Here is a 57,671-nt window from a genome sequence, read left to right as displayed (position 1 = left end):
TGAAGACCACAGGGGCCCTGCCATCCATGGGCAAAAAGTTAGAAAGTTACAGCAAAAGACATTTTTCTATAGAGCAATTCGCCAATAACGTATATAATGTATACTTGAAGTTACTAAAATGACCATGTATTAATTACCTGTTTCGCTAGGTATCTTAACGGGTAACTTAACTACAAGAGGTGTGACAATTATGTTAATTACGACCTTAATCATCTGTTTTTTGTTAACGCTGGTCTCGACACCATTAGTCAAAAAACTCGCATATAAAATAGGGGCAACCGATAAGCCCAATCACCGGAAGGTACATCAGAAGATCATGCCCCGTCTCGGCGGCCTGGCGATCTTCATCGGATTCATTATTGGTTTTTTGATTCTGCGCCCGGAGGATCCATCTGTATTGCCCATCATTCTTGGGAGTGTCGTTATCCTCCTTACGGGAATGGCGGATGATATCTTTGAATTGGCACCGCGTTATAAATTTATTGGCCAGCTGGTCGCTGCTTTCATCGTAGTACTCGGCGGCGTTCAGATTGAATTCATCAATCTTCCATTCGGTGGACAGCTTGAATTCGGGATGTTCAGCATTCCGATCACGATCATCTGGATCGTGGCCATCACGAATGCAATCAATTTCATTGACGGCCTCGATGGCCTTGCTGCCGGTGTTTCCACGATAGCACTTGCAACCATCGGATTCATGGCAGTCATGAAAGGCGACGCTTTTGTGATGACGATGGCTCTGATCCTGCTTGTGAGCACCCTTGGTTTTCTTTATTTCAATTTTCACCCTGCAAAGATCTTTATGGGTGACACCGGAGCATTGTTCCTTGGGTATATGATTGCGGTGCTTTCCATGCTTGGATTCAAGAACGTAACGATGATTTCACTCATCATCCCATTGATCATTCTGGGAGTGCCGATTTCGGACACGTTCTTCGCCATCCTTAGAAGGAAAATCAATAAGACCCCTATATCTGCGCCCGATAAATCACATCTGCATCACTGTCTGCTGCGGCTTGGATTCACTCACAAGCAGACCGTCATCCTGATTTATGCGATTGCAGCCATGTTCAGTCTGGCAGCGATTATCTTCTCGATGTCGACAGTATGGGGCGGACTTATCGTTATCGCCATTCTGCTTGTTGCCTTGGAGGTCTTCATTGAAAGCATCGGACTTGTTAATTCGAATTACCAGCCTCTGCTGAAGTTTGTAAAGGCAAGAGGGACAAGAAAATAGAAGAAAGACAGGGAATAATTTGTTCCCTGTTTTTTTATGCTTTTATGCGACAATATAGGATATAATATTACATTTTGTTACAAATCTAAAATAAAATATAGCAATTCTTGTTCAGTATGATAGAATTTACTTTGGTTAAAAATTTGAAAATTGCAACGTGAATAGACTAAAAAAGGGAGAAAGAATTTAATGGTTTTCAGTAATTTGGTTTTTATTTTCATGTTCCTGCCGGTCGTTCTTTTCTTTTATTTTATTGCAAGAAAAGAACTGAAAAACTTTGTCCTTATTTGTGCCAGCCTTGTCTTTTATGCGTGGGGAGAGCCAAAGTATGTGTTTCTGATGCTTTTCTCCATTCTATTAAACTACATATTTGGATTGGCCATCGATTATTTCAAGGATCAGAAGCTCAAAAAGGTGATGGTCGCATTAGCGGTGATTGGAAACCTTGCGATTCTTGGATACTATAAATATATCAATTTCCTAATTGATAATGTTAATCAGGTCTTGAATCTGGATATCAATGCAGAAAGCGTTCCATTACCAATCGGTATATCATTTTTTACCTTCCAGGCGATCAGTTATATCATTGATGTCTACAGGAAGGACACAAAGGTACAGAAGAGCTTCTTGGATCTCACGTTATACATCTCGCTTTTTCCGCAATTGGTCGCGGGGCCGATTGTCCGCTACAATACCGTTGCTGAACAGATTAAAAGCCGGATATCCACTCATGCAAAAGTGGCAGAAGGAATCCGCCGTTTTATTGTAGGCCTTTCGAAAAAAGTGCTGCTTGCGAATGGTTTCGGTGAAATTGCCGATACCATCTTTGCCATGAATCCAAGTGAAATGAGCATCGCTACTGCCTGGCTTGGAATCGCCGCATATACACTGCAGATTTATTTTGATTTCTCCGGCTACAGTGATATGGCGATCGGTTTAGGGAAGATGTTCGGATTTGATTTTGAAGAGAACTTCAATTTCCCTTACATTTCGAAGAGCATCGCAGAGTTCTGGAGAAGATGGCATATTTCTTTAGGGACCTGGTTCAAGGATTATGTATACATCCCGCTAGGCGGTAACAGGGGAAGCACATTCATGACTGTGCGGAATCTACTTATTGTATGGACCATCACCGGATTCTGGCATGGTGCCAGCTGGACCTTCTTGGCATGGGGCTTCTATTATGGGTTCCTGATCGTGCTTGAACGTCTGGGACTTGGCAAGCTTCTATCCAGGTTATGGTCGCCCTTACAGCATGCGTATGTTCTCATACTGGTCATGATCGGCTGGGTGTTTTTCAGGGCTGACAACTTCAGTTACTCATTTGAATTTCTCCAAACGATGTTCGGTTTCAACCAGCATATCTTGACTGACACTCAGGCCCATATCACCTGGAATGATAATTGGTACGTGTTCCTTCTGGGAATCATTTTCAGTACACCGGTATTTGTGGCACTGAATCGCTGGACGATGGAGAAAATTGGGGAAAACAAATTCATGAACACTGCTTATCAGGGAATGAAATACGCCGGCTATATGGTTTTCATGGTGCTGGTTACGATTCTTCTGGTGAATTCAACCTATAATCCGTTCATTTATTTCCGATTTTAAAAGAGGGGGATATCATTGTTAAATAAGATATTTATCGTGGCTTTTTTGACGTTTATCTTTATCATGGCCCCCTATATTCAATTTATGGGAGCCAATGAAGTTTCACGGTTTGAAAACAGGAATCTGCAGCAGAAGCCCGACATGACGATTGACAAACTTACGGATGGGACTTACATGGAGGATTTCGAAAAATACTTTACCGACCAATTCCCGGGGAGGAATGTATGGGTAAAATCATATCTGAATTTCCAGAGGTCTACCGATAAAACGTTTATCTATGATTATTACATTACGGATCGAAATTGGATCATGCCGAAGCCGGATACCTCATACCGGACGAAAGATATGAAAAAGGCTGTTGAAAATCTGGAAGGCGTTAATAAAACGGCTGAAGAGGCAGGTTCAAGATTGATTTATGTGTCTTTGCCGCATAAGGTGAATCATGTTAATATCGATAAGCCTTCCTATATAATGGAAGATAAAGGGATCAAGAGTAAAAAATTTATGATGGAGCAACTGGACCAGACAGAAGTAGAAGTACTTGATATAGGGAAGAAGATGGAGAAAGAATTATCTTCGGAAGAAATAAATTCCCTCTACTATAAAACAGATCATCACTGGAATGTGAACGGAGCATTCTACGCATTTGAAAAGCTTGCTGACCACCTTGACATCCCGGTTGATGAAAAAGAATATAAAGAAGAATGCTTTCCAAACAAGGCATTCGAAGGAAGCTATAACCGCCAGCTATATATGATGGTGGATGCTTCCAATGAGAATATGTGTATTAAATACCCTAAAGAAGAATTTGAATCCTATAAGGTTTCTGCAAACGGCAGGGACGTTTCTGTCGATGATGTTTTTGCGTTGGCAAGAAACAGGGAAGAAAAGCTGGTAGAATATAAACATCTGTTTACAGGTGATTATGCCATGCTCAGTATCCAGAATCCACTTGCAGATAACGATAAGAAAGTCCTTATTTCAAAGGATTCTTATACAAACCCGATGGTTTCCCTGATCGCTCAGAAATTTTCCCAAATTGATGTAGTTGATTTGAGACACTATAAAAAGAAGACCTTTGAACAGTTGATAGAAGAAAACGGATATGATTATGTACTCATCATGATCAATGATGATAAGCTCATTGGTCCTGTTTATAAATTTAATTAAAGCAGCAGGAAGGCAGCTCTTTAGAATGGGCTGCCTTTTATATTACCTGAGGCAGGCGCTGAAGAATACAAAAATAAACAAACGCACAGCGGGCCGTCATCCGTCATGACACCCGCCGTGCGTTTGATATTTTTATTTACCGGAAACACTTCCATCGATCAATAAGAAGCAGCATCGCTTTCTTCTGTTTCGTATGCATCTTCTCCGTTGTTCGTCTCGGCCGTGGAATCTTCCGAACTGTCTGCAGTGTTTGTCTCCACTTCCAAGTGCTCTTGTAATTCAATGGCAGTATTGGCTACACTGGTATCACCCAGCTGCCAGTAATACACACCATCAATGTAGGAATCTTCCCCTTCAAGCGAGAGGGTGTTCATATCAAGCTTTTTCTTAAGACCGTAACTGGATAAAGCTTTCATCTCATCAAACGTCATATTCGTCTCCATATTGTCGCCGATGGCTTGTATGATATCATCGTACTTCGTCAAGGCATTGGCAGAGATGGCTTTCTTCATGACACCCTTCAGGATCTCCTGCTGACGTTTACCGCGCTCGATATCGTTGTCCATTTTCCGTGTACGGGCAAGGGCAAGCGCCTCTTCGCCATCAAGCGTCTGCATTCCAGGCATCAGGTGGATGGCATCTTTCGTATCGGTGGAATCCTGTTCGTACATTTCATATGGAACTTCGACATTGATGCCGTCAAGGGCATCAACCACATCGATAAAAGCGTGAAAGTTCATTTTGACGTAATAATCGACGGGGATATTAAACAGGGACTCGACTGCTTCAATGGAAGCTTTCGGTCCGCCGAATGCATGAGCGTGGTTGATCTTTGTGTTGTAGCCTACTTCTGGAAGATATACATAAGAATCACGCGGGATACTGACAAGCTTGACTGATTTATTTTTTTCATTCAGTGTGGCAAGCATCAGGGCGTCAGAACGGGTGGAACTGCCATAGTTGCGGGTATCACTTTCATCCACACCTATAAATAAGATGGAAACATTGTCAATATTGGGGTCAACCTGCTTGTCCCGCAGGTCGGATTTTTCCCTTCCTTCTATATTATTGAAGGAATCATTGAAAACTGTCTCGGCTTTCTTATAGAGCAGGGCACCGTAGCCCGCAACCGAGAATGTGATGATCAGCAGGGGGACGATGATAAAATAAAAAATCCTCCTCCTGCGCTTTTTCTTTCTTTGCTGCTTTGAATTGTAACGATCCATTTATTGAACTCCTTTATAACGGGATATGTAAGTTTTTCAAAATTCGCCGAATTAACCTAACTTTCATTCTACTATGCAATCCCATTACCGTAAAATAAAAGTTTTATTACAAAATAAAGGACGGACCTTTAGCGTGCTAAAGACCCGCCCTCGCTGCATTACTCCGCTAAAGTCTCAAGGTATTCAACTTCTCCTTCTGTGATTTCCCCTTGTCCGTTTGTGAGTTCGGTCATCCAGTCGATAAAAGAATCTTTGGATGCTTCCTCAACATAGACCTCCACTTCCACAGCATCAAGATAATGAATGTCTTTCAATTGATAATGAGAGGAACGTACTTCGTTCTCTACTTTCCCAAGCCAGGTATAGTCAATCTTCGTTTTCATGATGCGCATCAGCTTTCTTTCGACGACACCGGTGGCATCTAATCCTTCTGATACAGATTTCCCGTATGCACGGATCAACCCTCCGGCGCCCAATTTGATACCGCCAAAATAACGTGTCACGACAACCACTGTATCTTTGAGGCCGCGCTTTTTCAGCACTTCTAGCATCGGAACCCCCGCTGTGCCGCTCGGCTCCCCGTCATCGTTCGCCTTCTGGATGAGATCATTCTCCCCAATCATATAAGCGGAGCAGTTATGATTGGCGTCCCAGTGTTTTTTCTTAATATCATCAATGAAAGCCTTGGCCTCTTCTTCAGTTTCTGCCCGGTTTACGTATGCAATGAAGCGTGAGCGCTCGATATTGATTTCATTTTCTCCGTATCCTTTTACAGTATTATATCGATGTAACAATTTGTATTCTCCTTCCAATTAAAGATGTTTACCGTATATATAGAAAGGGTATATAATTCAGGCTTAATTACTATTACTACTATAAAGTACATAGTGAAAAATTGCACTGATTCCGAAGTTTCGACAAGGAAATAAATGGTTCTACATGAAATAATGGTAATACAATGTAACGAAACTTTAATCTCCGACAATATATGACATGGTATAATTGACGCTGAACATACTACTTCCTGTGTTCCTAACTTATGTTCGTAGGTGAATGGTCTCTTTTAAGGGGACTCACAGGAAAGGACCGTAAAAACCCTGATATAAAGGTATTGCGGAGAAATATGCCTAGATGAATAAAGGATATTATCGATTTTGCATTGAATTTATTATAGGTATATTTTATAAATGAAACTATAGGTAGTTAGACATGCCATCGCGTGGCACTGCGATAAAAAATCCATTAGTTATTATATAAGAATACTACCTTATGGATATCAGCAACGATCTTTCTGGGTATAAATGAAACGTGGAACCAAAAGAGGGGTGTACCGTGTCACTTAAAAAAATAAACACCAAGATGCTGGACCTCATCCTTGAGAAAATGGTGGAGACGGTCGATCACAGCAAGGATGAAATCTTCCAGATCGGTGAACAATGCAGAAACGACTTTGAAGACTTAAACAATGAATTATTAGAAGTAAAGGAAATGGTGGTCAAGGTCATTGATGAAGGCGATGACCTGACGCGTAAATCAAGACTAGCGAGACTCAGGCTTTCTGAAGTGAGCAAGCATTTCCAGACCTATTCGGAAGATCAGGTCAGGGAAGCATATGAAGCAGCCCACGACCTTCAAATGAAGCTGTCGATGAACCGTCAGCTAGAAAAGCAGCTGCGGGACCGCCGGGATGAGCTGCAGAGACGCCTGCAGTCTTTGGGCGATACAATTGACCGTGCCGAGCATTTATGTACGCAGATATCGGTCGTCCTAAATTATCTCAATAGTGATCTTAGACAAGTGAATGAGGCACTGGAAGATGCAAAGCAGCGCCAGGATTTCGGGCTGCAGATCATCGAAGCGCAGGAGGAAGAGCGGAAGCGCCTGTCACGGGAAATCCATGACGGCCCCGCGCAGATGATGGCCAACGTCCTGATGCGTTCTGATTTGATCGACAGGGTTTACAGGGAAAAAGGCTCGGAGGAAGCGATCAAGGAGATCCGCGACCTGAAGAAGATGGTCCGGTCCGCCCTTTACGAGGTGCGCCGTATCATCTACGATCTCAGGCCGATGGCGCTCGACGACCTCGGATTGATCCCGACCCTCAGAAAGTACTTAAGCACAATCGAAGAATATAACCATAAAACAAGCATCCAATTCGTGAATATCGGCCTTGATATCAGGCTGCCTTCCAAATATGAAGTCGCCTTGTTCAGGCTGGTCCAGGAATGTGTACAGAATGCGTTGAAACATGCTGAATCGACACATATCCAAGTGAAAGTGGAAGTGAAGAAAGACAAGATAACCGTTGTGGTCAAAGACAACGGCAAAGGATTCGATATAGAAACACAAAAAACGGGATCCTTTGGCATCATGGGGATGAAAGAACGTGTCGACCTTCTCGAAGGAGACATCACGATTGACTCTAAATTAGGGGCAGGAACCGTTGTATTGATCCAGGTTCCGCTCAATAAATAAATTTTTTTCGAAGGATTAGGGAGGCGAATGACATGTCAACAAATATTGTAATCATCGACGATCACCAGTTATTCAGAGAAGGAGTAAAACGCATTCTGGAATTTGAGGCTTCCTTTAATGTGGTTGCGGAGGGCGATGATGGATCTGAAGCAATCAACCTTGTGGAAACCCACGAACCGGATGTCGTTCTGATGGACATCAACATGCCTGAAACAAACGGGGTGGAAGCTACCCGTGAACTGATGGATAAATATCCGGAAACGAAGGTCATCATCCTCTCTATCCACGATGATGAGAACTATGTCAATCACGCATTGAAAACGGGTGCACTTGGATATCTTCTAAAGGAAATGGACTCCGAAGCACTGATTCAAGCGGTGAAAGTGGTTGCAGAAGGTGGGTCATATGTCCATCCTAAAGTAACCCACAACCTAGTGGCAGAATATAAGCGCCTGGCAAACGCACAAAGCGCGGGCGGATTCCAGCAGTCCGAAGTTCGCCGCCCATTGCATTTACTGACGCGCCGCGAATGTGAAGTACTGCAGATGCTTGCTGACGGAAAGAGCAACCGCGGGATCGGTGAAGCTCTGTATATCAGTGAGAAAACGGTTAAAAACCATGTAAGTAACATTCTTCAAAAGATGAACGTAAACGACCGTACCCAGGCTGTTGTGACAGCGATTAAGAATGGCTGGGTCGAGGTGCGATAAATAATAAAACAGGGTTTGTAAGTTGTCGTTAGAAAAACAGTCCCCCCATATGGGGGGACTGTTTTTTTCGAAAAAAAGGACACACGATATGCCCATCGCGTGTCCCAACCTATACGGATTACCAACCTTTATCTTGACAATCTTACCTTCCCGACCGACTTATCCTTGGCTTGGTCGGTAACGAGCACTTTCAATCCATACTTAGTGAGATTGCGTCCTGCATCAGGAAGGAATTTGTTATTATAATCTTTACCGTCATTAAATAACGGAACCCCGCGCTGGCTTTCCAGAGTCAATGTCGTGTCCGGATAGACCAGGTTCATCCCTGACGTAGGGAAGAAATTAAAGGCGGCATCAGCTACATGGTAGCGGCTCGAGGCCGGAGTGCCGTCACTCCATACCATCTTCGTATCATCATGAGCATCCACCACACCGAGGAAGCCGTCCCCAGGATGGATTCCGGTCCAGTTCTCGGTGAAGGAATCATCCACGTACCATACAACAAGGCCGCCATCATATTTCATCAGCGAGCTGCCGCGTGCGATGTGTGCCAGCCCTTCATCGACCCCCTGGTGATTACGCCACTCCAGTAAATAATAGTGATCTGTATATTTAGATCCGTCGAAACGTTCAAACCCATTTAACATGAAAGAAGAACTGTCTGATTCAGCTCCATCCTCGACAATAGTGGCTCCGTCTGCAACCACTTTGATATTATCCGCGAAGAATCCTACATGGGATGTACCCCAGTCGGTAGCGTAACGCAGTCTCAGCTTAATGTTTTTACCTGCATACTCATTCAGGTCAAACGATTGGGCTTCCCAGCCATTCGAATTACCCGTGAAGCCAGGCATCGAGTCCAAAATGGTAGGATATGCTTCAGGTACCGCATCACTACTCGTATTCTCATTACCTAAAGAAGTCCATGATTCACCATTGTCAGTGGACACTTGTACAAAGCCGAAATCCCACTGTTCTTCAATGTCATACCAGGCATCGAACGTCAGCTCAACGGACGATTTACCTGTCAGATCAAGATCGACCTCCATATTGGTGTCGATTTCATCCTGCTGCCCGCCCCAATACTCATAGCTGCCGGAAGCAGGGGTGTTTACAGGTGTTTTCTTCTCCGGCAGATTTACCTGAAGGGCCTGATGGTTCCGGCCGTTAGGAGAATTTGCCTGGTCTAAAAGGAAGTCCGTTCCCTTTTTATTCAGGTCTTCCAGATCAACCACCTCAGGGGATGTCCAATTCCCGCCTAGAGTCGATTGTAAGTACATTTTTGCCCATGGAGAAAATCCTGTCGGCTCGGTTCCCGGGATTTTTCCTGCCCAGGATCCCGCGGACATGATCGACCAGTATTCTACCGCATCTCCTGCGCCTGAATAAATCGTATCGTATTCATCCGGCAGTCCGAGGTCATGGCCGTATTCATGGGCGAATACACCGGTTGCCCCGTCTTCAGGCATTACTGTGTAATCATAGAATCCAGGCTTGCCTTTACCGAGACCATCGGGATCTACGAATTTAGCGGAACGGTGAGACCAGATGGCATCATCATACAGTGAACCGCCGCCTGCTTCCTGACCCATTCCTGCATGGATGATTTGCAAGTGGTCAACCAAGCCATCCGGCTCCCAGTAGTTTCCGTCTCCATCAAGATCATGCGGATCTTCCAGATCATAGTCTTCAAGAGGAATCCCTGCTTCTAATGCTGCTGCATAAGTATCGACGATCAATTGCTTTGAACCGCCAGGTGTTACGTTATCGTGGCCCCCGTTAGCATTGTCGGCGCCGTAGTATTTCGCCGTCCCCGGAACCTTCAGCCAGCCGTAAGCCTTTCCTTCTATGGTATAAGTCCCTCCGGACTGTTCTTCATAGAACTGCTTCTGGGAAACAAAGTCTTCCCCGTTCGGACCTTTCACACCATCCTCACCGAAGATCATCTCTTCGAAGTGCTCAGTATTGTAATCAGAATAGTAGTTATCGGTTTCGTGAGGCTGGATATTGTTGTGTTCGAAATCCGAGTATTCCACCATAATGGTGAGAAGTTTCCCTTTTTTCGCCACGCCGGGAGAAGGCGATTCTTTCACCGGTTTAGGATGCGCGGTGCTTCCCTCCAGTTTCCCTGAGCTCCCCTTTAAGGTTTCCTTTTTGAATTTCTCATGCTTTTCGGACTCAGCGGCCTTTACTTTCCCGATGATCGGGTCTTTTTTACCGCTGGTGTCCTCGACTTTCTTTCCTTTCAGTTCAATATACTGCTCGAGTGCTTTTTGTTTGGTGGCATCGGAAGCCTTGGAAGAAATCTTCCCACGTTTGATCAATGAATCAAGCAATTTCTCATCATTGACCAAGGATAAATCCAATGTACCCTTGAAATGTGAAGCATGATTTTCTTCTTTTACTTTTACATCACTTACCGTCTGCACACCCGCCGAAACCGGGATACCGGCAAATAATGTACCTGCCACGACGACGGAAGTGAGACCTGCTTTCAATAGCTTGCTCATAAAAAACCCCCTAATGTTAGTTTGTTACATTCCTATATTATTCTATTAAAAATCAATTTGGTAGAAGAGTTGCTCATCAAAAAACGACATAAAACATTACAGGTAAGTAAACGGAAAGTTCGTTTTAAAGAACAAAAAGAGCGTCTCATTCTTCGTCATGATTGACTTTTATGTACAACGGAGTAATGATGGACGCGTTAAGAAAAACAGAAGGATTTTGTCGCTTTTTAGCGAACGTTTTGTTCTTAATAACGTTGACACTTCCATATAATTCTAGTAGATTTGTGTACAGGCAAAGAAATTGAATAGAGGAGGGGAGTTGGTGGGAAAGAAACTAGCAAAAGTTGCGATGTATTTCCTGACAGTATTTGTTTTATGCAGTATTGTGTTTTTACTATTTTCAACGTATCAAGCTAAGAAGGATCCAATGAAGGTTCCGTCCTTTTTCGGATACAAACCGATGACGGTGCTGACAAACAGTATGAAACCTGAAATCAGTGCAGGGGATATGATCCTGGTGAAGGAAGCAATAACCGAAGAAATCAAGAAAGGGGATATCCTCACTTTCCAAACTGCTCAAAAGCGGGTCGTCACCCACCGGGTCGCAGAGGTAACCCCGCAAGGATTCATAACCAAGGGTGACAATAATAATGTAGAGGATGGGGAAAGGGCCAAGCCTGCCAATGTCATAGGAAAAGTCGCCTTCATCCTGCCGAATGCCGGGTACATAGCGAAACTCATTTCCAGTAAACTTGGTTTCTCATTATTTGTCCTGCTGCCGTTCCTGCTTTACATCCTGATAGAAGTCTACCAGCGCATATCCAAGTATTTAAATGATAAAGAGAAGACTGCAAAGGTTCATTAATATTTTCACTAAAAAAATATATATCCAATTTGGGGAGGAAAAAAGAATATGAAAAATGTAAAGAAAGCATTATTGGCAACATCATTGGCGGGAGCCTTGGTAGTAAGTGCAGGATACGGTACATACTCATGGTTCACATCCAGTACACAGGCTGTGGGAACGATTGAAAACGGTACATTGTCCGTAAATAACGGGGAATCGATTTCGACTCCTTTATTCAGCGGGGAGTCATTTGCGCCTTCGCAAGTGGTGATGGGGAATTTCGTCACACTTGAAAACACAGGAAGCCTCGATCAGCAGCTTAAAGTGACGTATACCGGATCCGTCGATAAGGCATCTGCAGATCCATATAAGATTTACTACCTGGCTTTCAAATATAAAGAGAAACCAAGCGGGGATGTACTGAAGGATTGGAGAATGGCATGGGAGAGGGGCTTCTACAACGGAAATATTAATCCATCGATGAGCCTTGCAAAATCGGCAGCACCATCATTACCTGAAGGTGTAGAAGTGATCACAGGTGAAGTAACGATCGAGGAAGCGCAAGCGATGGCAGCCATGGCGAAATCTGCTGAAGGATCAAGCAAGTATTATAAGGTAGGAAATGATAAATTCTTCAAACTGAATCCGAATCAATATATCGACATCGTATTCGATGTCAAGCTTGATCAAAAAGCCGGGAATGAATACCAGGGTGCTGTTTACAGCGGAAGCTTGAACGTCGAGGCGAAACAGACGGATCAAGGCGGCAAATTTGAAAATAAGAAATAATGATACTTGGCCAGGCAGCCTTGTGAAGGCTGCCCGCCTTCACGAGAGGGGAACGAAATGAGGGTGATCCACACCGAATCTGAAGAAGTGAACGTGAAAAAAAGAAAGCCCAATGTTGTTCTGGGCACCTTCCTGAGCCTGTTTATCGTCTACTTGGTTTCCTTTGCCATGACAGCGGCACCCGGCACCTATGCCTGGCTCACATCGGAGACGAGTGCAACAGGAACGATTACGAATGCCACAACCAAGGATCTGCTCGAATTTCAGTCCTCGAAAGTCCGTTACGGGGAACAATGCAGGATCCAGCACACGTTAAAAGTGAAGAATATATCAGAGATGAATACCACCGTCACCGTTTCCCTGTCTGCGGGGAGCGGCTATGAATCAGTAAAAAGCAAAGAATTGAAACCGGGACAGACGCTTACCGTGAAGCCGGACCTGCCGAGGGATTCATGCGAAACTGAATCACTTCCGTATCGAATCCAGGCTTTTCATCACTATGTAGATGAGACATATTCCGTTTCAGTTGATACGGCTAAATTGAAAGAAACCATAGTACCGGCCGTACAAGAAAAGCCGGAAGTGGAGAAGGATGAAGAAAAAACAAAGAAAAAAGAAGAACCTCCAGTTGAACAGCCTGCTACTGAAAAACCGGAAAAAGAGGAAGCGGAAGAACCTGCAGCTGAGCAGCCTTCAACGGATACTGGACAAGAAGGTGAACCTGCGGAAGCTGAAGAGGGGAATCCAACTGGGCAAGAGGGAGAAGCCGATGAGCCTGCTTCCGGGGACCAGGTGGAAGAAACCGGGGCATCCGTTCAAGCGGGCAGCAATAATCCCAGTGGAACTATAGACTCTGAACAGAAGGAAGAATAAAAAAGATCCACTCCCGAAGCAGCAGGAGTGGATTTTTTAGTTCTTCCGCCGCGCAAAATCCACAAACCGGAATTTATCCAGCCTGTGCCGGGACTCAGTATACTCAAATAGCGTTGCATCCTTCAAATGCACATAATTCTTCACGACGACCACATGATCATAGTCGTCCAGATCAAGGTATCTGCGATCTTCATCCGTGCATTCCTCAACGACGATTTCCTTTTTGGCAAAGTCGATCGGCAGCTCCAGTTCCTTTTCCAAGTACTCGTAAATGGAGTTCTCGCAGATTTCCTTTGTGAGCAGGGGAACCTCGGATTTAAGGAAATAAGACTTGTCCAGGATGATTCTTTCACCCTGAATGCGCCGGGAGCGGACAACATTCCAAATTTCTGTGCTGTCTGCCACTTCAAAAATGGAAGAGAGGCTGCTGTCTGCATTCTCAAGGCCGAATTCATGAACGGTGGTCTCAATATCCTCCCGGCCTATTGAAGATTGGAGCTCTTTGAAGCTGACCAGTCCTGAGATAGGGAAGTTTAAGCGTGACACATCCAGCACGAGTGAACCTTTGCCGCGAAGTTTTTGGATCAGGCCTTTCTGCGCGAGAAGTGTAAGCGCTTTCCTTATCGTCTCGCGTGAGGTCGAATACATCCCGGTCAGTTCGTTCTCTGAGGGAAGGATGGTATTCGTCTTATAGGTACCATTTTGTATCTTTTCCGAGAGATCTTCGAAGATTTGTTTGTATTTATTGCTTTTCGTCATAAATATCACCATCTATTATTTTACCATAATGTCAGCTGGAAATGAGATTCAACTTGAGTGTTGCGAATATTTTCAATAGAATGGAGATAGCGCAAATTTTAGAAAAGGGTGAAGAGTATTGTCGACACAACATTGGAAGAAAATCATGCTTGGTATCGGGATGAGCACCTTGTTGCTTGCTGCCTGCGGCGGCGAGGACGAAGTGAAGGAAGAGAAGAAGGATACGGAAGAGGTTCAGAAAGAGGATCCGAAGAAAGACCCTGCAACGGATGAAGCAGCATCGCTTCAACAAATGACACAGGTCGTGGAAGATGCTGGCGCCATTAAAGAAGTGGAAGATATTCCTGCAGAAGAGAAAACGGCGATTACGGATGCCTTTAATCAATATATCAATGCGTTCAATGAAGAGGACTTTGACTCATATATGAGCGTCATTTCAAAGACGCCTGTGAATTTCAAGTATGAAGATGAAAAGCGCTACGTGAAGCAAATCTTTGATGCTGTCGATTCGAAGCGTTCGGTAAGCGATATGAAAATCATCAATTATGCTGGAAAAAAAGCCGATGTCTATGCTAATATAGAGGCGACTACCAAAGACCCCAACAGCGACAAAGAAGTAACCCGTTCAGGAAAACAGGTTACGGTTTTTCACAAGAAGGATGATGGCTGGAAGGTAGCGGCCATCTTCTTCCTGGCAAGTGAAGAGGATAAAGAAAAAGAAGAATAAGAAAATAGCCTGCGGCTGGATTCCGCAGGCTATTTTTTATGTATAGAGTCTTTGTGTTCAGTATATGCGTTGAACAAATCATCAAGTTCCTGACTCAGCCTGATGGTTGCCGGGTGGGTGAAGCCGTGGACAAGAGCGAAGGATTGAAGCTCGGAGCGCTTTTTTTCCATTTCGTACTTGATGTTTTGCAGTTTGTTGGCAGTTTGCATGGAATCCCTCCTCTTGTGGTTGTGACTATATTATGACATATTTCTCGGGAAATGTGTCGAAACTGCTAATATTTGTTTTACAGTTTTTTGTAGTGGATATATTTAGATACAGCTTTAATGCCGCTTTTGATTTCCGTGCAGGACTTCGCTTTCCGCGGGTGACCCGTGAGCCTCCTCGTCGCTGCGCTCCTCCGGGGTCTCACATTAGTCACTTCTCCCGCAGGAGTCTTCGTCCTGCACTCCAATCAAAAGCTGGAATGTCTATAAATCAACAATTACATTTTAATAGTTATTAAGAAACCATTTTTACTCGTTTTTATATATAGGTTGGAATAAAACCAAAAAAGGTACCCGCTAAATGCAGGTACCCTTGAGGTTATTTGGTTAAACGGAATGCTGCGGATTCGTATGGGCGCAGTGTGATATCGTTGTATCGGTTTGGTGTGTCGCTGTAGTTTGAGATTAGGATTTCGCTGGTCCAGCCTTCGACATTTACCTCGGATGGGAGGGTGAAGGTTGTTTCTTTTTCGTAGAAGTTGTTCACTACGAGCAGTTTTTGTCCGTCGCCGTTTCGGATGTAGGCGAAGATTTCCGGATGCTCTTCCAGGATCAGCTGGTAGTCGCCGTCTACGATGATGCTGTATTCTTTGCGGAGGCGGTTCAGTTTCTGGTAGTGGTAGAATACAGAGTTTTCGTCTGACAATGCGTTTTCTACGTTGATTTCTTTGTAGTTCTTCGCCACCGGGATCCAAGGTGTTCCAGATGTGAAGCCGCTGTTTTCCTCACCGTTCCACTGGACGGGTGTTCTTGAGTTGTCGCGTGATTTGTGACGGAGAATCTCCAGGATTTCCTCTTCTGACTTTCCTTCTTCTTTTAAAATATTGAAGATATTGATCGATTCGACATCACGGTATTCATCGATGCTTGTGAATTTCGGGTTGGTCATCCCGATTTCTTCGCCTTGATAGATGTAAGGCGTACCTTGCATCATATGGATCGTTGTCGCGAGCATCTTCGCTGATTCGTTGCGATACTCTCCGTCATTGCCGTATCGGGACACGATACGCGGCTGATCGTGGTTGCACCAGAAGAGCGCGTTCCAGCCGCCGCCTTTATGCATTTCACTCTGCCATGTCGATAAGATGTCTTTCAACTTCATAAAATCAAAGTCAGCCACCGACCATTTCTCGCCGTTCGGGTAATCCACTTTGAGGTGGTGGAAATTGAACGTCATGCTGAGTTCGCTGCGGTCAGGGTTCGAGTACTTGATGCAATTATCGATTGTTGTAGACGACATTTCCCCGACGGTCATGATGTCGTATTGGGAGAAGACTTCTTTGTTCATCTCCTGCATGTACTCATGAACTTTCGGGCCGTCTGTATAAAACTTGCGTCCATCACCGGGTGCCACGGAGCCGTCATCGTCCGGGAAATCCTGGTCCTTGGAGATAAGGTTGATGACGTCCAGGCGGAAGCCGTCGACTCCTTTTTTGAGCCAAAAGTGCATCATGTCGTACAGTTTTTTGCGGACTTCATCGTTTTCCCAATTCAGGTCGGCCTGTGTGACATCGAAAAGATGGAGGTAGTACTGCCCGGTTTCCTCGTCGTACTGCCATGCGTTTCCACCGAATTTGGACTGCCAGTTCGTCGGTTCTGATCCGTCAGGCTTTCCGTCTTTCCAAATGTAAAAGTCACGGTATTCGTTGTCTTTTGATTTGCGCGATTCGATGAACCACTCGTTTTCTGTTGATGTATGATTGATGACGATGTCCATGATGATTTTGATGCCGCGTTTGTGCGCTTCTTCGAGCAGCTCATCGAAGTCTTCCATGGTGCCGTAATCGTCATGGATGTTGAAGTAGTCGCTGATGTCGTAGCCGTTGTCGCGCTGGGGGGATTTGTAGATGGGTGTGAGCCAGACGACGTCGATGCCTAGTTCTTTCAGGTAGTCGAGTTTTTGGGTGATTCCTTTGATGTCGCCTACGCCGTTGCCGGTCGTGTCGTTGAAGCTTTTCGGGTAGATTTGATAGACGACGGAGTTTTTCCACCATGGTTGTTTCATTTTGATTCGCACCTTTCATTACTTATTTAGTAGTAGATATACCGCTTTTTATTTCCGTGGAAGGCTTCGCTTTCCGCGGGTGACCCGTGAGCCTCCTCGTCGCTTGCGCTCCTGCGGGGTCTCACATTGGCCACTTCTCCCGCAGGAGTCTACGCCTTCCACTCCAATAAAAAGCTGGAACAGGCTATTATCCTGAAGTTACAAAACAGATAGGAGGAGGCACAATAAAGTCTGCTCCTCATCAAATCATTAATTTTAAAATGTGAAAAGCAAAAAGAGGGGAGGATGGACAGTGAATTTTATTTTTCACTGCTGGTCATCCTCGCCCCCTTAGTTTAACTTGTATATACAAGTTCGTCTACTGTTATCTATTTTTAGTGATTTATACTGGTTTGTTTTTGCTGAATTTAGACCAGATCATTGTGAGTACGAATGGTACGACGATACAGATGGCCATTCCGATGAAGAATGGGATCCAGTATTCCGGGATGATGGATAGGAATCCCGGAAGTCCGCCGACACCGATGGAGAATGCTTTGGTTCCTGTCATCGCAAGCAGTACGCCGCCGATAGCTGATCCTATCAACGCGGAGATGAAAGGATAGCGGTAACGGAGGTTAACCCCGAACATCGCGGGTTCGGTGATTCCAAGATATGCTGATATGGCTGAAGTACCTGCCAGACCGCGCAGTTTTTCATTTTCTTTCTTCGCAACGAACATCATCGCCAGTGCCGCTGATCCCTGTGCAATATTGGATAGCGCAAGGATAGGCCATAAGAATGTTCCACCCTGGCTTCCGACAAGCTGAAGGTCGACTGCAAGGAACGTGTGGTGCATACCGGTGATAACCATAACCGCGTACAGACCACCATAGAGTAATCCACCTAACCAGGATACAGAATCGAATACCCATACAACACCGTCAGTCAATAAATTACCGATGAAGAATGTTACAGGGCCGATGACAATAAATGAAGCAAAACCTGTGATTAACAATGCAATCGGTGCAACGACCAGCAGTTTAATTGAATCATGTACGCGTTTGTCCAGGAACATTTCAATCTTAGCCAACAGGTAGGATGCAAAGAGGATCGGCAATACCTGTCCCTGGTAACCAATCTTATCGATTTCAAGACCGAAGAGATTCCATTTCGGGATTTCATCAGCTTTACCATAATCCCATGCGTTCATCAAATCAGGATGTACTAAGATAAGACCTAAAACAATACCGAGTAACGGACTTCCGCCGAACCGTTTAACGGCCGACCAACCGATCAACCCGGGCAAGAACACGAAGGCCGTATTGGCAATCAAATTGATGATGCTGGCAAGATCTGCCCATTGCGGGTGAACATCAATGACGGACTTGCCATCATAAAAAATGCCGGGTCCGGTCAGGATATTGTTCAAACCCATCAGCAAACCGGCCGTTACGATCGCCGGAAGGATCGGGATGAAGATGTCGGCGAGCGTCTTGATGGCACGCTGCAGCGGGTTCAGGTTCTGAGTCGCCGCATCCTTAACATCTTGTTTGGATGCCTGCTCGATGCCTGTTTCTTCTGCCAAGATTTGATACGCTTTATTGACCAGACCTTGTCCGATGACAACCTGGAACTGTCCGTTTGAGGAGAAGGATCCTTTTACAATATCGATCTCTTCCAAACGTTCTTTATCTACTTTCTTTTCGTCCTTCAATACGAGTCGAAGGCGCGTCACGCAGTGAGTGGCCGTCTGGATATTGTCCTTCCCGCCAATCGCTTCGATGATCTCGCGAACGGATTCTCTGCTTACGCTCATGAAATTCCCTCCCTGGTATTTGGCAGGTGACAGGCACCTCCCGATTATTGTCGAAAGCTGTCATGTACCCGCTTACAATTCTATTAATGGAATTCCCCTAAATAGTTTGTGAAAAACGTCCTAAAATATGCTATTTGAAGCTTTTTTGCTTTTTGGCAGTTTAGCCTCCATCACCGCTATTGATTTCCGTGCAACGTAGCTAGACAAGTCTCACCTAACGCGCTTTTCCCGCAGGAGTCTACGTCTTCCACTCCAATCAATCGCTGGAAAGGGCTCATTCTGGACACAATTCAAATAGCATATATAACGCTTACAAACATTTGAGGTCTTGTTGTATATACAAGATATACTTTTATTCTATTCATGTATATACAAGTTGTCAATGGAAAAAGGTTAGCGTTTTCATTTTTGTTTCTGGCACAAATCGACAGTTTTGTACCTGGTACAAATCGGAGGCATTGTACCAGGTACATACCGTGCTCGATGTACCAGGTACAAACCAACGGAATACCAGATTCCACAAGTTGATCCTGGCTCAAATCAGCGAAATGGAGCCAGGATCAAAACCTTGCAATTGAGCCAGGCTCAACAAAATCACAGCCTTCACATACCCGAGTTGGAAACAAACCCATAAATTACTAAACCCCGTAAACATACGCTTAAAAGGGGTTTTATGTCAGAACAGGATAAAAGAACTATTAACCTATCAATCTCCTTCTATCATAATGGAAAAGCATGAAAATTTTACTTGTAGAAGGAGAAATATCTTTTGAAGAAAACGATCATTGCTGTTACAACTGCTGCTTTAGTCTCGTCACTTGCTGTTACTTCTGCTGATGCCGCTTCTTATCGCGTGAAATCCGGTGATACCCTGTCCGGGATCGCTTATAAATATGATACATCCGTCTCGAAATTAAAAAACTGGAATGACCTAACTTCCGACATGATCTATGTCGATCAGGTATTGGAAGTGTCTGCCTCGACTTCAACATCTGCAAAAACATATACCGTTCAATCAGGAGACTACCTATCTAAGATCGGACAGAAATTCGATGTATATGTTGCCGAGTTGAAAGAATGGAACAACTTATCCAGTGATGTTATTTATCCTGGTCAGGTGCTGAAAGTGTCTGCTTCAGGCGATACAACCACTCAGCAAAAACCGTCAACGAACGGAACAATCTACACGGTTCAATCAGGCGATACATTATCACATATCGCTGCACGATACGACGTGAGTGTATCTCAGATCAAGTCTTGGAACGCTCTTAAATCTGACATGATCTATGTCGGTCAAAAGCTTTCAATGGGAGGATCCACTTCCGATGGTGGTGATACAAGCCAAACGTCCAATGTTGTGGATGTAGCGAAGAAATACATCGGTACGCAATACAAATGGGGCGGGACCACACCGAGCGGTTTCGACTGCAGCGGGTTTATCTACTATGTGTTCAACCAGGCCGGGACAAGCCTTTCCCGTACCAATACGGAAGGCTATTACAGCAAATCAACAGCTGTATCCAATCCGAAACCGGGTGATTTGGTCTTCTTTAAAAATACGTATAAAGCAGGCATCAGTCACATGGGCATCTACGTTGGAAATGGTGAATTCGTCCATGCTTCGGATAGCGGTGTTGTCGTGAGCAAGTTGAACAACACGTACTGGTCACCTCGATTTGCGGGATATCGCACGTTTTAATTCTTCGTTTCGAATTTAGATTAATAAAGCCGGCGCAATCAAAGATTGCGCCGGCTTTTCCGTTCTATGCACTTTATTTATAGATCCTTACTCTCCACTTCCTCCGTAGAGACCAAATCATACATCTTTAAGCCGCTGCTTGTGGATGTCACTTTGTACTTCCCATCAAATGATTTGTATTTAGAAGTGCCGTCATCATAGTGGATATTGTATTCCTCAAAGGTATATACATAGAATGAACCGTCGTCCAGGGTTTCAACTTTCTCTACATCTACATTGACGAGGTCTTCGGTGATGCCTTTTTTGTCGAGATAGTCAATATAGTCCGATACGGTTGTTGAGTATTCAGAGGAGGAGTCGATGTCCCCGGCTATCATTGAATAGTCTCGTTCGTTAATGGCCTGCACGGAAGAAGAGATGTAGGATTCAACGAAGGATTCGACATCGCCTGCTGCCTGTTCTTCATTCATGTTTGTGAAAGCAGATGATGATTCAAGCTGCTTTTTGAGTGCTGTCGTATCGACCTTGATTTCCTCAGCATGTTCATCATCAAAGGACCAGATGTAGCCCCAGGATTCCACGCTCCACTTGTCGTTGTTAAAGGTTAAGGAATAGCTGTTTTCAGCGCTTTGTTCGGAAAGTGATACTGAATCGCCTGAATAGACTTCATCCTGCATCCAGCTTGTGCGGACTGGCAGGCTGGCATACCATCTTCCTTCGATATCCTCCAGATACAGGTCATCTGTGTCCACTTCGATTGATGAGATATATCCGATCGTTTTCCAGTCGCTTTCGGTCATATCCTCGAATGAGGAAGAGACATATTCCGATACGTCATTGGAATCATCTTTGAGGAATTTCCCATCCTGATTGGCCAGGGCTTTGGAAAGGTTGAGGAAATGACGCTTGAGTCCTTCTTTAACCTGTTCCTTATCTTTATCCGATAATGTCAAACCAAGTGTCAGCCTGCTGCTGTCAATCGGGGTATCTTCGGATTCAATCTTTCCGAACGGCATATCTTTCTTTAATTGCACCGTCATGGATCCGTCAGTGAGGACAGGGCCGATTTCAATGGATTTTTCTTTATCCACCTTCATGCCGGTGTCCTTGCCGTTGACGAAAACAGAGGAGCCTGCAACATTGGTATTGACCCTGACGTAATCAATATCAAACATAAGGTCGGTACCAGTGGGGCCGACATGGTTGATCTCCGTTTTCTTCTCCAATTGGACAAAATCTGATTTTAAAACGGCTTTTACATCATAGTCCCCAGGGATGTATGAGCCGATCGTTACCATATCGCCATCCACTGATGACGGTTTGACTTCTTTCCCGTCGACATAAAATGTCAGGTCGTCATAATTGGTGTAGATCGTCATCGGGAATGGCTGCAGGACCAGTTCATAGTTATCGTAGATGAAGAACTTTTTTCCTCTTTTTTCAAGAGTGACGAGCTGCTGCGTCTCGCTGGTATCCGCACTTGCAGTTACAGCCTTTTCGTCAAAAGTTCTTGCATTATCCTTTAAATGTGCAATGAGTGTTTCTTCCATGTCTGGATTTTCTTTTAAAAACCCTACAAGGGCGCCAACGTTTTTCTTCTTGATTTCCCCTGAATCTTCCTTCGTACTCAACAATGAAAGCAATTCATCTGTGTTCCCTTTCTCCAGTTGTTCCTCGAAGTTCTCCATCAATTTTGCTTTATCCGTGTATGCTTCCCCGACTTTATAGAGCGACACACAGAGGATCAGCACCAGAAGGGCAGAACCAATCAGGATTTTAGTCTTTTTGGAAAGGGAGGAAAGCGAAGGCATGGATGCAGAAGATGCACCTGTGCGAGTTGGTTCCTTCGTTTCGTGTTTGGCTCCGCAGCCCTTACAGAACGGGCTGTTATGTTCCATTTTTTGTCCGCAGGATGTACAAAATTTCACAGTCATTTCTCCTCTATTGTTTAGATCTGTTCAAAAAATGAGGCTGCCCTGAAGACAGCCCCTTATTTAAGCCGCGCGTGATGTTTGGACTGGTTCCTGGCGGTTTGTCACCATCACGCCAAGGTAGGAAACGCCAAATGCCAGAATGGCGCTGATGATCCCTGTACTGATTGCAGAGAAACCGAATGAAGCGTCGAAGACTCCCTCGAAATTCGTGCTGATCGTCAATTTAGAGATGGCCACGACAACCGCATTGATCACACCGAAAGCAATGGCATAAGCAGCCAGTTCCTGAAGGATATTCCCTCCGGATGCTTTACGCAGCTGATTGCCGGCCCACAGGTGAAGTGCTGCAGGGATAAAGGCAAAGATCCAGATCCAGCTGATTTCCTCGAACAATTCAGCAAATCCCTCCTGGTCTTCGGACGCCTTTGGTCCTCCGAGCAGAGAGTATGTGGCATGTACGGATTCTCCATCCGCAGTTAAATCGAACGTGAGAGATTCGAATTGAGCGACATTCCAAAGGTAGCCTCCAACCTGAGTCCCCAGCAGGATATCCGCAGCGGGTTCCTCGGTCGACAGCTCATCATGTGACGAAATGATGAAGGCTCCGGCTGCCATCATGATGACAAGACCGGTCATGGAGTGAAGAATGGCCTTTGAAATGGAAAGCCCATAGTGTCCGTTGAAAGAGCGTGTTTCTTTCCCCATCGAAAAGACGGCCCCCAGGCCCGTGAAAATAAAGCTGATCACAAAGCCGTTGAATACACTCTCTAAGAACGGGTAATCTGATCCGAGTGTGATCGTCATGTCATCGAAGAAGCCTGTCGGATCGGTCATTTCCATGGAGACACCGGCGAAGGTGCTTATGATACCGATTACGGCACCATAAAGAACGGAGAACGAAACATTCCATTTCATTTTTTCAATGAATGGCTGTTCAGGCTGCTTCCGGTTCATCAGGTATCCCGTTATGGTGAAGACGACGGCAGGGAGGAGCAATAGATTGAATAATCCGCTGGTCGTCGAAAGAACTCCCTCGAACATCATCGCGTTGGCAAAGTAATCAACCCCGATCATGTGGCTGATCATAAACACATCAGAGAAGGATAGCAGCTTGATGCCATCGATCAGGGCGCCGAAATCCCCGCGCAGGGCGTCGCGCAGGACACCGTTGACAGCAGAGCTGATAATAAGAGAAATCAGTAATAGACCAGCAAGAGAAATTCCGTTCCAGACGGCAAGCCTTTTTAAGGAGTTCATATCCGTCAGGGTGGACAGGATGCCTGCCGGACGGGTATCGGCGGTCATGGTCTGTACGTTTGCACGTTTGGGTTCTCCCTCAGTGATTTCCTTCACTTTGCTCATCGTATGACCGCATGCCATGCAGTACAGCGCACTTGCCTGGTTTTCATGGCTGCAGTTGCTGCAGTAACGGTTATTTTCTTTTTGTAACAGGACCTGTTCGTTATGTAAGGACAATGCTTCTCCGTCGTTTATGCAATAGAGTGCATCTTCTTTGTTTTTTGTTCCGCAATGTTTGCAATACACAGTCTGTATTCCTCCTTTCTATTCTAGGCTGTGACCTTTGTTCCGCAGCAGTGGCAATAATTTGCTTCGAGTGCTAACGGCTCGCTGCAGCCGCCGCACACTTTACCTGAATCACTCTCAAGTTCATTCGCTTTTTCGACTTTTGAACCGCAGCCGCCGCAGAATTTGGCGTCAGGCTCGTTCGGGGTGCTGCAGGAAGGGCAGACGATCACATTTTGATCAGGGCTGCTCTTCAACTCAGCGATTTTTCTAGCAGCTTCGTAGATGGAGTGATCCAACTCAGTCAGTTTAGCCGTGAGTTCCATCAATTCCTGATCTTGCAGCTCGCTGTTCCTGATTTTCTTATAAGCGCTTTGCCCCACTTCCATTAGCATCTTGGATTTCTTAACAGAGACATCGTGCATTTCTTTCTTGATCTTATTGATTTCCTGGACGGTTTGTAATTTAAGCTTTCCCTGTTCGATGCCTCCCTGGAATTTGGAAAGGCCTTCACCCAATTTCGATTGCAGATTAGTAGACAATATTCCGATCTCCTTTATTGTTTAATTGAATACATTCACCTATTTTTTTACAGAAATTAAATACAATATATATAAATGCAGTAAAAATATACTCTAATAGGTAAAAATACACATAGTCTATTTAACTATTAAATCAAAGTGATTTCAATACTTTCTTTCATAATTTTCCTTATCTACCAATCTTGTTGGTGTGGGGATTCTTAATGTCATCAATGTAATCAACGGCAGTTAACTAACGGAGGAAAGGAGGAATTCAGGCGTCAGATAACGAAATCAATAACACAGGAAGAAAAAGGGAGAGATGGGATGAGCAAGAAACTTGTTATGTACATCTTAGGAAGTGTCTTGTTAGTGACGGTGATGGGAGTTTATCTCGTGGTGGGCAGCCTCGATCAGCCGGCAAGGGATTCCGAAACGGCTGGAAGTGCTGAAGCAGGCAGCGCAGCAGAATCCGCTGCAACAGCCGATGCGGATGCAGATAAGCCGGATTCTTCGGTTGAAGCCAATAATTCAAACCCATTTGAAAATGACGTAAGGACACCTTTAAAGGAAACACATATGCAGCAATATATCCATGCCATGAGCCACCAAAAGGTGCAGGCAAAAGAAAAGTGGTCCTTCTTTGAAATTACGGGGGAGCGGATCGATTTCTTATTGGGTCAGCTGGAAACCAATAAATATGAACATGAAGATCTCTACAGGGGGATCCTGAAGAATTGGAAAGAAGGAGACTTCTCCAATGCAGTGAAGGATCATAATGCCATCTGGCGTCTTCAGGAGGGAACGGTCGGAATTGCCACGGGACTGCTTAATCCAGAGGCCGAGGAAGCATTCCTCCAGAAACAGAAGAAAGAATCCAGATAAAAAACCCGTGCTGGTCCGCAGCACGGGTTTTCTTATACTCACAGCTCCAAATGTTCCTTCAAGAGTCCTTGCAGTCTCGCAATCTCCTCTTCCGGGATCACATAATAATAGATATTATCGATCCTCGTACCGGAACCGGCCTCGATCTTGATCTGTTCAATATCATTGGAAGCATCCTTATAATGCTTCTGGATATCCACCATCTCGTTGAACTCGATGTTCGTCTTTACGTTGCTTCCCAATGCATCGAAGATATCATCAAATTTCCAAAGGCTTTTGACACTTGCCCCTTCCGAGATGATTCCCTGGATGATCTGGCGCTGGCGGATCTGTCTGCCGAAGTCGCCGCGCGGGTCATCGTAGCGCATTCTCGAATACGCGAGAGCTTTCTTGCCGTTCAAGTCCACCTGTCCTTCATGGAATGAATAGCCGCCTGCGTCAAAACTCAAGTCGTTGTTGACGGTAATGCCTCCGACCGCGTCTACGATATCCTCGAATCCTTCCATATTGATCTGTACATAATAATCAATCGGAATATCCAGCATCTCTTCAACCGTATCCATTGCCATTTCCACGCCGCCGAAAGCGTAAGCATGGTTAATCTTATCCCGGGTGCCGTGACCGACGATATCCGTCAGCGTATCACGCGGGATGCTCAGCATCTTCACGGATTTCGTATCAGGATTGACGGTCAGGACGATCATCGTATCGGAGCGGCCCTTGTCGTTCTTCCGTTCATCCACGCCCATGAGCAGCACGGAGAATGGATCTCGTTCCTGGAATTTCACTTCTTCAGTCCGCTTGTCCGATTTTTCACGATTAATCGGTTTGTGCATTGTCTCGACAGCGCTGTTCAGGGAGTGGTAGACGCTGTACGCATAAGCCCCTCCGCCAAGTACCATCAGGAGAAGGACAATCCCCACCACGCGCAGCCACGTGCGTTTCTTCTTTTTATGTTTCTCAGCTCTCATATTCGTTTCCTCACCTTTTTAAAAATAGCCTACTAGTTAACATATCAAAATATTGGCCGTTTGAATAGTCAATTATTTACTATTCAATGAATGTTCACAAGAAAGAGAGAGACACCATTATTCTGCTATAAAAAAATCGATCAAATAATCCGCCCACAGCTCATGTCCCTGCTCATTCGGACCTTCCTGTGAAGGGAGGAGATACTCCTCGAGCTCTTCTTCCTCAGGCCATTCCGTCCAGTGATCAAGATAAGTAAAGTCATTCTCTTCTGCGAATGTCTTCAACTCGTCGACTTGTTTCGGGTAATAGGTCGCCCCCTCAATCGGATAGGAAGGCTGAAGGATCAGTTCGACGCTGCTGTTCTCCTCCTTCAGATCTTCGTAGAAAGTCTGGATGCTTTCATGATTGCGTTCGACCGGGACGCCGATGGAATTATCGGTGAGGGTGAACGGTTCGAACAGGACGAGGTCAGGCTGGAAAGACAGGACATCTTCATATACATCCCCTTCAAGAAACTCTACAGAAGTGGTGTCTTCTTCGAAGATGGATACTTCAACCTGCCCACCGTATTCAGAAGAAAGCTCCTCTTTCAACAGTTCGCTCCAGCCGCCTTCCCCGGAACCCAAAGCATCAGATCCGACGAGTGCAATCTTATATACGAATCCATCTTTAACCGATTCTTTATATTGTTCACGGGCGTTTGCCGGCCAGTTGGAAACGAGGGGATCGTCCTGGACTTTTTCAACCTGCCCGGAAGCAGTCTCTTCCTCCACCCCGCCCGCGGCCGGAGTTGCGGGGGCCCCGGCAATGCGTTCCAGCCAATATTGGTTTCCTATATAAAGCAGTGCAATACAAATAAGTCCAAATACAATTAATAAGAAGTTTTTCATAGAGAATCCCCCGATATATGTAAAATATGAAAATAGATCAAAAGAAATACTTACCAATATTGTAATTGGTCTTTTCATTTACAAGAAATTGTAGTTTAATAGATAAGAATGGTAACAATGTTACATTTCTATTAAAATTATGACAAGAAAACAGAGAAAAGACAACAGGAATCGCCATTATTTACATATTTTTCTTTTGAATTAGGAGGAAATCATGGAAGAAACTATCAGTTTGCGCGAGTTGATGGAAACATTGCAGAAGCGCATCAGACTAATCATTCTGATTACCCTGACGGCCATCCTGGTCAGCGGAGCGGTCAGCTTTTTTCTTTTAACCCCGGTTTATCAATCAACCTCTGAGCTTTTAGTCAACCAGTCCAAATCAGCCGGCCAGCCCGGGTTCAATACCGGAGAAATCCAGACCAACCTTCAATTGATCAATACGTACAGCGATATCATCAAAAGCCGGAATATCCTTGAAAAAGTGTCTGGTGAACTTGACGGCAATGTAAGTGCTTCAGATCTTGATGGAAGAATAACAGTAGGAAACAAGGATCAATCGCAAGTTATGAGTATTACAGTGCAGGATACAGACCCGGAGCAGGCTGCCCTGATTGCAAACAAGACAGCGGAAGTTTTCCAAAAAGAAGTGGTCAATATCATGAATGTAGACAATGTGACGATCCTTACTCCTGCAGAAGCGAATCAATCACCTGTCAAACCTCAGCCATACTTAAACATTGCCATCGCAACAGTCGTTGGCTTAATGATCGGTGTCGGTTTGGCCTTCTTACTGGAGTTCCTGGACAATACAATCAAAACAGAACATGAAGTGGAAAAATTATTGGGTGTCCCGGTACTTGGTTCGATTGCGCGCATTTCCGATCAGGATGAGAAAAAGTCACGAAACCGTTCGGAAGGCAGCTCCCGTGTGAGAGGTGAGAAAGTTGGCTAACAGTAAAAAACTGAAAAAACTCATGATGAATACGAAACGTAAGCTTATAACGAAGTCGGATCCAAAGTCACCTATTTCAGAACAATACAAAACGATCCGTACGAATATCAACTTCTCATCTGTCGACCGTGACCTGCGCTCGATCATGGTCACATCATCCGGCCCTGGGGAAGGGAAATCCACGACGGCAGCGAACCTTGCCGTGGTCTTCGCGCAGCAGGGGAAGAGCGTGCTGCTTGTAGACGCGGATATGCGCAAGCCGACGGCCCATTATACGTTCAACCTGACTAATACATTCGGTTTCACGACTGTGCTCACGAGACAGAAGACCCTGAGGGAAGTCGTTCATCCATCGGATGTCGATCACCTTGACCTGCTGACATGCGGTCCGGTGCCGCCAAATCCGGCCGAGCTTCTGAGCTCACGGTCAATGGAAGAGTTCCTGGTCGACGTGTATGGGGATTATGATTTGGTGATCTTTGATACGCCGCCTGTCCTGGCTGTCACGGATGCCCAGGTGCTTGCGAATCAGTGTGACGGGACTGTCCTTGTGGTGAGTTCCGGTACGACTGAAATCGAAGGGGCACAGAAAGCTAAAGATCTTCTTCAGGCGACAAAAGGGAAGCTCCTGGGAGTGGTGCTGAACAACCGCGAAGTGAAGGATACAAGCTATTACTATTATTATGGAAAAAGATAACAGATAAAAAGTGTCCATTCGACATTTTTCGCCTGTTTACAAAAATACCTAGTGTAGTAAAATAATAGATGTTGATAAGATAAAAGAACTAGTGAAATGGAGGGTGATGGCAATGATCGATATCCATAGTCATATATTACCTGGAATCGATGACGGTGCGCAGACGATGGAAGAGACGGTCGAAATGGCGAAAACCGCTGTGTCGGAAGGAATCCAGACCATCATTGCCACTCCCCACCATATGAACAATTCATATAGAAATGCGAAGTCGGACATCCTGCCTTTGGTCGACAGAGTGAATGAGGAACTGAAAAATCAGCAGATCGATTTAGTTGTATTGCCGGGTCAGGAATGCCGAATCTACGGTGAAATCATCGAGGACTATCTGAATGGGGAGATTTTACCCCTAAATATTCATTCATCATATATCTTTGTGGAATTCCCATCCAATTCTGTACCGAGGTATACAGACCGTCTGTTTTTCGATATTCAAAATGAAGGGTTGATTCCGGTGATCGTCCATCCCGAACGTAATGCGGAATTGATCTCTCATCCCGACAAACTGTACAACCTCGTGAAAAATGGGGCTGCAACGCAGATTACGGCTTCAAGTCTTACAGGGCATTTCGGGAAAAACATCCAGAAGTTCTCGAAGCAATTAATCGAAGCGAATCTCACTCACTTCATCGCGTCAGATGCACATAACACATCATCCCGAACATTCAATATGAGCAAGGCGCTGGATGAGATAGAACATACTTACGGAATCGATATGGTGTACTACTTTACAGAGAATGCCGATCTGTTAGTAGAGGGGAAAAATATTTATAAAGAAATTCCAGAGAAGGTTAAAAAGAGAAAATTCCTGGGGATATTCTAAGGTAGTTGAATTTTTAATAGGGTCCTAATGTACTATTGTCGTTGTGAGCTGCATATGAAATATATGGACAACAATAGATATTTAGGGAATGTCTCCTATCCGTTACCAATGGAGGCACTCGGTCTCGCCGTGGGTGAAGAAGAAACTTTACCTTAGACGCTCGTCGTCAGTGGTGGGATGTGAGGAAGGGTTAGATGCCCACAATTACTATATTAAAGTAAACAAGTAAAGTAAGGCAATGAAAGCGTTTTATGTAAGTTATTCATTTGGAGTAAATGAAATGAATAAATGTATAAATTTATAAACAACATTCAATTACATAAGGGAGAAGAAATGAGCACCTTCAAAACCATGCCGAAAAGCATCAAGAAAGCCGTCCGCTATATCTATCAGGACGCACCGGTCGAACATTTGAAAGAAATCCAGAACCTTGTCAACCAAGCAATCAACCAAAGGATAAAGCAAGAAAAATAACCTAAATGCCTAAGGAAAGGGTATACCGTACATTTTCCTTAGGTATTTATTTTGTCGAATTCAGGGTCAGTTGAAAAAATAAGAGTAAAGAAGGGATTTATTATATGAGTTATACGAAACGGGTCTCACTGTTGATGCTGCTGGATTCCATTATCGTGCTTACGGCTATTTATATCGGTTATTACATACTTCTCGCAGCATACCAGTCATATGACATGTCGGTCATCGTATTCAGTTCGATTGTGCTGCTAGTCAGCCACCATCTATTCGCATTCATCTACCGCCTTTATCACAGGGCATGGGAATATGCGAGTGTCGGCGAGGTCATGGCGATACTGAGGGCCGTCACGTTCTCGGTTCTGACGACGGGCGTCCTTCAGTTTGCCATCACAGGTACTGTATACAGACGCATCCTGCTCGTTACCTGGATGCTGCATATGATTCTGATCGGCGGCTCCAGATTCTCCTGGAGGATGTACCGCGATCTGTATATGAAGAACCAGCAGACAAAGAAGCGTGCATTGATCATCGGTGCGGGGTCGGCCGGGTCCATGCTTGTGCGTCAATTGATCAAGAGCAGTGACACCGATCTCATGCCGGTCGGCTTCATTGATGATTCACCCAAGAAACAGAAGCTTGAAATTTACGGGGTGACCGTCCTCGGCGGAACGAAAGACATCCCGGAAATCGTGGAGAAGTACCAAGTTGAAAATATCATCATCGCCATTCCTTCACTCAGAAAAGGTCAGCTGCAGGAAGTGTACCAGGAATGTAGCAAGACGAATGCCAAGACTCAGATCATGCCGATGATCGAGGATATCGTGTCAGGTAAAGTCTCCGTCAACCAGTTCCGTGATGTACAGGTGGAAGACCTTCTCGGACGTGAACCGGTAGAACTGGATATCAAGAGCATTTCTGAAAAATTGACAGGTAAAACGATCCTTGTCACAGGCGCAGGCGGATCGATTGGTTCCGAAATCTGCCGTCAGGTGAGCAAGTTCAAACCGAACAAACTCCTTCTGTTAGGGCACGGCGAAAACTCCATCTATACAATTGATATGGAGCTTCGCAATAAATATAAGGAGGAATTTGAAATCATCCCTGTGATTGCGGATATCCAGGATAGAAACCGCATTTTTGAAGTGATGGAAGTACATACACCGGATGTTGTCTATCATGCTGCGGCACATAAGCATGTTCCATTAATGGAATATAACCCTAAAGAAGCTGTTAAGAACAATGTTATCGGGACGAAGAATGTGGCAGAAGCCGCTGATACATTCGGCGTCGGCACATTTGTCCTGGTCTCATCGGATAAAGCCGTCAACCCGACGAACGTGATGGGGTCGACGAAACGGATAGCGGAAATGGTGATTCAGAATCTTGATAAGAACAGCAAGACTAATTTTGTTGCTGTGCGTTTCGGGAACGTACTTGGAAGCCGCGGCTCGGTTATTCCTTTATTTAAAAGACAGATTCAAACCGGCGGTCCGGTTACGGTAACGCATCCGGATATGACCAGATACTTTATGACGATTCCGGAAGCTTCGCGACTTGTTATGCAAGCGGGTGCTTTGGCACGGGGTGGAGAGATTTTTGTGCTGGATATGGGGGAGCCGGTTAAGATTGTTGATCTGGCTAAGAATCTTATTAAGCTGTCTGGTTATTCAATAGATGAGATTGGGATAAAGTATGCGGGCATTCGTCCCGGGGAGAAGATGTATGAGGAGCTTCTTGGGGAGAATGAGGTTCATGGTGAAGCTGTTTTCCCTAAAATCTTCATCGGGAAGACGGTGGAGTTTGATTATGGGCGTGTATCCAATTTGGTAGAAAACCATCAAGTATATGAACCGGATTATTTAGCTCAGTACGTGCTGAGCTTAGCCAATAAGAAGGAAGAAGTTTTGATAACGAATGTAAATTAATACAGTCGGTACTGTACTTAAAGGTACAGTACCGGCAATCTTTAGTTGTTTATTAGTTACATAGATATACAGGAAAATCTAGTTAAGTAATAAGCAACTGATCTACATACTGGAAGGAAGATTTGAATCATGGGAGACAGAATATTTCTTTCATCACCGCATATGAGTGATGAAGGCTATGAGATGCAATATGTAAAAGAGGCGTTTGATACTAACTGGATTGCTCCTCTTGGAACAAATGTTAATGAATTTGAAAAAGAACTTGCCGCAAAAGTCGGTTCAAAAGCAGCTGCCGCATTATCTTCAGGGACCGGGGCCATCCATCTAGCATTAAGAGCGGCAGGTGTAGGTGAAGGAGATATCGTATTCTGTCCGACATTGACTTTCTCAGCAACAGCAAATCCAATCATTTATCAAAATGCTGTTCCTGTTTTTATTGATAGTAATGAAGAAACTTGGAATATGTGCCCGGAAGCTTTAGAAGAAGCTTTTGAAAAGTATCCAGCCGTTAAAGCAGTGATCGTTGTTCATCTTTATGGTCTTTCTGCAGATATGGATAAGATAATGGAAATATGCAGGAAACATAATGTAGCAGTTATAGAAGATGCTGCAGAGTCATTGGGCGGATACTACAAAGGACAGCATACAGGAACCTTCGGTGATTACGGTATCTTCTCTTTTAATGGAAACAAAATCATTACTACTTCCGGCGGCGGAATGCTTGTTTCTAATAATGAAGAAAAAGTCTCCAAGGTTAGATTCTGGGCTACTCAGTCAAGAGATCAAGCGAGGCACTATCAGCATAGTGAATTAGGCTTTAATTATAGGATGAGTAATGTTGTCGCCGGGATTGGCAGGGGACAGCTTAAGGTCTTAGAGAAAAGAGTAGAAAAGAAGAAAAATATTTTCGAGTTCTATAAAAGAGAGCTTGAAGGTCTTGATGGTGTAGAATTCATGCCCGTAAATGATTGGGATAAGCCGAACTATTGGCTGAGTGCTATGAAATTAAGTGGCACTGTCAGGCCTTTTGATTTAATGGAAGCTCTTGAAAAAGAGAACATCGAATCAAGGCCTGTTTGGAAGCCGATGCATATGCAGCCTTTCTTTGAGAAGTACAATTTTGTCGGAACAGATGTTTCTGAGAAGTTGTTTAGGAATGGTGTTTGTTTGCCTTCTGATACGAAGATGACGGATGAGGATTTAAAAAGGGTTATTAATACTTTAAAAGGATTGTGGTTGAGATAATGAAGACTAAAGGCGGTATCTATGAAAGGTTTGTAAAAAGACCGATGGATTTCACTATTTCATTACTTGCTATTATTATTCTTACTATTATACCTGTGCTTCCAATTGTAGCTTTACTTGTTAAAACGAAGTTGGGCAGCCCAGTATTCTTTAAACAAAAACGACCAGGGCTTAATGAAGAGGTCTTTATGATGTATAAGTTCCGAACAATGACGGATGAAAGGAATCAAAATGGAGAGTTACTTCCGGACAGTGCGAGATTAACGAAGTTTGGAAGGTTTCTGCGTTCTACATCATTGGATGAACTTCCGGAACTTTTTAATATTCTAAAAGGGGATATGTCGATTATTGGTCCGAGGCCCTTATTGGTACAGTATCTGCCCCTTTATAATGAGCATCAAAAACGACGACACGATGTTCGACCGGGGTTGTCAGGTTTGGCTCAGGTGAGTGGTCGGAATGCTATTAGCTGGGAAGAGAAGTTTAATCTAGATGTGTATTATGTTGATAATGTGAGTTTTAGAGGGGATTGGAAAATCATTCTTCTCACTTTGAAAAAGGCTTTGGTTAGGGAAGGTATTAATTCGGAGACTGCAGCTACTATGGAGCCATTCAAGGGGAATGAAAAGGAAAGAATGGAACTATGAAAGAGAAACTATTAATTATTGGTGCTAGTGGTCAGGGGAAAGTGGTTGCGGACATAGCTTTAAAAATGAATAGGTGGCAGAGTGTTGCTTTTTTGGATGATGATGAAAATATTCATTCTTCTATGGATTTAGAAGTGATAGGTACTTCTAGTGAAGTTTCAAAGTACATAGAGGAATACGACGTATTTGTTGGAATAGGTAACAATGAAACCAGACAAAAAGTTCAAGAAAAGCTGGAAAAATTAGGCGCGGAAATACCGGTATTAATTCATCCTACTGCAGTAATTGGTGAGCAAGTAGAAATTGAAGCAGGCACTGCTCTTATGGCAGGTTCTATTGTAAATTGTTGTACTAGGATTGGTAAAGGCTGCATTGTTAATACTGGTTCTACCATTGATCATGATAATGTTATTGGGGATTTTGCACATATTTCTCCCGGAGTTCATTTGGCAGGGACAGTTAAAGTAGGATTAGGATCATGGATAGGTATTGGGAGTACTATTAGTAATAATGTAACAATCACCGATGATTGTAAAATTGGTGCAGGTGCTGTTGTTATTAAGGATATAACCGAGCCTGGTGTATATGTCGGTATCCCAGTTAGGAGAATTTAGTAAATGAAAGTACTTGTATTGGCGAATTTTGGAATGGGTCTTTATAACTTTAGGAAAGAGTTATTAGAGGAATTGATTAAACAGAATCATGAAGTCTTTATTTCTCTACCCAACGATGAATATGTGCCAAAGTTAATAGACATTGGTTGCGAATTTGTAAATACTCCTCTAGAAAGAAGGGGAACAAATCCACTTACTGATTTGAAATTGCTATTTAATTATTTAAAGATAATAAAACGCATTAAACCGGATATTGTTCTTACTTATACAATAAAACCAAATGTTTATGGTGGTATGGCTTGTTCGGTGACGAAAACACCATATATATCAAATATTACAGGACTGGGTACTTCTATTGAGAATCAGGGTTTGATACAGAAGGTTACACTGATGCTTTACAGACTCGGATTAAAAAAATCAGAGTCTGTATTTTTTCAAAATAAAACAAACCAAAAATTTTTTATTAATCATAAAATCGCGATTAATAACTCAAGATTAATCCCGGGTTCCGGAGTCAATTTAGAAAAACATAGATACGAGGAATATCCTTCATCGGATACGGTGAGATTTCTTTTCATTGGTCGAATTATGAAAGCAAAGGGAATAAATGAATTACTAGAAGCAGCTCAACATGTTAAAAGAGAATATCCAAATGTTCAATTTGAACTTATTGGCGGATGTGAAGAAGACTATGTTGAGAAACTAGATGAATTAGAAAGACAAAATATCATAAAATACCACGGACAGCAAGCTGACGTACACTCTTTTATAAAAAAATCTCATGCAACAATTCTCCCCTCATATCATGAAGGCCTAGCTAATGTCTTGCTTGAGTCTGCCTCTACAGGACGTCCAGTGTTGGCTTCCAATGTATCTGGTTGTATAGAAACGTATGAAGATGGGGTTACTGGTTTTGGTTTTAAGGTTAGAAACGTAGAAAGCTTAATTACGGCAATTCAAAAGTTCTTAACCCTTTCCCCTGAACAAAGAAAAGCAATGGGTAACGCTGGACGGAAAAAGGTTGAAAATGAATTTGATAGAAAAATAGTAATTAACGCTTATCTAAAAGAAATAAATAATATTGTGAATAAGGAGAATAACGATGACTCTATACGAGAGATTAGTTAATAAAGAAGACAAAATATCATTAATCGGTCTAGGATATGTAGGTATGCCAATTGCAGTAGCTTTTGCTAAGAAAGTGGATGTAATCGGCTTTGACATTCATAAAGAAAAAATTGAATTGTACAAAAGTGGAATAGATCCTACCAAAGAGGTGGGTAATGATGTAATTAAAAACACAACAATAAATTTCACAGCAGATGAGGTAAGGCTTAGAGAAGCTAAGTTTCATATTGTGGCGGTACCAACTCCTGTAAAGGAAGACCGCACACCGGATTTAAAACCAGTCGAATCTGCGAGTCGCACATTAGGACGGAACTTAACTAAAGATTCAATTGTGGTATTTGAGTCAACTGTTTACCCAGGTGTTACTGAAGAGATCTGTGTACCAATCTTAGAAAAAGAATCTGGATTAGTATGTGGTGTGGACTTTAAGGTTGGGTATTCCCCTGAGCGAATTAATCCAGGTGATCAAGAGCATAGACTAGAAAATATAATTAAGGTAGTTTCAGGTATGGATGCTGAAACCTTAGATATCGTTGCCAAAGTATACGAGCTAGTTGTAGACGCAGGGGTCCATAAAGCAGAAAGTATAAAGGTTGCTGAAGCTGCCAAGGTAATTGAAAATGCTCAACGCGACATCAATATTGCGTTCATGAATGAACTTTCCATCATCTTCAACAAAATGGATATTGATACAAAAGCAGTTCTTGAAGCAGCGGGAACGAAATGGAATTTCTTAAAGTTCTCTCCTGGACTAGTTGGTGGTCACTGTATCGGAGTAGATCCATACTACTTAACATACAAAGCAGAACAAATGGGCTACTATTCTCAAATCATACTTTCAGGAAGAAAAATCAATGATGACATGGGTAAATATGTCGCAGAAAGCACTGTAAAGAAAATGATAAAGGCCAATAAACAAATCAACGGGGCAAAAGTAGCTATCTTTGGCGTGACATTTAAAGAAAATTGCCCGGACGTAAGAAATACCAAGGTAGTCGATGTGATAAAAGAGCTCGAAGAATACGGCATAGAGGTTAAAGTTGTGGATCCAGTAGCGGATAAAGAAGACTTGTGGAATGAATACAGGCTAAACCTATCGAATACTGAAGAAATCAAAGATATGGATGCGGTTATCTTCGCTGTACCTCATGAAGAGTTTAAAGCAATAAGCTTAAGAGATTTAAGAGTCTTCTTTGGAACTGCAGAATATGCAAACAATGCAGCGATGGAAGAGGTTGCTGCTACATCAGAAAACAATATATACAATAATTCTAATAATAATGTTCTCATGGACATAAAGGGAATGTTTGATCGAAAAGAAGCAGAGAAAATAGGCTTTAATTATTGGAGGTTTTAAAAAATGGGTTATAAAGATATTACTTTTCCAGAAGGTTCAACCTTTCTGGTAACTGGATCAGCAGGATTTATTGGATCCAATCTTGTTGAAGCAATTCTAAATTTAGGGTATAAGGTAAAGGGTCTTGATGATTTTTCTACTGGAAAGAAAGAAAATGTAGAGGAATTCATAGAGAATTCAAATTATGAATTTATTGAAGGGACTATTCTTGATATTGATACATGCAAAGACGCATGCAAGGATGTTGATTATGTTCTACACCAAGCCGCGTGGGGGAGTGTTCCGAGAAGTATTGAGATGCCTTTATTTTACGAAGAGGTAAATATTAGAGGAACCTTGAACATGATGGAAGCAGCCAGACAAAATAATGTAAAAAAGTTTGTCTATGCTTCTAGTTCTTCAGTTTATGGGGACGAGCCAAATCTTCCCAAGCAGGAAGGAAGAGAAGGAAATGTCCTGTCGCCTTATGCTCTTACGAAAAAGGTAGATGAAGAATACGGAAAGCTTTATACCAAATTATATGGCCTTGATACTTATGGATTACGTTATTTTAATGTATTTGGTAGAAGACAGAATCCTGATGGGGCTTATGCTGCTGTAATTCCAAAGTTTATTAAACAATTATTAAATGATGAACAGCCTACCATTAATGGTGATGGGAAGCAGAGTAGGGATTTTACTTATATTGAGAATATTATCGAAGCTAATTTAAAGGCATGCAAGGCGCCAAGTGAAGGTGCTGGAATATCATTTAACATTGCATATGGGGGAAGGGAGTACTTAATTGATATTTATTATGAATTATGTAAAGCATTAGATAAAAAAACCAACCCAATATTTGGACCGGAAAGGGCAGGTGATATTAAGCATAGTAATGCAAGTATTCAAAAAGCAAAGGACATTTTGAATTATGATCCTCAATGGAGTTTTCAACGAGGGATAACTGAAGCTATAACGTGGTACAAAGAAAATATTTAAGTATTAAACTTAATTTATGTTTTATATGGTATAAGGGGAATTTTTGTGTTATATAAAAAAATCAAATCTAACTTTTTGAGAAAAGTACTACTATTATCCAGTAGTACTATAATGGCTCAACTTATCATGTTAATCATATCACCTATACTTACCAGAGTATATTCTCCTGAATCCTTTGGGGAATTAGCTATTTTTTTATCATTTATTTTAATTCTTTCTGAAGTTAGTAGTTTAAAGTACGATATGGCTATATTGATTCCTTCTGAAAAGGAAGATAACAAAACTGATAGTTTAATTTTTTTATCTATTTTAGTAGTTATCATTGTCAGTGTTTGTTCAATACCTTTATTATCTATTTTAAATCAATTTGGCTTTTTTATTCTATCTTATAAAGGATTGTTGTGGTTTCTCCCATTAACAGTTTTCATTTCAGGTATATATCAAATATTTACGTTCTATTCTATAAAAAAAGGAGACTATAAATTTATAAGTGGAACAAAAATAAATTTAGTAGCTTCACAAGGACTTTCTCAGTTGGGGTTGGGATATATTTATCCTTCTTCAGTATCGCTAATACTGGGAGATTTTTTAGGAAGGATAGTTGTATGTATTAGTATTTTTAATAAATATAAATCTAAGATTCTATCTGTTTTTATTAAAAAAGATTTTATGAATATTCTGGCTGTTGCAAAAGAATATCGGAAATATCCTTTAGTTAATGCCCCCTCTTCTCTAATTAATAGTGTTGGTACTAATATTATCCCTATTCTTTTGACAATTGTCTATGACCCTATAATAGCTGGACTCTATGCGCTAAGTTATAGAATGATTAGATCCCCCATACAAATAATTGGAAAATCTATTTCTAGTGTTTATATAGGAGATATAGTAAATCAAATAAATAACAAAAGTGAAATAATCAGTATAAAGGACAAAACATTTAAGATAATTAAAATTCAAATTATATTAGGAGTTATTCCCTTTTCTATATTGGCAATTTTTTCTCCAAGCTTATTTTCAATCTTATTTGGGGAAGAATGGATTAAATCTGGTTATGTAGTAAGATATTTATCTCCTATGTTACTAATGATGTTAATTGTTTCTCCCATATCTGAGATATTAAATATAATACAAAAACATGAATTTAGATTTTATTGGGACATAATTAGGTTAGTTGTAATAATGGTTATTTTTTTCGTTTCTAATGTGTATGAATTACCAAATGAAATCTTTTTTATGGTTTATAGCCTATCAATGACTATCATGTATATAATTTTACTTTTTATTATTTATATTCAATTAGATAAATATGTAATTAAAAAAAATTGATTTTATGGAGGATGTACAATTGGTAAATAAACTAAACATCGGATTTACGGGTTACTATGGTATGGGGAACTTTGGAGATGACTTGTTTGGTGTGCTTTCTGTAGAAGCCGCAAATAAATATTGGAATATAAAAAAAACATCGATTGTTGGTACTCCAATTACTGGGTTTAAAAGCAATTATGAACTAAACAAATTTAATAATATTTATACTAAATCTAATAAGGTAGGAAAAATTCTTAGAGCATTAGTTATGACGAAGTCCTTTATAAAAAATGATGTAATTGTTTTAGCAGGTGGTTCTACGATTGGTTCAGGAACTTCGAATACGATGAGAAACTTTCAAAAAAAATTATCAAAAAAAAATTTATCAGAACTAGGGGCTATTGGAGTTTCGGTTGGTCCCTTCAACAATTATACTGACTATCTTAAAGCAAAAGAATTTATTCTAAAACTTAAATATATTTCTGTTAGAGATCAAGAATCTTTCAACATACTAAAAAAAATGGATGTTCCTATAGAGTATAATTTGGGAAGGGATATAGCAGGTTTATTACCTATACTTTTTCCAATACAAAAACAATATAACTCTAACGATGAAAAAATAGTATTAGGAGTATCTTTATGTAACTATGAACGATATGTTGGAGGAGATATATCAAAAGAAGAAAAAAGAAATGAACAAGTTATAGAAGGAATAAAATCAGTATGTGAAGAACTCGGTGATCAACTACTACTAAAAGTATTTATTATGAATAATAACTCAGAAATTGGAGATCAAGAAATTTCTAATGATTTTATACAATCTATTTCACATACAAATGTTCAAGTTGAGATAATAAGTAACGAAAAAGGTCCCCTCTATATTTGGCAAGAAGTAAATAATTGCACAGCTTTTTTTAGTATTAGACTCCATGGTGGAATAGCTGCGTATATGGCAAATATTCCCTTTTGCTTAGTAGAGTACCATGAAAAATGTACAAACTTTTTAAATGATATAGGGCAACCTGAGAATAATAGAATTAGAGAAGTAAACCCTAATATAAAATCTGTTGTTATGAATTTAATTAAAACAAAAAGTAAACCAACGTTAACATGTGAAGAATATTCGAATGAAGCAACCAAAATATTTACATTAGCCCCTTGGGCCAAAAAAGAGGATTAGTAAAATGGCTTTGAATGAAAAAATATCAATAGTAATAATATCAAAGAACGAGGAAGCAAATATAGAAAGTTGTATTGAGTCCGTTATTAATAGTTTTGAGAGTCTATCTAATGTGAATTACGAAATAATTTTAGTTGATTCTAATTCTGAAGACAATACTATAGTTAAAGCTTTAAAATACGGAGAAAAATACCCCCTGAAAATCATAGAAATAACTCACTCGAATTTATTTTCAGCTGCCCTTGGACGAAAAGTTGGTTCCGAGCAAGCTGTAGGAGAATATATATTATTCTTAGATGGAGATATGATTTTGGAAAATGATTTTTTGTCCGAGGGTATGGAAATACTTGAAAATAATTCAGAGGACAAGGTAGGATTAATTGGTTTAAGAAGAGATGTAATTTCTTTACCAAATGGAAAAATACAAATTCAAGATAATATCTATAAAACTCATAAAGTTAGAACAGCAGAGCATTTTGGTGGAGCACTACTAATCAAAGCATCTGTGTTAAAGGAAGTTGGCAATTACTATTCTCATTTAATATCATCAGAGGAACCAGAACTTTATTTGAGGCTAAAGAAAAATGGTTACTATATATTGGAAGCTCCAATTAAAATGATCACCCATAAAATAATCAAACCTTCAAAACAAAGTATATACAAAAGGGTTTTCTCTAAGAGAACTTTGGGTATAGGTCAAACCTTTAGATCTGCAATTGATAATAATTCGTTCTTACAATTATTAACACACAATGCCTTAAATAAATTTTTAGTACCTTTTATTTTGGATATTGCTACATTAGTTTTCTTAATTGTTTGTATATCATTAAACTATAATTTACTAATTTCTTTAATGGGGATTTTCGTCATTCAATTACTGGGGATAAGTTATTCCTTAATTACAAAAAATATTAAAAGTAATCTATATATTAAAATTATATTTGTAAATACAATTGTAGGTTTCTTTTATAAACCTAAATTAAATGTGGAATTAAAAAAGATAAAGTAGTTCTAATCGTGAAATTATGTAAAAAAGAAGGTGACCTTTTGTTACTCGTATGGTTATTTTTTATTATAGAATTACTTATTGTTTTTATATTTAAAGATGTATTTAGTCAGTCCAATATTGTTGGATTAATTTTAGTCATTTTAAATCTCCCTTTTTTAATTTTCACTTTAGGCTTATTTAGAGGGAAAATTAGACTTATTCTATTATTAGGCTTATTTAGTAGAATGTCGTTAATGTTTATTGATATATTTGCAAAGGGAGTAATAACATTACCTCATAGTGGTAATGATACAGAAGGATTTTATCATCATGGAATAGCGATATCTCAAAATATAAGTTTGTTGCAAGAATCTATATACGGTGGGATATATTCAAAATTTTTAGGTGTTCTATTTTTTATAGTAGGGGATCAACGTATTGTTGCGCAATATTTTAATGTTCTCGTAAGTTTGTCAACAATTATGATTGTTTATAAAATTTTAAAAGAATTCAATGTAAGTGACAAAGTGAAAACAGTGTGTCTCATCCTTATTACCTTTTTTCCACAAGCTCTTATTTTTTCTAGTATATTGCTTCGTGAAGCTATTATTACATTCCTGGTAGTAACTTCTTTTTACTATTTCTTTAAATGGTATAAAGTAGCTCTTAATAGATATTTCTTCCTCTCTTTAATAATATTATTAATTGGAGCTAGTTTTCACTCTGGTGTTATTGGTATTATTATCGGTTATTTTTTTGTGTTTCTTTTTATTAGAAGACAAAGTCTCGAGTTAGCCTTTACTCCTAAATCTATATTCCTTTTTATTATATTATTGTTTTTTGTATTATCGTTAAGTGTTATCCCATTAGACAGTATTCCATTTATGAATAAGTTTTCAAACCGACTGACTGATTCTAGTGATATTTATGGTATTGCCGAAGGTAGTAATCGAGGAGGAGCAGCGTACTTAAATGAAATAACAATAAACAACCCTTTTCAATTAATTTTATATGCACCTATTAAAATGTTTTACTTTATCGGATCTCCATTTCCATGGAACTGGAGGAATATTTTTGATGTTCTCTCATTTGTTCAGGATAGCTTGATATATTTAATGTTATTTTTATATCCTATATTGAATTTCAAAAAATTACTGCGTAGAGATCCTCTTATTATGGGTACTTTTATAATGTTATTATCAGTAATTTTTATTTTCGGGATAGGAGTATCGAATGCAGGTACAGCACTTCGCCATAGGTATAAGATTTTCCATTTATTAATTTTATTCTTTGCATTTGTTATAACAACTAAGAAAAATAAGGGAAGCAAGGGGATGGTTCGAGATCAGTGAAAAAGTAGGCTTATAAAAAAATATATTCAATTTCATTTGGTATATTTTTGTATATCGCAGTTTGATTTGACTGTTTTTATTGTAAAACGGGGGATATAGTGGCTGACATCCTCCGTATTTTTAGGATATCAATGCCGCAATTCTTTTTAAATTTACTGTTATGGCAGTGAGTAAGACCAGGAAGCAAGGGGACGGTTCTCTTGCTTCCTTTTTCCTCTTTATTCCCAGGGATATTCCCCCTTAAACTTTCATAGGCATGATTTAATAATGTGATGTAAGCATCTCTTATATTATTATAGATCTCTAATGCTGCGGCTTCATCGTATGGATGTGAGGTCCGGCTGCGGTCTCCCAGCATTTTAAGCCAGGGTGCACCATCGTCTATGAGCCCTTCTCTGTGCTGTTCTTTCTTTCGTTCTTCGGATATTCGCTTCAGCTTCTTTTCGGAGATTTTCTAAGAGGTTGGGTTAAGGCTCTTTCTGTAGTCCAGCCACGCATGAGCCTTTTCTTTAACTGGTGATATGTCATGCTCTTTTTAGCCCATTCTGTAGTTGTTTTGGTCTCACCGTTAAAGGTTATCTTCTCATACTCCTCTTTTGATTATTGCAGTGAAAATGAGCCACTTATGCGGAGTTTTGAGCCAGTCATTGCGGAGAAAGGAGCCACCCTTTGCGGAATGCAGGGCCACTATAAATAGAATAAAGAAAAGCCTCCTGTATAATAACCTTGCATGCCAGATAGCATGACATTATTATACAGGAGGCTTTTTTATGGTTAATTACCGAAGGATTCTGGAACTTCACTTTGAAGAAGTCAGTCAAAGAACGATTAGTTCTAGCACTGGGCACTCTAGGAGTACAGCTTCAGATGTCGTTCAACGTGCCAAAAAACTTGGTGTGGAAAGCTTGAACGACACAATGACCAATCCGTGGCTAGAAACATTTCTCTTCCCAGAGAAACAGGCTGTTGAGAAAGGGTACTTCCCAATTGATTGGGAAAGAGTGCATAAGGAACTACAAAAGAAGAATGTAACCTTGTCCCTATTGCATCACGAGTATTCTACAGAGGCGCGTGAAGGTGGAAAGATCCCCCTATGCCTATCGTACTTTTTGTGAGAACTATGGGAAATATGCGAAAAAGTATAAACTAACCACATTGGCTCAGTTGACCGCAAACAGTGGCTCAAATCTCCGCACTGGTGGATCATTATGTCCGCAATACTCATCTTTTGGAGCTGAGACAGCTCGTTCTATATTCCAGCCTGTTTTCATCCTTGTGTTCAGCAATTCATAGTCAAGATCGTATTTGTCGTCTATTTGATCTACATTGATTAGTCAATGAATCATCATATTCATCTTTCATGTCTTCCCGAAAGCCTTTAAACGACTTCCACTATGTGATTGCGGTGAATATGCCGTTTACCCTTTTAAGGATTTAAGAAGTGGGAATAACAAAAGTTGCGGTTGCATGTTCAGGACTCATAGCATGACAGGCACTAGACCTTATCGGGCATGGCAAAACATGAAGAAAAGGTGCGACAGAGTTAATTGTCCAGATTATCCACGCTACGGGGGAAGAGGTATTTCTTATTGTGAAAAAACATTTAAATATGCACAAGAGAATGACAACTGGATGGAAGATATTGATGATCATGACCTTCCGTTAACACTGTCCGAACATATCGAAGTTTGCATAGACACTCCTGAACTAATCGGTTACAAAAAAGAGCATTCAAATTGTTTTCTGAATGCTCTTTTTTTATTTATTCACTGCTGCATCACATCGTCCGATTGTTCATTAATAATTATAAAACTTTACTAATTTCTAGGGCATTTTTTCTTTCTTTAACTTTTCGACTATATCTACTCGCTAATTGCATTGATGGTAACTCAAATGCTCTAAAAGCTAAATAAGCAACTGGTATAGATGCTATCGGTGATAGGATAAACGCCCACATTACATGTCCAATCTGCTCAAACGCTATTGTCGTAAGCATAATAACCAATACGTGTGTTAAGTACAGTGAGTATGATATTTTCCCTAAGAAGAGAAGTGGTTTCACAGTCAACAGTCTATTAGCAAGTGGAGAAGATAGCACCACAATAAACAATATCCCAATACCAATTCCAGATAGAGGACTATACAACAAAAGTGTGCTTTTTATGGGGATAATATTCACAACCCACTTACCATTAATGAGGAATATACTTACAACAAACATTAACAATCGAAATTTTTCAGATTGTGCAGATGTCCATTCAACAATTACCCTTCTATACGTTGAAATAAATGCTCCTAAGATGAAAAATACGGAATAATAAGCAGTAAACCCGAAATCTCTAATGATTAAGGTGAGATCACTTCTTCCTAACAACAGGAAAGGCGAAATGGTAATAATTAATGAGAAAATTACTCCAGCACTTAAAACCATAAGTGCTTTAATTGGTTTTAATTTTAGTAATGGAACCATTAACAATGGAAATATTAAACTTACTCTCATTTCATGGTATAAAGTCCACACTACCCCATTAACGTTAGCAGTATCATAGTTAATCATAAAGATATATGCCAATATCGCCCTCCACGTTACATCGTGATTCCATCTGTTCTCATAAGCTTCGCTCAATCCTGTAGCATCTTTATATTCATATAAAGACACCATCAAAACAACTGATAGAGTCATTACTGCAATATAAGGTATATAAATTCGAACAAATCTTTTTATAATGAAGTTTTTGTAACTTCCTTGTTTCCCGATTTGAAAGGGTATCGCCAAGACAAAACCACTTAATACAAAGAATAACAAAACTGCTTCATTTCCGCCCCAAATCATGTGGAGAGGTGTTTCGTTAAATATCTTTGCAATTACATTACCGTATTCAAAGTTCTTATCTGCTTTATAAAATAGGGAAAACGACAATAAAACGTGAAATATTATCACAACGAAAGCAGCTATGCCCCTTAGTGAATCTAATGACTGTATACGATTACTCACAACTTACCCTCCCCTTAATGTTACCGTCATTATAGCACAGAAAAATCAGAGAGGTTGTTATATTTAGTTAATAATGTTTAATTTATCTGGAAGCAAGGGGACGGTTCTCTTGCTTCCTTTTTCATAAATATGGAAAATCCTTGCGTAACCAAAACCGATATTAAACCATTAAAAAATATATCGAAAATAAATTTTTGTAATATTAAAAATTATATGTAAAATTTAGGTATACTCTCCCAACTAACTCGATAATACCCCTTTAATCAAATTGATCTCACCCATAATTCCCTCTATCAAGAAACACCTCAAAACTCTTACTTCTCACATTTACGCTCTAAACGCCCCCATCCTACTAATAAATCTTCCTTAATTGTTTTATGTCTAAATAGTTTACGAATCTCCAACGTACAAAAAGATCGGAGGAATGCTACTCATGTCAGCAAAGGTTACAAGTATTGGTTTGAAAGGCCTGGAAGGTTATGCCGTTCAGGTAGAGGTCCAGGTGGTGGAGGGGATGGAATCAATCGTGGTGGTCGGGCTACCGGATGCATCAGTGAAGGAATCGAAAGAGCGGGTGTCGGCAGCTTTGCGCAGTCTTGGTTTTTCGCTGGTGGATATGAAAGTGATCATCAATTTGTCACCTGCAGAGCAGAAGAAAAACGGTCCGTTGTTTGATCTGGCAATTGCGATCGGGGTACTGAAGAGCGCGGATTTCCTGAAGGACGATGTTCCGAAGAATGCCGGATTCATTGGGGCATTGTCATTAGACGGGACGGTACTTCCGGTTGAAGGGATGATTGCCGCTATTTTGGCTGCTAAGAAGCTGAAGCTGCGAACGTTATTCCTCCCATTTGATCCTTCCATCCCGTCCATCGACATCCCTGGGCTTGAATTGGTTTACATAGAAACGATCCGGGATGTGCTCGATGTCCTTTCCGGTCAGCAGCTGCTCCCGTTCCCACGGATTGAAGAGAGAAGAGAGGAACAACAGACGATTGATAGAGATTTCAATCAAATCATCGGGCATGAATTTGCAAAGCGGGCAATGGAGATTGCAGCGAGCGGTGAGCACTTCCTTTTGATGGACGGTCCGCCAGGCTGCGGGAAGAGCCTGCTTGCCGAAACGTTCCGTTCGATCCTGCCGCCATTGTCGAAGGAAGCACAGCTTGAAAAGATCAGCCTCTATCAGTTGGCTGGTGCCCCTTATACCTCCATCACGCTGCCTCCATACCGTCATCCTCATCACTCTGCTTCAGCCGTATCAATCATTGGCGGAGGAACAAACCCCAAACCCGGCGAAGTGTCGCTTGCCCATCGCGGTGTCCTGTTCCTTGATGAGCTCGGGGAATTTTCAAAGAAGACGCTGGACATGTTGAGGCAGCCACTTGAGAACGAAACTGTCACGATCAGCCGCGCCCACTCAACGGTCACCTACCCCGCGAAGTTCATCTTCATCGCTGCAATGAACCCGTGCCCCTGTGGCTATTATGGATCCAAGGACCAATATTGTACCTGTTCGGAAAAACAGATAAAAGCGTATAAAAGCCGCGTGTCGGGACCGATTTTGGACAGGATGGATCTTCTGCTTTCATTGAAGGCGGTGAATCTGAAAAATCATGATTTTGCCGGTATCGAGTCTTCGAGAGAGATCATGAAACGGGTACGCCAGGCGAGGGAAAGACAACATTACCGTTACGGAAGGGAAATATGCAACGGCAGCGTCCCTTTCGAGGAACTGATCAAAAAGAGTCCCCTGACTCCAGAGCAGCAGAAGGACCTTCAGCAACTCTCAATTCATTACGGGTTGAGTAACCGCGTGCAGATCAAAATCATCAGGCTGGCACGCACCATCTCCGACTTGGTGGGGGAGGAGACTATAACCGACGGGGCCATTACCGAAGCTCTTACATTTCGTAAGTTGTCCCGGACTTCCACTGTATCGCTGACGGGGGAAGATAGCGGGATGATGTATAACTAAGATTTTATGAGTAGGTGAAGCGGATGGCCAGGCATGCCAGGAGGAAGAGTAGCAGTGGAGTGTACCACGTCATTGTCAGGGGAGCGAACAGGCAGGAAATCTTCCATGATGAGGAAGACCGCCTTAAGTTCCTTGATATCCTTCAGAAATATAAGACAAAATCCGGAATGGCATTCTATGCCTGGTGCCTGATGGGGAATCATGTCCACCTTCTCGTCAAAGAAGGAAGCGAAAGCATTTCAATTGTGATGAAACGGATCGGTGTCAGCTATGCCAACTACTATAACTGGAAGTACAAAACAACCGGACATCTCTTTCAGGACCGGTTCAAAAGCGAGAATGTGGAAACCGTGGGCTACCTCCTCACCGTCACCAGGTACATTCACCAAAACCCCGTGAAAGCAGGCATCGTGGAAAAGCCCCACCACTGGCAGTGGAGCAGCTGCAGAGGATACTACGGTCAATCTGTTTATTCCCTGGATCTTCTAGATCCCCATTATCTCTTGCGTATGTTCTCTCATGATATCTCCATTGCACAGGCAAGGTTCAGGAATTTTAATGAATGGACCAATCAGGACCAGTGTTTGGAGGACTACGGGGGCTTTGGGCGAAGGTTATCCGATGATGAAGCCAGGATTGAAATAAGGAAGTGCCTCGGGAATATTGAAATTCCTCAATTGAAGAGTCTTCCGAGAGAGGATCGGAATGCGGTGTTGAGGAAGGTGAAGCGGATTGAAGGGGTGTCCCAGCGGCAGGCGGCTAGGATATTGGGGGTTTCGGTTAATTTGGTGTTTAAGGCTTGAGGGTAACGAAGCTCAGAGGAGGAATGTTTTGCTTTTGTAGGAGGAAGCAGTGGAACCGTCCCCATGCTTCCATACAATAAAAGCTTGTAGTTTAGGTCTAATTATTAGTCCTTGTCTATAACCTTAAATATATGAGTTTTAAGTTTTAAAAAAAGAAATTAGCTTAAAAGATGAGTTAATTATGTATACTTATTGTCTATTTCGGAATATAATATATCATATAAAGCGATAAAAATTTATGGTGTATTATTTAATTCACCCTAAGGGGATGAGACTGTGAATTTAGTGAGGGTTACTGAAGTAGAGGTTAGAAACTTTAAGAATGTGTTACAAGGAAAAGTTTCTTTTCCAAGTTCAAAAACGCGATCATTAGAAAATGCTGATGTTTTAGGGATTTATGGACAAAATGGTTCCGGAAAAACTGCCATCGTAGAGGCATTTCAAATACTTAAAAGATTACTTCAAGGAGAAAAGTTAACAAGATCAACAGAAATGTTAATTTACCAAGGAAGTGACACATCGAGTTTAAACTTTACTTTTCTAGTTAGTTTAGAAAACAAACTTTTTGAGACCTATTATAGCGTGGATATTACAAAGTTTAATAGTGAAAAACCTGATGAATCGGACATAGATAGTAATGATGATAATAATGATGAAGTCAGTGTTTATGTCTCTAGAGAAGAGTTGCGTTTCAAAGAATTGGTTAAAGGATCAAGACCAAAAACTGCTATTCAGTATTTTAGGTCAAACGATGAATATACAATAGCACCTAACCTAGTTTTCAAAAAAATAAAATCTAATAAAAACGATTATTTTGTTTCTTATAAAGTTAATGCTGAGCTTGCATTTAAGGAAAGTACATCTTTTCTATTCAGAAAAGAAGGCCTTTCTTTAGCAAAACAAGTATTGAATAAGAATGTAAGCAACCTTATTGACAATATAAAACAAATATATGCAAATAATTTATTTGTAATTAACAATCAGCATTCTAGTCTAATACTCGCAAATGTAATGATCCCGGTTCATTTCAGGAAAAGGGAGCTGGTTAATGGTGAAGTAACATATGGGTTTATAGTTCTACCAAGTAATGAACCGATAAAAATGAAAATTGATACTTATAAGATGGTTCAAAATATGTTCTGGTCATTAAGTAAAGTATTAAAAGAAATTGTACCTGGACTTACAGTTGAGTTAAGACCAGTAGGAGAACAGACACTAAAGGATGGAAGTATTGGCATGAGGGCTGAGTTGATTGCAATTAGAGAGGGAATCGCATTACCTATTTCTTGTGAATCAGATGGGATAAAAAAATTAGTTTCTATTCTAAGCTCTTTAATAGTAATGTATAATGATCCTAATGCTTGCATTGTTATTGATGAATTAGATGCTGGTATATTCGAATTTCTCCTCGGTGAGATAGTCCGAATATTAAATGACAGCGGAAAAGGACAACTTTTATTTACTTCTCATAATTTACGTTTACTAGAGGTCCTAGATAAAGATAACTTAGTGTTTACTACTACAAACCCAGAGCAAAGGTATATAAATTTAAAGGGAATAAAAGAAACCAATAATATTAGGGACGTTTATATACGAGCAATACAATTAGGTACGGATGAAGAATCAGTTTATCAAGAAACAGATAGGTACGATATTATGGATGCGTTCGAAGAAGCTGGTGAGTTAAATAATGGCTAAAAAAAAGGTTGTTATTGTCATTGTCGAGGGGATATCTGATGAAAGAGCAATTTCTTCCATTAGGAAATATGTAAGAGACACATTTGGAGTCTTTATTCACTTAACTCATGGGGACGTTTTTTCCGATAATTCATATAGAAAGGGGATTAAAGCGGTAGTTGGGGATCAGGTTCAGAAAGTCATGCAACAATATAAATATACTAAAAATGAAATTCTTGCTGTTATTCAAGTTGCAGACACAGACGGGGCGTTCATTAATGATGATCTAGTTATAGTAGATGAAAATATTGGGGAAAGTAAAAAATATTTTTGTAATTCTATAAAGGTTTCTAGCCAAAAAAAGGCAATTAATATACAACAAAGAAATAAAGTTAAAGCAGCAAAATTAAAAACTATGTATCCCACGCTAAAAGTCCAAAAAAGTATTAACTATCATTTATTGTATTTTTCCTGCAATCTAGATCATGTAATTCATGGTGAAATGAATTTAAATGATAAAGAAAAAGAACCAAAAGCAAAAGAGTTTGATAAGAAATATAAAGGGAAGCCAAAGGACTTTGTGGATTTCTTTAAAAAAGAAGCATTTGCTGTCAAAGGAACCAAGCGAGAAACCTGGGAATTTATTCAAAGAGATAACAATTCTCTAAAACAATATTCAAATTTTCATTTAATATTCGATATTTTGGATGATTTAATGGAATAATTGATTCAGAAATTATATTAAAATAGAATTTTGATAAAAGCAAAGACACGGTCTCTTGCTTCTTTTTGTACAAATATGGAAAGTGAAACCAGGTTATTGTCTTACGTTTGACTGCATACAGCAAAATGAAATGAATCACCCCTTACATTCTACTTACCACCTAGCGTCTACAAATGCATCAGCATATGACAGGTTGTTTGACACTTTGCGTTTCGGGTAAATCGCAGACGTTTCCGACTCTGCTTTCTAGAGCGTCTATATAAAGTAGGTGAACTGGTATAATGGGGACGCATTACGGATTTGCAGGGATACAGATGTGCCCATCCTGATTAGGTGTGAGAGTAGGGAGAACTCGTCGTGATCAAGCGTAGGCAATCGTGTGAAGCCCCAACGAAATAAAAAGAGGCCGGATCGCCCGGCCTCTTTTTGCTTACTTCAATTTAATTTGTACAGGCTTGCTTTCATGCGCATGAATGGTTTTGGGATTGTTCTTTTGCAAAGATGTTCTCTTTACCGAACTGGTAACATTGTGTATGATTTCCCCAACATCATGAGCGGACTCAACCAAAGGGTCAACGGCTTTCATTTTTCCTTTTACATCAACAGAAATTTGGTTAGCTGTATGAATCAGTTCTTCAGCTTCTTCTGTAATGCCATTCACCGCTGTCCGGGTGTCAGACAGCGTCTTGTTTGTTTCAGCAAGTGTTGTCATTACTTTTCTTAATGTCAAAATCAAATAGATGACGAGAATGGTAAACGCGACGGCTGCAATAACAGCACTCCACTCAAGCATTGAGACCAGCTCCCTTCTTTTCTTTAAGTCTATGAGAGTGGGAGCTAAGACATTCCTGTGAAGGAGAGGCGAAAGCAAGGGGACAGGCCCCCTGATTCTTGGTGAACTGATAGACCTGTCCTCATGCTCTGATCCATGTAGATAATAAAACATTAGAATAACAACTTTAAAAAAGGGAAATGGATGTACTTAATATAAGTGTTAATTATTAAAAATAAAGTTGTTAGGAGTGTTTGTTTTTAAAGCCTGTAGATCGAGGGAGACTCCTTTCTCTGCAGGCTTTTAAAACATTATTTATTCTAAATCAAGCGAGGTATCCTTTTTGAATACTTTCAGCAGGATCAGGTAGACAATTCCGATTCCGAGCCAAATGAATCCCAGTTGTTTGGAAAGTGGATCAAGAGAGAACCATACATAACCGATGATGATAAAACCGATCAGCGGAAGTACCAGATGTTTAAAGTACTGCTTGCTCTTTTGCTTTTTGATAAAATAAATGACCACAGATGCATGCAGGAACAAGAATGCTGATAATGCACCGAAGTTGACCACTGATGCCAATGCACCGATTTGTGAAGCAAAGAATGCTGTCACAAGCAACGAGACAACAGCAACAAGCAGGGTGCTGACATAAGGTGTCTTGAATTTAGGGTGTACTTTTGACAGGACCTTTGGCAGCTTGCGGTCTCGGGCCATGCTGTACAGGATTCGTGATATGGCTGCCTGTGCAACAAGTGCGTCGGCAATTCCCCAGGCCACTGCGGTTGCGATGATCGTCGTCCACTTCAGCCAAGGGCCGCCAGCGATTTCAGCAATCTGATAGAATGCCACATCCGCATTTTCAAAGCTTGTGTAATCAGGCCAGATCAATGCAGCTACCCAAGTCTGGATGATGAACAGGACTCCAACTACAAGTAAAGAGAAAATGATTGCCTTACCAATGGCTTTACTGCCGCCTTTAGATTCTTCCGCCAATGTTGAAATAGCATCAAATCCTAAAAAGCTGAGTACAGCGATTGATACTGCACCCATTACTGTACCCATGCTGAAATGATCTGCATCATATAAAGGTTTCCAAGTGAACTCAGCTCCGTTCACTCCCTTCGTGATGGCAAAAATGCCGACAGCTACGAATATCACTAAAACAATTAGTTCGGCGACCACAATGATCTTATTCGCCTTCGCAGTGAACTCAATTCCCAGCACGTTGACGACTGTATTGATCGCGATGAAAATCACGAGCCAAACGAGTAATGGAATACTTGGAACGATATCATGCAATGCCGCGGCACTGACTAGATAAAGAAGTGCAGGTACGAAAATGTAATCGAGCAATATAAGCCAGCCAGCAATAAAACCTACAGAATCATTGATGCCCCGCTGTGCATAGGCATATACCGATCCGGCAATCGGAAAGGCCTCAGACATTCTGGCATAGCTTAATGCGGTGAAAATCATCCCGACCATCCCGATGAGGTAGGCAAGGGCGACCATCCCATTTGAACCCTGGGCAACTGCGCCATATATTCCGAACGGAGCGATCGGTACCATGAATACCAAACCATAAATCAGCAAATCCCAGAATGTCAGGGATCTTTTTAACTCCTGTTTATAACCCATATTTGACTGGGGTTGATTAGATTGGAGTTCAGCCATGGATTATACCACCTCTCTCTTGAACAATTCGATATTGTAAGCTTCGAGGATGGACCGCGGCACAAAGAATCGTGCCGTTTTCAACGGGTCGACGATTTGGCTGATTTGTGCTTGACCCGCTGCACTCATCAGCATGGTGAACTCACCTAAAGACAAATCTGTCTGCGGCTGGAGTAAATCGATCATTTCCTCAACAGCTGCATTGGCGGCTTCATCTAATAGTTTTTTGGAAACGAGAGTGGCTATACCTTCTTCGTTTTCCAAAACTGGATGATTTATGTTGTGACCTTTGAGGACTTCAAGCGTTACCTTTACCTTTGCGGGGATTTCGATTCCCGACACGCTGATTTCTCCATCTCCCATTGCTGCATGCAAATCTCCCAGCGCAAAAAGTGCACCAGGATGGAAGACAGGGAAGTAAAGGGTTGCCCCCGTGGTAATCAGCTTTGTATCCATATTTCCGCCATGGGCTCCAGGAGTACCATTATTGACAGCTTCACCCTCTGGAGCTACTCCAATAACACCAATCATAGGGTTTAACGGCAGCGCGATTTTTTCATTGAAAATCGCTTTATCATCCTCGACAGGAATGATCTTTACTTCGAACTTATCCAAGCGGTGTCCCATGACACCAAGCTCCGGCCCAACAACCATGACACCCTGGTTCCCTAACTCGATGTCATCGATCGTCACTTTTAATATGTCACCAGGCTGTGCTCCCTCAACATAAACCGGCCCTGTTGCGGGGTTGATTTGATTCCAGTCAATCGCGTTAAAAGTCGTTTGATCGGATTGGATTTGATTCTGGAAGCAGTCGAAAGTATCAATTTCGACCTCTGTTCCAGACTTCACTGTCAGTGCTGGCTTATTGTTTTTATCCATGGCATAAACAAACGCTTGGGTCGATAAATGTGCAGTCATGTAAATCCCTCCTGAATTTTATTTTTATATTCTGAATAATTAAAATGTTACACTTTTTCACCTGTGCTTGTTTGCAAAATTTCAATCTGTTTTTGCACAATTTTATATAAATTTTGTCACCAGCGTATGTAGAACGAATGTGAGAGCGACAGTTACCGGTACGACCATATACAAGTCGGTTACCGTCAAGTTGATTACAATTCCTGCTATACTCATCAGTCCGACTGTAAGTGAAAAATGCTTTAGGGAGAATTGCCCCTTCAGAAAAATATAAAAAAATGGGATAGACGCCGAGGCAAAGAAGGCCATAAAGTAAGGAAGCCATGTTTCTAAGGAACCCGCCAGCAGTACGCCTGACAGTCCATGAAGCACGATCATAAACATTCCATAAAAATAGCCTGTTTTTAAATTGTGATAGGATGATGACTCTTCAGTGTGTCGTGCTGGCAATATATTTAGAAATAGACTGACTATTGAGTAAAGGGAATGCCCGGTGCCAACTGCGAGCATGGAAATGCCAGTATAGATGAAAATATGAGCTATTATTGTATTGGACTGAATCATCGACTCAAGCAGTTGTTTAGATGCTGATGTTTGAGTCTGCGAAAGCAGGTACATTGTCAAAGCTGTATAGGAGAGCAATAAGGCGGTCCAGGAAAATGAAGAATACCTTAATGCAGATAAACGGTGATTGGGCTTGATTGTATTAACCGATTCCCAGAAATAAAGACTTGTGAAGGTTTGGCCCGCCATAACGAATAGGAACGTTAAAAAGTAAGAACCGTTTTCCAAAATGCTTCCGCTGAAAATCCCTTGGAAGTTTGTCATGAACCGCTGGTAAACAGCTTCTGTTCCAGTCCTTAAGTAGAGTGTCAGGACTGTGAAGGAAATGGTGAATAACACCCCGATTAAAATCAGGCTGCCGACTCGTGTGACTCCCATTTTTCCTCCTAAGCCAAATAATACATAGCTAAAGATTAGAAATAAGAACACAGCCAAATAGGAGGACTGATGAAAAAAGTCCCGGAACAGAATAATAATCAACGAAGTCTGGATTAAGATGCTCCCGATACTGGAAAAACCAAATATCAAAAATACAGCAGTGTTTATTTTACTGGGGGAATGAAACTGGTCATGTAGAATGACATCCATTTTCTCCTCGCTGAATATCCATTTCCTTAATAATAAATAGAGGATAAGAGAGGAGACGGTAAAAATGAAGAAGCTTGACAATCCACCTTTAACTGTAAGAATGAAAGGGAAAAGAACGGTTGCCCCAGTCATATATTGAATCACCAAAGAGTATGTTCCACCGCCTAAGCCGACTTCTTTTCCGGGATTCGTATATTCATGGACACTGCGATATCTGCCAATCTTGTCGATGAGAAGAATGACGAGTGTAAAAGCAATGAATAATAGGACATACCAATCAATCATCAGCGGTTCTCCTTAAATTGGCTCGGAGTAATACCTTCGATTTTCTTGAATGAATTGCTGAAATGATGCTGACTGGAAAAACCGACCATTTCAGCGATTTTGAACAGACTCCAATCTGGGTTTTCGAGCATCAGCTGCTTCGCTTTCTGAATCCGGAAATGATTGATATAATCTGTGAATTTCATGCCAACGATCTCTGTGAACTTTTTGCTTAAATAAGTAGGGGTAACATACACCTTCATCGCCAGGTTGGTTAGCTGAAGCTTTTGATTGTACTCTTCGTGGACAATCTCCAGTACTTCGTTGATCAGCAGTGATTTCGTCTCAGTGAACGTGTTTTTTTGTAAAAAATCCTCAATCACCTTAATCAGTTCTTTTTCAATCACAGGTTTAACGAGGTAATCCAATACATTCAAGTGGATTGCCTGTTTCGCATAGCTGACGAAGTCTTGATAAGCAGTAATCAGTACGACTTCGGTGTCTATACCCTTCGCCCTCAAGTATTCACAAAAGTCCAACCCGGAATCCCCGGGCAATTGGATATCGACAAAAGCAAGCGGGAAAGAATATTGTTCTATTAGCTGCTTTGCTTCAAAGGCATCCTCTGCAGTGAATATGTTCCAGTTCGGATATTGTTTTTTTACCAAATAAGTGAGCTGTTCAAGCTCTAATGGTTCATCATCGATTATTAATAGATTCATTGTGATTCCCCCGGTGAATATGGCCAAATGGCTTTCACTTCTGTCCATCCTGGCTTTCGTTTCATTGAGACTTCTGTATGCAGTTCAAATAGTAATTCAAGCCTTTTGCGGATATTCTCCAACCCAGTTCCATCTCCGTTTGTTATGAATGGTTCATTTTCACTGTTTCCATTGTCTAAAACCTTTAAGATGACCCAGTTTCCTTCCCGGTGCAATTCAATTTTCAGCCGCTTTTCCCCACGTTTATTTTCAATGCCGTGCTTAAAGGCATTTTCAACGAATGTCTGCAGGGTGTAGGGAGGAAGGTGTGTTGGCAGTGCCCGTTCATCAATCATGATCTCTACTTCGAGCTTCTTGCCAAAACGCATCTGCTGGATCGCTAAGTAGTTTTTTGTATGCTCCAATTCACTTTCAAAAGGAATAAGAGACCCCTTCTCCTTGTTCTGATACCTTAGAAAGAGGGAGAACTTCTCCATCGATTGGATGAGATCTTCATTTCTGTTCAGCCTGGCGAGAGACATCATCGCATTCAAACTGTTAAAAAGAAAATGCGGGCGGATTTGCTGGCTGAGCTGTAGGTATTCCATTTGATGGAGCTGTGTCTGAAGCTGGATCTGTTTATTTTCCATCTGCAAGTAATCAAACTCTTTTTCAAGCAGCTTAATAATACTGAGAATGACCAGTGCAATGATTGGAATGAGCAGACATAGGAAAATAACGATGGAGAAAATGGCTGAAGCACTTATCATAATAGAGTCATCCTTTAAGTGATTGCCTGTTTTTCTATTTATCTTACTCCTTTTTCAGAGAGTGGTACACCCCTTTAA

At 41.5% G+C, this 57,671-nt stretch carries 52 protein-coding genes (1 of these 52 cut by a window edge); 32 read left to right on the top strand and 20 right to left on the bottom strand.

Annotation, left to right across the window (positions count from 1 at the left end):
• The 4 genes from AS034_RS16440 to AS034_RS16425 all read left to right on the top strand — a co-directional run.
• Positions 1-122 carry the 3' end of a glycosyltransferase family 4 protein gene (locus AS034_RS16440; protein WP_058299379.1) on the top strand. It extends 988 nt beyond the left edge of the window, so 122 of the gene's 1,110 nt are visible here — the last part of the coding sequence; its start codon lies off the left edge, out of view; the stop codon is at positions 120-122.
• A gap of 68 nt (positions 123-190) precedes the next feature.
• Positions 191-1,237, top strand: a complete 1,047-nt coding sequence (locus AS034_RS16435) for a glycosyltransferase family 4 protein (RefSeq protein WP_058299378.1) — start codon at positions 191-193, stop codon at positions 1,235-1,237.
• A 189-nt stretch (positions 1,238-1,426) separates the two neighbouring features.
• The gene (locus tag AS034_RS16430; protein WP_058299377.1) at positions 1,427-2,848 is read left to right on the top strand and encodes an MBOAT family O-acyltransferase; all 1,422 of its coding nucleotides are present in this window, start codon (positions 1,427-1,429) and stop codon (positions 2,846-2,848) included.
• A gap of 15 nt (positions 2,849-2,863) precedes the next feature.
• Positions 2,864-4,018, top strand: coding sequence for a DHHW family protein (locus tag AS034_RS16425; protein ID WP_058299376.1), 1,155 nt, complete (start codon positions 2,864-2,866; stop codon positions 4,016-4,018).
• Positions 4,019-4,176: 158 nt separating this feature from the next.
• Here AS034_RS16425 and AS034_RS16420 read toward each other — a convergent pair whose 3' ends face one another.
• On the bottom strand, positions 4,177-5,244 hold the full coding sequence (locus tag AS034_RS16420) for an LCP family protein (protein WP_058299375.1): 1,068 nt from the start codon (positions 5,242-5,244) through the stop codon (positions 4,177-4,179).
• Between the two features lie 158 nt (positions 5,245-5,402).
• Entirely contained in the window at positions 5,403-6,038 is a 636-nt protein-coding gene (locus AS034_RS16415; protein ID WP_058299374.1) for a YigZ family protein, read from the bottom strand.
• 538 nt (positions 6,039-6,576) lie between these two features.
• Between AS034_RS16415 and AS034_RS16410 the strand changes: the two genes are divergently transcribed.
• A complete protein-coding gene (locus tag AS034_RS16410; RefSeq protein ID WP_058299373.1) occupies positions 6,577-7,719 on the top strand; it encodes a sensor histidine kinase in 1,143 nt (380 codons plus the stop codon).
• Positions 7,720-7,751: 32 nt separating this feature from the next.
• Positions 7,752-8,429, top strand: coding sequence for a response regulator (locus AS034_RS16405; RefSeq protein ID WP_058299372.1), 678 nt, complete (start codon positions 7,752-7,754; stop codon positions 8,427-8,429).
• 128 nt (positions 8,430-8,557) lie between these two features.
• On the opposite strand, the gene AS034_RS16400 is transcribed toward AS034_RS16405, so the two are convergent.
• On the bottom strand, positions 8,558-10,939 hold the full coding sequence (locus AS034_RS16400) for an immune inhibitor A domain-containing protein (protein WP_058299371.1): 2,382 nt from the start codon (positions 10,937-10,939) through the stop codon (positions 8,558-8,560).
• 322 nt (positions 10,940-11,261) lie between these two features.
• Here AS034_RS16400 and AS034_RS16395 point away from each other — a divergent pair, with 322 nt between their 5' ends.
• From AS034_RS16395 to AS034_RS16385, 3 genes are read left to right on the top strand one after another with little or no spacing between them, the layout of a single operon-like run.
• Entirely contained in the window at positions 11,262-11,804 is a 543-nt protein-coding gene (locus AS034_RS16395) for a signal peptidase I (protein WP_058299370.1), read from the top strand.
• A 48-nt stretch (positions 11,805-11,852) separates the two neighbouring features.
• Positions 11,853-12,575 carry a M73 family metallopeptidase gene (locus AS034_RS16390; RefSeq protein ID WP_058299369.1) on the top strand — a complete coding sequence of 241 codons (723 nt, stop codon included), beginning with the start codon at positions 11,853-11,855 and terminating at the stop codon, positions 12,573-12,575.
• Positions 12,576-12,632: 57 nt separating this feature from the next.
• Positions 12,633-13,448 (top strand): hypothetical protein, encoded by an 816-nt coding sequence (locus AS034_RS16385; protein WP_058299368.1) that lies wholly within the window; start codon positions 12,633-12,635, stop codon positions 13,446-13,448.
• 36 nt (positions 13,449-13,484) lie between these two features.
• Here the strand turns inward: AS034_RS16385 and treR are convergent, their stop codons facing one another.
• A complete protein-coding gene (gene treR, locus AS034_RS16380; RefSeq protein WP_141687746.1) occupies positions 13,485-14,207 on the bottom strand; it encodes a trehalose operon repressor in 723 nt (240 codons plus the stop codon).
• Between the two features lie 118 nt (positions 14,208-14,325).
• On the opposite strand from treR, the gene AS034_RS16375 reads away from it, so the two are divergent.
• Positions 14,326-14,934 carry a Cif family virulence factor gene (locus AS034_RS16375; protein ID WP_058299366.1) on the top strand — a complete coding sequence of 203 codons (609 nt, stop codon included), beginning with the start codon at positions 14,326-14,328 and terminating at the stop codon, positions 14,932-14,934.
• Positions 14,935-14,963: 29 nt separating this feature from the next.
• Here AS034_RS16375 and AS034_RS16370 read toward each other — a convergent pair whose 3' ends face one another.
• From AS034_RS16370 to treP, 3 genes are all read right to left on the bottom strand, one after another.
• The gene (locus tag AS034_RS16370) at positions 14,964-15,143 is read right to left on the bottom strand and encodes an aspartyl-phosphate phosphatase Spo0E family protein (protein WP_058299365.1); all 180 of its coding nucleotides are present in this window, start codon (positions 15,141-15,143) and stop codon (positions 14,964-14,966) included.
• Between the two features lie 376 nt (positions 15,144-15,519).
• Positions 15,520-17,205: an alpha,alpha-phosphotrehalase gene (gene treC / locus AS034_RS16365; protein WP_058299364.1), complete on the bottom strand. Its 1,686-nt coding sequence runs from the start codon at positions 17,203-17,205 to the stop codon at positions 15,520-15,522.
• Positions 17,206-17,587: 382 nt separating this feature from the next.
• Positions 17,588-19,003 (bottom strand): PTS system trehalose-specific EIIBC component, encoded by a 1,416-nt coding sequence (treP, locus tag AS034_RS16360; RefSeq protein WP_058299363.1) that lies wholly within the window; start codon positions 19,001-19,003, stop codon positions 17,588-17,590.
• Positions 19,004-19,772: 769 nt separating this feature from the next.
• Between treP and AS034_RS16355 the strand changes: the two genes are divergently transcribed.
• The gene (locus AS034_RS16355; protein ID WP_058299362.1) at positions 19,773-20,702 is read left to right on the top strand and encodes a C40 family peptidase; all 930 of its coding nucleotides are present in this window, start codon (positions 19,773-19,775) and stop codon (positions 20,700-20,702) included.
• A 77-nt stretch (positions 20,703-20,779) separates the two neighbouring features.
• Here the strand turns inward: AS034_RS16355 and AS034_RS16350 are convergent, their stop codons facing one another.
• From AS034_RS16350 to AS034_RS16340, 3 genes are all read right to left on the bottom strand, one after another.
• Positions 20,780-22,630 carry a zinc ribbon domain-containing protein gene (locus AS034_RS16350; protein ID WP_058299361.1) on the bottom strand — a complete coding sequence of 617 codons (1,851 nt, stop codon included), beginning with the start codon at positions 22,628-22,630 and terminating at the stop codon, positions 20,780-20,782.
• A 66-nt stretch (positions 22,631-22,696) separates the two neighbouring features.
• Positions 22,697-24,181, bottom strand: a complete 1,485-nt coding sequence (locus tag AS034_RS16345; protein ID WP_058299360.1) for a zinc ribbon domain-containing protein — start codon at positions 24,179-24,181, stop codon at positions 22,697-22,699.
• A gap of 23 nt (positions 24,182-24,204) precedes the next feature.
• Positions 24,205-24,702, bottom strand: a complete 498-nt coding sequence (locus AS034_RS16340; protein ID WP_058299359.1) for a zinc ribbon domain-containing protein — start codon at positions 24,700-24,702, stop codon at positions 24,205-24,207.
• A 306-nt stretch (positions 24,703-25,008) separates the two neighbouring features.
• Between AS034_RS16340 and AS034_RS16335 the strand changes: the two genes are divergently transcribed.
• The gene (locus AS034_RS16335; RefSeq protein WP_058299358.1) at positions 25,009-25,566 is read left to right on the top strand and encodes a DUF6241 domain-containing protein; all 558 of its coding nucleotides are present in this window, start codon (positions 25,009-25,011) and stop codon (positions 25,564-25,566) included.
• A 38-nt stretch (positions 25,567-25,604) separates the two neighbouring features.
• On the opposite strand, the gene tagU is transcribed toward AS034_RS16335, so the two are convergent.
• Both tagU and AS034_RS16325 read right to left on the bottom strand, forming a co-directional pair.
• Positions 25,605-26,537: a polyisoprenyl-teichoic acid--peptidoglycan teichoic acid transferase TagU gene (gene tagU, locus AS034_RS16330; protein ID WP_058299357.1), complete on the bottom strand. Its 933-nt coding sequence runs from the start codon at positions 26,535-26,537 to the stop codon at positions 25,605-25,607.
• A gap of 117 nt (positions 26,538-26,654) precedes the next feature.
• On the bottom strand, positions 26,655-27,428 hold the full coding sequence (locus AS034_RS16325; protein WP_058299356.1) for an SGNH/GDSL hydrolase family protein: 774 nt from the start codon (positions 27,426-27,428) through the stop codon (positions 26,655-26,657).
• A gap of 214 nt (positions 27,429-27,642) precedes the next feature.
• Here AS034_RS16325 and AS034_RS16320 point away from each other — a divergent pair, with 214 nt between their 5' ends.
• The 15 genes from AS034_RS16320 to AS034_RS16250 all read left to right on the top strand — a co-directional run bounded on the left by AS034_RS16320 (position 27,643) and on the right by AS034_RS16250 (position 43,159).
• Complete coding sequence (locus tag AS034_RS16320) at positions 27,643-28,383, top strand: YveK family protein (RefSeq protein WP_058299355.1); 741 nt, start codon at positions 27,643-27,645, stop codon at positions 28,381-28,383.
• A gap of 25 nt (positions 28,384-28,408) precedes the next feature.
• Positions 28,409-29,080: a CpsD/CapB family tyrosine-protein kinase gene (locus tag AS034_RS16315; protein WP_058299524.1), complete on the top strand. Its 672-nt coding sequence runs from the start codon at positions 28,409-28,411 to the stop codon at positions 29,078-29,080.
• A 112-nt stretch (positions 29,081-29,192) separates the two neighbouring features.
• Positions 29,193-29,960, top strand: coding sequence for a tyrosine-protein phosphatase (locus tag AS034_RS16310; RefSeq protein WP_058299354.1), 768 nt, complete (start codon positions 29,193-29,195; stop codon positions 29,958-29,960).
• A 333-nt stretch (positions 29,961-30,293) separates the two neighbouring features.
• Positions 30,294-30,434, top strand: a complete 141-nt coding sequence (locus tag AS034_RS23020; RefSeq protein WP_169792817.1) for a hypothetical protein — start codon at positions 30,294-30,296, stop codon at positions 30,432-30,434.
• A gap of 104 nt (positions 30,435-30,538) precedes the next feature.
• Positions 30,539-32,359 carry a polysaccharide biosynthesis protein gene (locus AS034_RS16300; RefSeq protein ID WP_058299352.1) on the top strand — a complete coding sequence of 607 codons (1,821 nt, stop codon included), beginning with the start codon at positions 30,539-30,541 and terminating at the stop codon, positions 32,357-32,359.
• 129 nt (positions 32,360-32,488) lie between these two features.
• On the top strand, positions 32,489-33,604 hold the full coding sequence (locus AS034_RS16295) for a DegT/DnrJ/EryC1/StrS family aminotransferase (protein WP_058299351.1): 1,116 nt from the start codon (positions 32,489-32,491) through the stop codon (positions 33,602-33,604).
• Entirely contained in the window at positions 33,604-34,251 is a 648-nt protein-coding gene (locus AS034_RS16290) for a sugar transferase (protein ID WP_058299350.1), read from the top strand. The genes AS034_RS16295 and AS034_RS16290 overlap by 1 nt, the downstream gene beginning before the upstream one ends.
• The gene (locus AS034_RS16285; RefSeq protein ID WP_058299349.1) at positions 34,248-34,865 is read left to right on the top strand and encodes an acetyltransferase; all 618 of its coding nucleotides are present in this window, start codon (positions 34,248-34,250) and stop codon (positions 34,863-34,865) included. The genes AS034_RS16290 and AS034_RS16285 overlap by 4 nt, the downstream gene beginning before the upstream one ends.
• Positions 34,866-34,868: 3 nt before the next feature.
• Positions 34,869-35,993: a glycosyltransferase family 4 protein gene (locus tag AS034_RS16280; RefSeq protein ID WP_058299348.1), complete on the top strand. Its 1,125-nt coding sequence runs from the start codon at positions 34,869-34,871 to the stop codon at positions 35,991-35,993.
• Positions 35,968-37,350, top strand: coding sequence for a nucleotide sugar dehydrogenase (locus AS034_RS16275; protein WP_058299347.1), 1,383 nt, complete (start codon positions 35,968-35,970; stop codon positions 37,348-37,350). The genes AS034_RS16280 and AS034_RS16275 overlap by 26 nt, the downstream gene beginning before the upstream one ends.
• A 3-nt stretch (positions 37,351-37,353) precedes the next feature.
• Complete coding sequence (locus tag AS034_RS16270) at positions 37,354-38,328, top strand: SDR family oxidoreductase (RefSeq protein WP_058299346.1); 975 nt, start codon at positions 37,354-37,356, stop codon at positions 38,326-38,328.
• A 45-nt stretch (positions 38,329-38,373) separates the two neighbouring features.
• Positions 38,374-39,657 carry a lipopolysaccharide biosynthesis protein gene (locus AS034_RS16265; RefSeq protein ID WP_058299345.1) on the top strand — a complete coding sequence of 428 codons (1,284 nt, stop codon included), beginning with the start codon at positions 38,374-38,376 and terminating at the stop codon, positions 39,655-39,657.
• A gap of 19 nt (positions 39,658-39,676) precedes the next feature.
• Positions 39,677-40,819, top strand: coding sequence for a polysaccharide pyruvyl transferase family protein (locus AS034_RS16260; RefSeq protein ID WP_058299344.1), 1,143 nt, complete (start codon positions 39,677-39,679; stop codon positions 40,817-40,819).
• Positions 40,820-40,823: 4 nt separating this feature from the next.
• The gene (locus tag AS034_RS16255; protein WP_058299343.1) at positions 40,824-41,828 is read left to right on the top strand and encodes a glycosyltransferase family 2 protein; all 1,005 of its coding nucleotides are present in this window, start codon (positions 40,824-40,826) and stop codon (positions 41,826-41,828) included.
• 38 nt (positions 41,829-41,866) lie between these two features.
• Positions 41,867-43,159, top strand: coding sequence for a hypothetical protein (locus AS034_RS16250; RefSeq protein ID WP_058299342.1), 1,293 nt, complete (start codon positions 41,867-41,869; stop codon positions 43,157-43,159).
• Between the two features lie 76 nt (positions 43,160-43,235).
• On the opposite strand, the gene AS034_RS23485 is transcribed toward AS034_RS16250, so the two are convergent.
• Positions 43,236-43,586, bottom strand: coding sequence for a nucleotidyltransferase substrate binding protein (locus AS034_RS23485; RefSeq protein ID WP_419184991.1), 351 nt, complete (start codon positions 43,584-43,586; stop codon positions 43,236-43,238).
• Positions 43,587-43,929: 343 nt separating this feature from the next.
• Between AS034_RS23485 and AS034_RS16245 the strand changes: the two genes are divergently transcribed.
• Entirely contained in the window at positions 43,930-44,274 is a 345-nt protein-coding gene (locus AS034_RS16245) for a hypothetical protein (protein ID WP_074440044.1), read from the top strand.
• Between the two features lie 689 nt (positions 44,275-44,963).
• On the opposite strand, the gene AS034_RS16240 is transcribed toward AS034_RS16245, so the two are convergent.
• A complete protein-coding gene (locus tag AS034_RS16240) occupies positions 44,964-46,154 on the bottom strand; it encodes an acyltransferase family protein (protein ID WP_058299341.1) in 1,191 nt (396 codons plus the stop codon).
• 433 nt (positions 46,155-46,587) lie between these two features.
• Here AS034_RS16240 and AS034_RS16235 point away from each other — a divergent pair, with 433 nt between their 5' ends.
• The 4 genes from AS034_RS16235 to AS034_RS16220 all read left to right on the top strand — a co-directional run bounded on the left by AS034_RS16235 (position 46,588) and on the right by AS034_RS16220 (position 51,336).
• On the top strand, positions 46,588-48,132 hold the full coding sequence (locus AS034_RS16235; protein ID WP_058299340.1) for a YifB family Mg chelatase-like AAA ATPase: 1,545 nt from the start codon (positions 46,588-46,590) through the stop codon (positions 48,130-48,132).
• Between the two features lie 59 nt (positions 48,133-48,191).
• Complete coding sequence (locus AS034_RS16230; protein WP_244888180.1) at positions 48,192-48,935, top strand: transposase; 744 nt, start codon at positions 48,192-48,194, stop codon at positions 48,933-48,935.
• A 276-nt stretch (positions 48,936-49,211) separates the two neighbouring features.
• A complete protein-coding gene (locus tag AS034_RS16225; protein ID WP_058299338.1) occupies positions 49,212-50,633 on the top strand; it encodes an AAA family ATPase in 1,422 nt (473 codons plus the stop codon).
• Positions 50,626-51,336 carry a hypothetical protein gene (locus AS034_RS16220; RefSeq protein WP_058299337.1) on the top strand — a complete coding sequence of 237 codons (711 nt, stop codon included), beginning with the start codon at positions 50,626-50,628 and terminating at the stop codon, positions 51,334-51,336. The genes AS034_RS16225 and AS034_RS16220 overlap by 8 nt, the downstream gene beginning before the upstream one ends.
• 430 nt (positions 51,337-51,766) lie before the next feature.
• On the opposite strand, the gene AS034_RS16215 is transcribed toward AS034_RS16220, so the two are convergent.
• The 6 genes from AS034_RS16215 to AS034_RS16190 form a co-directional block, all read right to left on the bottom strand.
• A complete protein-coding gene (locus AS034_RS16215) occupies positions 51,767-52,129 on the bottom strand; it encodes a DUF948 domain-containing protein (RefSeq protein ID WP_162266041.1) in 363 nt (120 codons plus the stop codon).
• A gap of 294 nt (positions 52,130-52,423) precedes the next feature.
• The gene (locus AS034_RS16210; protein WP_058299335.1) at positions 52,424-53,785 is read right to left on the bottom strand and encodes an APC family permease; all 1,362 of its coding nucleotides are present in this window, start codon (positions 53,783-53,785) and stop codon (positions 52,424-52,426) included.
• Between the two features lie 3 nt (positions 53,786-53,788).
• Complete coding sequence (locus tag AS034_RS16205) at positions 53,789-54,706, bottom strand: acetamidase/formamidase family protein (protein ID WP_058299334.1); 918 nt, start codon at positions 54,704-54,706, stop codon at positions 53,789-53,791.
• A 102-nt stretch (positions 54,707-54,808) separates the two neighbouring features.
• Positions 54,809-56,143 carry a hypothetical protein gene (locus tag AS034_RS16200; protein ID WP_058299333.1) on the bottom strand — a complete coding sequence of 445 codons (1,335 nt, stop codon included), beginning with the start codon at positions 56,141-56,143 and terminating at the stop codon, positions 54,809-54,811.
• Positions 56,143-56,844, bottom strand: coding sequence for a response regulator transcription factor (locus AS034_RS16195; protein WP_058299332.1), 702 nt, complete (start codon positions 56,842-56,844; stop codon positions 56,143-56,145). Before AS034_RS16195 ends, AS034_RS16200 begins: the two co-directional genes overlap by 1 nt.
• On the bottom strand, positions 56,841-57,593 hold the full coding sequence (locus tag AS034_RS16190; RefSeq protein ID WP_058299331.1) for a sensor histidine kinase: 753 nt from the start codon (positions 57,591-57,593) through the stop codon (positions 56,841-56,843). Before AS034_RS16190 ends, AS034_RS16195 begins: the two co-directional genes overlap by 4 nt.
• Between the last annotated feature and the right edge of the window lie 78 nt (positions 57,594-57,671).

It is taken from the genome of [Bacillus] enclensis, from assembly GCF_001456935.1.
Taxonomy (GTDB): Bacteria; Bacillota; Bacilli; order Bacillales; family Bacillaceae_B; genus Rossellomorea; species Rossellomorea enclensis.
This window is presented reverse-complemented; position numbering and strand designations above follow the sequence as displayed.

What these genes read in the sequence shown, in the direction of transcription:
- AS034_RS16435 (WP_058299378.1), top strand. Translation starts at nt 191, where the DNA reads ATGTTAATTACGACCTTAATCATCTGTTTTTTGTTAACGCTGGTCTCG.
- AS034_RS16430 (WP_058299377.1), top strand. Translation starts at nt 1,427, where the DNA reads ATGGTTTTCAGTAATTTGGTTTTTATTTTCATGTTCCTGCCGGTCGTT.
- AS034_RS16420 (WP_058299375.1), bottom strand. Translation starts at nt 5,244, where the DNA reads ATGGATCGTTACAATTCAAAGCAGCAAAGAAAGAAAAAGCGCAGGAGG.
- AS034_RS16405 (WP_058299372.1), top strand. Translation starts at nt 7,752, where the DNA reads ATGTCAACAAATATTGTAATCATCGACGATCACCAGTTATTCAGAGAA.
- AS034_RS16400 (WP_058299371.1), bottom strand. Translation starts at nt 10,939, where the DNA reads ATGAGCAAGCTATTGAAAGCAGGTCTCACTTCCGTCGTCGTGGCAGGT.
- AS034_RS16390 (WP_058299369.1), top strand. Translation starts at nt 11,853, where the DNA reads ATGAAAAATGTAAAGAAAGCATTATTGGCAACATCATTGGCGGGAGCC.
- AS034_RS16385 (WP_058299368.1), top strand. Translation starts at nt 12,633, where the DNA reads ATGAGGGTGATCCACACCGAATCTGAAGAAGTGAACGTGAAAAAAAGA.
- treR (WP_141687746.1), bottom strand. Translation starts at nt 14,207, where the DNA reads ATGACGAAAAGCAATAAATACAAACAAATCTTCGAAGATCTCTCGGAA.
- AS034_RS16370 (WP_058299365.1), bottom strand. Translation starts at nt 15,143, where the DNA reads ATGCAAACTGCCAACAAACTGCAAAACATCAAGTACGAAATGGAAAAA.
- treC (WP_058299364.1), bottom strand. Translation starts at nt 17,205, where the DNA reads ATGAAACAACCATGGTGGAAAAACTCCGTCGTCTATCAAATCTACCCG.
- treP (WP_058299363.1), bottom strand. Translation starts at nt 19,003, where the DNA reads ATGAGCGTAAGCAGAGAATCCGTTCGCGAGATCATCGAAGCGATTGGC.
- AS034_RS16335 (WP_058299358.1), top strand. Translation starts at nt 25,009, where the DNA reads ATGAGCAAGAAACTTGTTATGTACATCTTAGGAAGTGTCTTGTTAGTG.
- tagU (WP_058299357.1), bottom strand. Translation starts at nt 26,537, where the DNA reads ATGAGAGCTGAGAAACATAAAAAGAAGAAACGCACGTGGCTGCGCGTG.
- AS034_RS16325 (WP_058299356.1), bottom strand. Translation starts at nt 27,428, where the DNA reads ATGAAAAACTTCTTATTAATTGTATTTGGACTTATTTGTATTGCACTG.
- AS034_RS16320 (WP_058299355.1), top strand. Translation starts at nt 27,643, where the DNA reads ATGGAAGAAACTATCAGTTTGCGCGAGTTGATGGAAACATTGCAGAAG.
- AS034_RS16315 (WP_058299524.1), top strand. Translation starts at nt 28,409, where the DNA reads ATGAATACGAAACGTAAGCTTATAACGAAGTCGGATCCAAAGTCACCT.
- AS034_RS16310 (WP_058299354.1), top strand. Translation starts at nt 29,193, where the DNA reads ATGATCGATATCCATAGTCATATATTACCTGGAATCGATGACGGTGCG.
- AS034_RS23020 (WP_169792817.1), top strand. Translation starts at nt 30,294, where the DNA reads ATGAGCACCTTCAAAACCATGCCGAAAAGCATCAAGAAAGCCGTCCGC.
- AS034_RS16300 (WP_058299352.1), top strand. Translation starts at nt 30,539, where the DNA reads ATGAGTTATACGAAACGGGTCTCACTGTTGATGCTGCTGGATTCCATT.
- AS034_RS16295 (WP_058299351.1), top strand. Translation starts at nt 32,489, where the DNA reads ATGGGAGACAGAATATTTCTTTCATCACCGCATATGAGTGATGAAGGC.
- AS034_RS16290 (WP_058299350.1), top strand. Translation starts at nt 33,604, where the DNA reads ATGAAGACTAAAGGCGGTATCTATGAAAGGTTTGTAAAAAGACCGATG.
- AS034_RS16285 (WP_058299349.1), top strand. Translation starts at nt 34,248, where the DNA reads ATGAAAGAGAAACTATTAATTATTGGTGCTAGTGGTCAGGGGAAAGTG.
- AS034_RS16280 (WP_058299348.1), top strand. Translation starts at nt 34,869, where the DNA reads ATGAAAGTACTTGTATTGGCGAATTTTGGAATGGGTCTTTATAACTTT.
- AS034_RS16275 (WP_058299347.1), top strand. Translation starts at nt 35,968, where the DNA reads ATGACTCTATACGAGAGATTAGTTAATAAAGAAGACAAAATATCATTA.
- AS034_RS16270 (WP_058299346.1), top strand. Translation starts at nt 37,354, where the DNA reads ATGGGTTATAAAGATATTACTTTTCCAGAAGGTTCAACCTTTCTGGTA.
- AS034_RS16255 (WP_058299343.1), top strand. Translation starts at nt 40,824, where the DNA reads ATGGCTTTGAATGAAAAAATATCAATAGTAATAATATCAAAGAACGAG.
- AS034_RS16245 (WP_074440044.1), top strand. Translation starts at nt 43,930, where the DNA reads ATGGTTAATTACCGAAGGATTCTGGAACTTCACTTTGAAGAAGTCAGT.
- AS034_RS16235 (WP_058299340.1), top strand. Translation starts at nt 46,588, where the DNA reads ATGTCAGCAAAGGTTACAAGTATTGGTTTGAAAGGCCTGGAAGGTTAT.
- AS034_RS16220 (WP_058299337.1), top strand. Translation starts at nt 50,626, where the DNA reads ATGGCTAAAAAAAAGGTTGTTATTGTCATTGTCGAGGGGATATCTGAT.
- AS034_RS16215 (WP_162266041.1), bottom strand. Translation starts at nt 52,129, where the DNA reads ATGCTTGAGTGGAGTGCTGTTATTGCAGCCGTCGCGTTTACCATTCTC.
- AS034_RS16210 (WP_058299335.1), bottom strand. Translation starts at nt 53,785, where the DNA reads ATGGCTGAACTCCAATCTAATCAACCCCAGTCAAATATGGGTTATAAA.
- AS034_RS16205 (WP_058299334.1), bottom strand. Translation starts at nt 54,706, where the DNA reads ATGACTGCACATTTATCGACCCAAGCGTTTGTTTATGCCATGGATAAA.
- AS034_RS16200 (WP_058299333.1), bottom strand. Translation starts at nt 56,143, where the DNA reads ATGATTGATTGGTATGTCCTATTATTCATTGCTTTTACACTCGTCATT.
- AS034_RS16195 (WP_058299332.1), bottom strand. Translation starts at nt 56,844, where the DNA reads ATGAATCTATTAATAATCGATGATGAACCATTAGAGCTTGAACAGCTC.
- AS034_RS16190 (WP_058299331.1), bottom strand. Translation starts at nt 57,593, where the DNA reads ATGATAAGTGCTTCAGCCATTTTCTCCATCGTTATTTTCCTATGTCTG.